The organism is Mesorhizobium sp. AD1-1, assembly GCF_020164655.1.
Classification (GTDB): domain Bacteria; phylum Pseudomonadota; class Alphaproteobacteria; order Rhizobiales; family Rhizobiaceae; genus Mesorhizobium; species Mesorhizobium ciceri.
In genome coordinates, this window is the sequence record NZ_JAIUGP010000012.1 from 111,328 (window position 1) to 164,217 (window position 52,890).

The window sequence follows — 52,890 nt, forward strand, 5'->3', positions numbered from 1 at the left end:
AGCTGGCCAGGAGTTCGCCCTTGCGAACCCGGCTGATGATGTCGGTCTCTTCATCCTTGAGATGATCGGGGATGAGCATGAGCACGGAGCGGCCGACGGCCTCTTCGGCGGTGTAGCCGAACATGCGTTGCGCCGCCGCGTTCCAACTGGTGATGATGCTGTTCAGGTCCTTGCTGACGATGGCGTCGAAGGACGAATCGACAATCGCCGCCAGCCGAGCGTGGGCAGTGATTTCGAGCAGGCTATCGACGCTTGCCAATTCTGTCATTGCCCCGTCGTGGCCCCACCTTGCCGCCTCCCGCCAGCGTCCGGGCATGCGTGAGGATTTCCCTCGTGCCAGAAATGCCTGACCGGGCATTTTGGTTGCAGTCGGTGCGCAACATTCCGCATTTGCGGTCGCGGACACGCATGTCACGATAATGCCCGGCCCTCCATCTCGGCAATGCCTCTGCGGCCGTAGATGCCGATCCAGTCGAGCTGCTGTAAGCTCGGTGACCGCTTCGCCCTGTCCGTCTTATCGGCCTGCTTTTTCGGAGCCAGCGTCGTTGGGCGGCGCAACGGGCACTGCATCGGCGTCGGGATTCCTTTGCGGACAGTCCTCGTAGCTGTGGTCGCGTCCGCCGCAGAAGGAACAGCACATGGCCTCGCGATCCCCGCTTCCGGGCCGCCATTGCGGAGTTTTGTAGGGCTTCCTGCCATCCATCCCCAGCAATGCACGACGGACCATTTGGTTGCGCTGCCACAGACGGCGAGCCGGCGGTTGCGGAACCACCCGGCGGGATGCGAGTTTCGGCCGATATGTCCATTCGAGGAACAGCCATGCCAATGCGCCGAATTGCCTTGACGGCAGCGATCCTGCTGGCCGCGACCGGCCTCGCCGAAGCCAGGCCCGACACCCGCACGATGAGTTGCGACCAGCTCCGGCAACTGCTCCAAAGCCGCCATGCCGTGGTGCTGACCACAGGCCCCAACACCTATGACCGCTATGTCAGGCAGTTCGGCAACGAATGCGACTGGCCGGAGGTGCCGATGTCGGCCTATGTCCCGACCCGTGACGGCAGCTGCCCGGTCTACCGCTGCGAGGAACCTGTCACCAACTTTCCGGACTGACACCGCGCTTCCAATCGGCTTTGCCGCCGCAGTGCGTTGATCCCGGCGCGCGAACCGGCTAGGGGTGGGGCGCAACGTGCATTTTCCCGCTTCGTCTAATGGTAGGACAGCGCCCTTTGAAGGCGTGAATCGAGGTTCGAGCCCTTGAGCGGGAACCAGCAACCAAGCGCTTGGCTGGTTCGAAGCCGCGCGCAGACTGGCCAGCCAGCTTCAGCACATTAGCGCGCGCTTGTATTTCACTCGAAGCAGGATCATCATCCAGGCCGTCAGTGGCTTGAAGGGGTACAGCGCATGGAACTGAGTTGCTTTGACGGGGGCGTCCTTGCGTCGACGATGTCCCTGAACGTCACGGCGGTTTTCATGATATTGGCCGCATTTGCCGCATTTCGGCTGCTTGCAATGTCAGGCGAAGGTTCTGTCGACCAACTCCAGACGGCGTAGCCGGCAGAGAACCTCCCGTGCAGGAGAACGGCATATGGCCGCGAGAAAGGTGATAGCCGTCAAGGACTGGTCTTGCGGCATGAGCGACGAGCTTGGCCGCGTCGTGCTGACCATCAACCCGACCGAGGGTGAGCCCATCCTGGTTTTGATGACAATTTTCCAGGCGGCAAGGATGGCCGGGGAATTGCGGGCGCCGAAACTCGTCTCCATACCCCGGTGATGCCACGCCCCTGGCAAGGCGGATCAAGCTCGCCGGGGCAGCCCCAACGCCCCCAGCGGGCCCTGTTGCTCCGTTACGATGAACAATGGAGCAATTAGTGTTTTACGGATCTGGGCGCCGTCAAGTTGCATCCGGCTCCTGAAACCATTTCGCGGACCCCGCGTTGACCACCGGGCCGACACAGGAGACATCTCATGACCGTCAACTGCCGCATATCGATCGACAACCGGCCGGAGGCCACGGACGCGGTTTTTCAGGCGGTTCCGCGGATCGGCGAAAGCGTTGCGCTGTCGATCGATGGAACCACGCAGGATCTGCGGGTATCGCGTGTCGTGCACGTCACCAATGGCAGCCTGGAAGGTGCCGCGATCGTCGTCGAAGTGACGACCAACATCCTCTGAATCGAGAGTTATGGTCCGCTGGGCCGGCCGGCACCGCGTTGCGGCGACCGGCAGCCTGAAAGGACTGGAGCGGCTCACGCGCGGTGACCCGCTACTCCTTGCCGCTTTCGGAAATGCCGTTGCCGCCGGCGGTTGGCAGGATGCCGAAGTCTTGCGACTTCGCCCCTTGCTCCGCCGTCAGGAAGCCGTCCGAGGCAAGCCCGCGCCGCAGCAATTCCCTGACCGCGGCCGAACGGCTCGGCATACGCTTGTCGAAGCGCCAGTTTTCCAGCGCAGCCAGCTCGTCTGACGTCAGCATGATCTGCAACCGTTCCGGGCGTTCCAGTTCAGTCATCGCGCTCCCTCGCTCAGGATCCCGATACCTCGAATGAGTATTCAACTCGCTTACCTAATAGTTAGGAAAGCGCTCCTAGCGCGTCAAGACCTCGCGATGAGTGAACTGCTTCTCATGCGCATGATGAGCCTGATGGTATTCGGCGTAAGGCGCATACTTGCATAACTATGCTAACTAGCTGATTTGTTTAGATATTATTTAATTCGTGACTTGCCAAGACGAAGCCTCTGCCGCATTGTGCAACCTGAACAGAAAACCGTTCCCTTTGGGAGGTTTCGATGCGGTATGATTACTCGGCGCGACTGCGCGATGACGTCCGTTCAGCGGTCCAGATCGCCTTCAGGAAGACCGGCATCGTCAGTATCACGGCGGTGGCGGAACATGTAAGGGTCAGGAACCTGGCCGAAAACATCGCCCTCGAGGACGTCGAATACCTTGTCTTCCAGGCAGCCCAGCTGATTGGCGCCGCAATTGAATTCGACGGGCTCACCAATTTCGACGGCGTGGCTGGCCTGTTCGTGGATGGTCTCGGTGGCGACGATGGCGGGCGGATGATCGCCCAACGCGACGGGCCTGGTCCGGCCACCCTGCAGTAAGACGGTACCGGCTGAACAGGGGGCCTTCTCAAAAGGCCGCCCTGCTGTTTCTGAACCGGGTGATGACCGGAGCCGTTCCGTCAGGCAGAGCCGGCGATTTGTGAGGCGAAGTCGCGATAGGGACGCGGAGGGCGGCCCAGAAGCGCGGTCAGGCGCTCGACGTCGCCGGCCTCGGGCAGCATGCCGTCGGTCAGGAACCGTTCGCCCATCAAGCGCATGTCGTAGGCCATCCAGGCAGGCAGGAACTGCTTGAGATTCTGCTCGAAACCTTCGGTGTTGTCGCCGCCGTAGCTGATCGGCCGGGCGAGCACGTCGGACCAGATGGCCGCGATATCCGTCCCGGTCAGTGTCTGCGGACCGACGAGGTTGATCCGCTCGAGCGCAAGCGGCTCCGCGGACCGTTCGCGGCGCAGCAGCTCGAGAGCGGCGATCTCGGCGATATCACGCACATCGACCATGGCGAGGCCTTTGGCGCCGATCGGCATTGTGTAGGTGCCGTAGCCGGTGATGACGTCTTCGATCATCAGGTCGTTCTGGATGAAATAGGCCGGGCGCAGGATCGTAGCCTGGAAGCCCATCTGCTCGATCATTCGCTCGACGCCGAACTTGCCGGCGAAATGCGGCACGTTCACATACACGTCGGCATGGATCACCGAGAGATAGACGATCCGCTCGATGCCCGCCGATCGGGCGACGTTCAGCGCGACCAAAGCCTGGGTGAATTCGTCCGGCACCACGGCGTTCAAGAGGAACAGGGTGGAAACGCCGGACATGGCCTTGCGCAGTGAATCGACATCGAGAAAGTCGCCTTGCGCGACCGATACGCCCGCCGGGAAGCTGGCTTTCGACGGATCGCGGACGAGAGCACGGACGTCGGCGCCGCGCTTGACGAGGTGCTCGACGACTTGGCGGCCAACATTGCCTGTGGCGCCGGTAACGAGGATGGTCATGGAATTTCTCCTGTTGGGTTGCTTGACAGGCCCAATATGTGTGGCTCACAAACACTCAAACAGACCGAAATTTTAGACGCACCGTCTCACTGGTGGAACACCTATGGATATTCTGGCCCTCACCGATTTCAACCTCGTTGCCCGCCATGGCGGTTTCGGCAAGGCGGCACGGGCCACCGGCCGGCCCAAGGCAACCCTGTCGCGGCGCGTTGGAGACTTGGAGAGCAGCCTTGACCTGCGCCTGTTTGAACGGGGTGCGCGTAATCTGAAGCTGACCGAGGAAGGACGGGCGCTTTTCGAGCGGACGGGGGCGTTGCTTGCCGAACTGGACGAGACGGCCGCGGCGATCGCCTCGGGCGGTCAAAGACCCAAGGGAAGACTGCGGATCAGCGCGCCCCTGCTTTTTTCTCAGACCGCGATGGGGAGGATCGCCGCGGGATTTGCCCTCAAATTTCCGGAGGTGAGGCTGGAGGTCACGACGGAGGACCGGGCTGTGGACATGATCGAGGAAGGCTACGACCTGGTAATCCGGGTCAACCCGGATCCCGACGAAAGCTTGGTCGGACGGGCGTTTCTCCGCGACCGGCTGGTCGTCGTGGCGAGCCCTCACCTTCCTCGCACCGGTGGACCGGCCCCTGCCGTTGCGCGCGGGAAAGGCGAACGGCAAACATGGCACGTGAAGACCGAGGGTGGCCGGTCGACGATCAAAATCGAGCCGGTCCTCGCTTTGGGAACGCTCATTATGGTGCGCGATGCGGTGCGGGCGGGGGTCGGTGCGGCACGTCTTCCCATTTCGTTGGTGGCCCACGATTTGGCTGACGGCACGTTGGTGAATTGGGGGGACATCGACGCCCCTGAGATCGCTCTTTGGACGCTCTACCCCTCCCGGCGGCTGCTCAGCCCGCGCGTGTCGGCGTTCCTGGATTTTCTGAAACAGGCCTTCCCGAACGGGACGCCGGACGAACTGGCCGCCTATATCGGCAGGTGATGCCCGGCTGCTTTCGCCGGCAAGAACTTTTATTTCTGGCGGAAGGAGTTTGCGGTGGAACAAGTTGGGGCGACGGCAATTACCTTGTCGCCCTACAAGAGGAGGACGTCGTGAAAGACTTGCGCAGTCTCCTTGCCGAACTGTCAGCCAACTGGCTCAAGCGCCGCAAGGCGCAGGCGCCCACGACCGTGAACACGGTCAAACCCCGCCCTGCCCACCAGGCGACGCGGCAACGCGCCGCCCACAAACCCAAAACTCCGCCCACCCGCGACGTCGCCTCGAACATGTGAGCCCCGCGGACAATGTGGGCCCCAATGCCGCTGGGGGTATCGGCAATCTATCACGCCAGATTGATTGGTAGCGACGAAACCTTGAGCGGACATAAGCGTTTATTGCTTCAGCCCAATTGAGGTGGTTCCAATGCAAACGGCATGGTTCTCCAAACCTGTGGCGGTTTCGGTCGGCGTCACCGGTTCCATCCATCATCTATCCAACACACAGCAGGCCATTGATTTGCTCACCACACATTGGCGTGACGCAGGCAGCCCGAAGCATCGGTCCGCACTGCGCGCCTGCCAGCGGGCGACGAGCGGCGATGTTGCCCCCGACGTCGCCAGGGCGGCGCTCGTCGAAGCAGCGCGCGAAGCCCACATCCTGATCGAATAGCCACATCCTTATCGAATAGCCACATCGTGATCGAATAGGCGTATCGATTGAACCTGCTGACGCTATAATCGCTGCGCCCCCTCCGGAGAACGCCTGCCATGACCCTGAAAACACGCAAGCTCGGCAGCCAGGGGCTGCAGGTCTCGGCCATCGGCCTCGGCTGCATGGGCATGAGCCAGTCCTATGGCCCGGCCGACGAGGCCGAATCCATCGCCACGCTGCACCGTGCCATCGACCTCGGCTGCACCTTCCTCGACACCGCCGAAGTCTATGGCCCTTACGACAACGAAGCCCTGCTCGGCCGGGCATTGAAGGGCAAGCGCGACCAGGTGACGATCGCCACGAAATTTGGCTTCCGCATCGAAAACGGCAAGCAGACCGGAACCGACAGCCGGCCCGAGCACATTCGAGAGGCGGTGGAAGCCTCGCTCGGCCGCCTCGGAACCGACCGTATCGACCTGCTCTACCAGCACCGCGTCGACCCGGCGGTGCCGATGGAGGATGTCGCGGGCGCCGTCGGCGAACTCGTCGCGCAAGGCAAGGTGCGCTTCTTCGGCCTGTCGGAAGCGGGTGCAGCCAACATCCGCCGGGCGCATGCCGTGCATCCGGTGTCGGCGTTGCAGAGTGAGTATTCGCTGTGGGAGCGCAATCTGGAGCCGGAGATCATCCCGCTGCTTGGCGAACTCGGCATCGGCCTGGTGCCGTTCTCGCCGCTCGGCCGAGGGTTTCTCACCGGCCAGGTCAAGCGTGCGGAAGACTATCCCGACGGCGATTATCGCCGCAACGACCCGCGCTACCAGGGCGAAAACTACGACGCCAATGTCGAGGCGGCCGCCAAGGTGAGCGACATCGCCGCTGCCCGCGGCGTCAAGCCCGGCCAGGTCGCGCTGGCCTGGCTGCTGGCGAAGGGCGACGGCTTTGGCATCGACATCGTGCCGATCCCCGGCACCAAGCGCAGAAAATACCTGGAAGAGAACGTCGCCGGCGCCGCTATCAAACTCGATGCCGCCGAGATGGCCGCGCTCAACGAAGCGCTCGCGCCGGGAAAAATCTCCGGCCCGCGCTATACCGAGCGGGGCATGGCGATGGTCGACCGGTAGGGGGCGCCTGCTCCAGCGTCCGCGACAATCTCGCCAAGCTCGTTCCGAATAGTGATGCTAACGAAAGCCCAGATGCTTCCGATAGCAGTGGGTTTCCACGGTGAACCTGCCGGCGACATCATCCGGCAGCCAAAGTGCGTCTTCGAAGCTGCGGTTCAAGCGCCATCCTTCGCGGGCATAAAATCTCTGCGCGCGGACATTTCCCGCCGTGCAGAAAAGCTCGGCCTCCGCCACGCCCTGTTCGCACAAGAGATGCTCGGCATAAGACAGCAGATCGCGGGCGGTTCCGCTTCCCCGTGCCTGCGGGCTTACATAGAGTTTGACCAGCTCCGCCCCGTTTATCGAGACGAAGCCAAGCAATCCATCGGCAGCCGCCACATGGAAGGCATCGGTGGATTGCTCCAGCCACAGCGCAAAATGCGCCGGCGTTCGGTACGCCAGGATTTCGGCTGGAACCAGATGCGCATGGGCATCATGCCAGCCCTGATGCCACAGTTGCACGATCGCCGACCGGTCGGCTTCCTGGGCTGGGCGAATTTCGAGCATTTCTCACCGCCGACGGGTAGCTAATCCGTAAGGCCGCGCGGAGGGCCGCCTGGTTCCATGGGCCTTCCGCCGATTTCGGTCAACCCGCCGCTGCCGCGGTAACCTTCTTGGACGCGGCCCGCTGTCGCCGCATGCGCCGTTTGGCGACAAGCTTGAGCGCGACCGGCGGCTCGTTTGACAGCGCGCCCAGCACGGCGTCGACCATGCCATGCGCCACGAAATCCGCGTTCATGTCACGCGCCAGTTTGCCCGCCGTCTCCTTGTCCTCGCTGTCGGCCTCCGACCAGAACACGATTCCCACCCGAAGTGCGGCCTTCGCACGCTTCAGCCGGCGGACCAGAAAGCGGGCGTGCTTGATGGAATCCCGGTTCAGGAATCCGACCACGACGGTGTCGACGGTTTCGAGCTCAAGGCGGCGAATGCCGGCGGGTTCCATATCGGCAAAGCTGGCTTTCGACACCGTCGCGCCCTGGACCTCCAGCACCTGCGCCAGCATCGCGGCAGCGGCGTCGTCGAGCTCGCCACGCCCCCCGGCGCAAAGCACGGACATATCCGTGCCATCGGGCAGTTCGGTCTCGTCCTCCCCGCCGGGATCGTCATCGTCGCTCGCCTCTGCGGCCACGGACGGCCCCTCCTCCTCGCCTGCCTCCTCCTGCGCGCTGTCGTCGAGATTGGCGACCAGCATCAGGGCACTGGCCGCCACCTGCCGCCTTTGCAAATCGCCCATGACGCCGCGCACACGGTCCTGTTCGCCCAGCAGAAGCGCCGGAATGGCAACCTTGTCATAGAATTCGACCAGATATTTCTCCTCCAGCATCTCCTCGGCATGATCGGTGGCTTCTTCCGGATCGCCGGCCAGCAGCCGCTGGTACAGGCGCGCATGGGGTTCGAGCACGGGCTCGTTGCCGAACAGCACGTCCAGGAATTCAAACTGCGGCACGTGCCTGCCCAGCACCACCAGGCAGACAGTGAGCGGCGTCGACAGGATCAGCCCGAGCGGCCCCCAGAGCCACGTCCAGAAAATCGCCGCGACAATGATCGCCAGCGGCGACAGTCCCGTCCGCGAACCGTAGAGCCAGGGTTCGATGACATTGCCGGTGATCAGTTCCATCACCACGAACAGGGCGGCTGTCCACAGCACGAGCGACCAGCCCGGTGCCACGGCCAGCGCCAGGAACAGCGGCAAAAGCATACCTATGATCGGGCCGATATAGGGAACGAAACGCAGCGCCAGTGCCAGCAGCCCCCACAGCAGCGCATTGGGAATACCGAGGGCCCAGAGCCCGATCGCGATCGGTATGGCGTAGACGATGTTGACGACCAATTGCATCAGGAGATAGCGGCCCACCCGTTTGGCGGCATCCTGAAGCGCCTCGGTGGTGCGGTGGAGGTCGCCGTAGCCGACAAGCCGGATGAAGCGGTCGCGCAGATCCTCCCGCTCGAGCAGCATGAAGATGACGACGACGATGATCAGCCCGGCCGACCCAAGCGGGCTGATCAGCGGCCCGACGACATTCTGCAGGACCTGAAGCGGCCTTTCGTGCGCGACGATCTCGACCGGCACCGGCTCGCGCGGCGGCTTTTCCGGGGCGGCGGCCGGCAGCGAGGGGTCTTGCCTGTCGATCTCCTGGCCGACCCGCTCGACCACCTTGCTCAGTCTGGCAAGGATCCCGCCCCCGGTCTCCTTGAGCGAGCGGATCTTGGTCAGGATGTTGGTCTGGTAGACCGGGATGTTCTGCGCCAGTTCGCTGACCTGCGTGGCGACGATGAAGGAGAACAGGCCAAGCGCCGCGAAGGCGCCGAGCACGCTGGCGATGACGGCGGCAATCCGGGGAATGCCGACCTTTTTTAGCGCTGCGACAAGCGGCGCCAGTGCGAAGGTCAGCAGCAGCGCGATGGCGATCGGCAGGAAAACCTCGCGCCCGAAATACAGTGCCGCCACTGTCGTGACGATGGCCGCCACATTGGGCAAAGAGGTTCGCGGATGGGGCGCGGCCGCTGAAAGGGCGTCCCCCAGCCCATCAGCCGGAGACGCCGTGCCGTTTCGACGATTGGCCACGTGATGCCTCCCTGCCAAATGCCATGATCGGGCATATAGAGCGGACGTGCAACTTTAGCCAACGATGAAATACGCCTCGCTCACAGGCAATGATCCGGCCCGCACCGGCCGCTCCCGAAGGGCTAAATGGAAGTCAGGCTCGCCCGATCGGATCAGCGCGCCGCATGCCTGGCCAGCGCGTGCTCGATCAGCACGTCGATGGTCTGGCTGTAGCCGATGCCTGAGGCGGCAAGCGCCTTGGCATACATCGAGATGTCGGTGAAGCCGGGAATGGTGTTGACCTCGTTGACAAGCAGGCTGCCGTCGGCGCGCAGGAAGAAATCGACGCGCGCCATGGCTTCGCAGCCAAGCGCCTGGAACGCCTGCCGCGCCATATCCCTGGCCTTTTCGGCCACATCGGCCGGGACATCGGCGGGCACCTTGACCAGCGCGCCGTCGGCATCGAGATATTTGGCCTCATAGGTGTAGAAGCCGTGCTTGCCGGCCGGAATGATCTCGCCGGGCAGCGACACCGTCAGCGACCCGTCGGCGCGCTCCAGCACCGAGAACTCGATCTCGCGGCCCTCGACGAATTCCTCGATCAACACTTTGCCGTCGTAGCGGAAAGCCGTGTCGATGGCCTGCTCGAAGCCGTCCCTGTCATTCACCTTGCTGACCCCGAAGGACGAGCCCTGGCGCGCCGGCTTGGCGAAGAAAGGCAGGCCGAGCGTCCCGGCAATCTCCTGGAAGGAATGCTTGCCGTTTCGATGCACGGTGACGGAGCGGGCAACCGCCAGTCCCGCCTCGCGCATCAGCCGCTTGGCGACGTCCTTGTCCATGGCGGCGGCCGAGGCGAGAATGCCGCAGCCGACATAGGCGACATCGGCGACCTCGGCATAGCCCTGCACCGAGCCGTCCTCGCCGAACGGCCCGTGCAGCACCGGGAACACGACGTCGATGGGGGGCAGCTCAGGCTGCGTACCATCCCGCGACACCGCAACCAGCCGGCCCTTGCCTCCGGGCAACAAAGCAACCTCCGGGCCGTCTTCGGAGGCCGGCGCCCCTGCCGCCTCATCGCCGATCGCCGCGGCGCGATCGAGTTGTTGCAGCAGCCACCTGCCGCCTCGCGAAATGGCGATCGGCACGATATCGTAGCGCGTGCGGTCGATCGCCTTCAGCACATTGGCGGCCGAAAGGCGCGACACGTCGTGCTCGGCCGAACGCCCGCCATAGAGGATGGCCACTCTTGTCTTGTCGGTCATCGAAATCCCTCGACTGTCAAAAAATCAAATGGCGACGGCAATGCCGCGATTGGCAAAGAAGCGGTCGAAATCGGCCGGTGACAACACTGCGTCTGCCTGTGTGGCGGGCTCATGGCCGGACGGGTTGTGAAAGCGGAAACCTTCGTCGGATGCCGCGGTGATCAGCACCAGATGGCCGCCCTTCGAGGGCGGCTCTCGCTCGGGCCAGCGGATCGAGCTGCTGACCGACGCGATGAAGAAGCGCGTCCGCTGCATGATCGCCGGAATGTCTGATGTGGCGACATTGGTCATCACCTCGGCGCGCAGGCCGAAGGCTTCCTTCACGAAGCTGACGAAGGGCGCGTAGATCAGCCCCTTGATCGATCCCTCATTGACGACATAGCCGCCATATAAGGTGCAGCGCCTGGCAAGTTCGATCGTCGGCACGATCTCGCCGCGGCTGGCCAGGATCATCTTGAGGCAGGCCATGCCGCAGATGTTGGCGGCCCAGATTGCGTATTCGTCGAGGGTCTCCGCCCCGGATCGCCTCCACAGCGGATCGCGCCTGAGCGCAACATCCGCGCCGTCGGCGAGCACGTCCAGCGTCATGTCAGGCGTTTCCCACTGGCTGAAAAACGGCACGGTTTCAGGCGGCGGGCTCATGCGGTCTCCTCGGTCGGCTGGTTCCATCTCGTATACGAGGATACGAGATGGATGAAAAGCCGTGACATTCAGTGGCGCGACCCAGAAGATGTCATCTTCCGTTTCGGTCAACCATCGCTGACTCCGGGGTTAGCGGAAGCCTCTCCCGCCTTCGTCATCCACAGGCGGAGCAGGAGCGAAGCTCCGTCGCGGAGACCCGAGGATGACGAACGTGGTGAATGCTGCGCGCCGCCTACTCGGCCTTCGCCCAGCCGAAAACCAGCCACGCATATTTCGATTTTTCGTAGGGTTCGACAGTGTAGGTCATCTGCATGTCGCCGTCCTTGGCGTAGATATCCAGCCGGGGCGCCGTATCCAGCTCGAGCCACGCCGAACTCTTGCTGAACGACCAGGTTCCGCACCAGACGCAAGGCCCCGACGTCGGATCCCCGGGCTGGTGAAAATTGTAGCGGCCGTCCGCCGTGATCTCCAGATAATCGAACGCCCCGTAAAACGCGGTCACCGTCTGCTGGAACTCACTGGCGGCCGCTTCCTGTTCCGGTGTCGGCGCATCCTTCATATCGCGCGGCGGCCGGATGGCTCCGCCGTTGAGTTTCCATTTGCCGACAAAATCCTTCTCGGTCGGAAGATATTCCTCCTGGGCCTGCGCCGATGAAATATAAGCAAAAGATGATATACTTGTGAGGCCAACGGCCCCGATTGCAAATAGAAGCGTGGCGGCACAGATCGCCCTTGCTGGGTTTTGCATAAAAAAAATATCTCCACGGGGGTAAGGGGAGTTTTATTGAAAATTTGTGGCGGACGTTGCTTCGGGACCGATTCCCGCCCGCCATTTGCACGGTTAGCATCGGGGCCACCGATCTGGCAACGCAAGGCAGCCTCTCTCCAGCATCGCCCATGCGTCCGCGATCCCGGCCGGCTGAATATCGGCAGCTTAGAAGGTGATCTTCACCGAAGCGGCGCTGCGACGATGCGGGCCGTGATGGACGGCCTCGATGTTGTTGCCGTCCGGATCGAGCAGGAAGGCGGCGTAATAGCCGGGGTGATAGGGCCGTTCGCCCGGCGCGCCATTGTCCGTGCCGCCGGCCGCCAGCCCGGCCTTGTAGAAGCCGTCGACCATGGCGTGGTCCCTTGCCTGGAAAGCCAGGTGATGGCGGCCGGTGAGTTTTCCCTGTGCGGCCCGGCTGTCGGCAGTGGAGACAAACAGCTCGTCGGCCCAGAAAAAGTCGGCGCCGCTACCGCCGATCGGGACATCGAGCGCCTGCAGGACCGCCTCGTAGAAACGCCGGCTGGCCGCGAGGTTTCTGACCACCAGTTGGATGTGGTCGATGAGCCGGCCGCGATGCAATTCCTGGGTTTCCATGAAAACGCCTCCTCGTGTGGGTTCGAATTTAGGTTGGGATAGGGCGTCGTCAATGCGGATACTTCCCAGCAGACAAAGGGCCCACCGGGAGGGGATCCGGCGGGCCTTTGGAAAGCATGTCTAGCCTTCAGGGGTCTGAGGGGGGATCAGACCTGGTAAGAACCTTTGTTGGCCGCGGAGGTTCCACCCGAACAAAAAAATTGCCGATGGCCCGTCCGCGGAATTCAAGCAGTGGAGGCGATTTCTTCGCGAGACCACTCACAGTTTGGAACCTTCCGCTCGCAACCGGGTTTGGTGGCGCGGTGGGAGGAATTGCGATTGGATTGTTTTCAGAGGCTCGAAGCGCTGGTCGACAGCGCCGGTGTCGACGATATCGAGGAAGCAACCGCTCTGCTGCGCCGGTTCAAGGGCAGGTCGCGCGAGGTCGCGGCAGCCATCGACGAATTCATGCTCGATTTCATGACCTTGGTCTTCGTCGTCGAAAACGGCGAAGAAGGTTTCGAAAGGCCGGTCCGCAAGCTCGCTCGCACCAGGCTTTCAAAGCTTGAGCGGCTGGTGACTGTAACGGCGGAGGAAAAGCCGGCTTCCAGCGCCGGCCTATCCCTTCAGGATGGCGGCTAGCCTTGGAATGCCTTCGCTCACCGCGCGCCGGTCGGCGAGCGTGAAGGACAGCCGCAGTGTGTTGCGCCCGGTGCCATCGGCATAAAAGGCGTTGCCCGGCACGAAGGCGACCCGCGCTTCCTTCACCGACCGAGCCAGAAGCTCGGTGGCGTCGGCCCCTTCCGGCAGTGTCACCCAGACGAACATGCCGCCTTCCGGGCGGCTCCAGGTCACGCCTTCGGGCATGTGGGCTTCCAGTGCCGAGAGCAGCCCGTCGCGGCGCTCGCGATAGGCGTCGATGAGTTTTTCCACCTGGCCTTCGAACACGGCTTCGGCGACGCGATGCATCACCACCTGGTTGATCGACGGGCTGTGCAGGTCCGAAGCCTGCTTCATCAGCACCAGCTTCTCGACAATGTGGCGCGGCGCGCACACCCAGCCGACCCGCATGCCCGGCGACAGGATCTTCGAGAACGAGCCGCAATAGAGCGTGCGCGCCTTGTCGATGCCGCCGGACCGGGCACAATCGAGCGCCAGGATCGGCGGCTCGCCCTCGCCGTCATAGCGCAGCGCGCGGTAAGCGGCATCCTCGATGACGGCGATGTCGAGTTCGCCGGCAAGGTCGAGCACCGCCTCGCGCTGCTCACGGTTCAGCGTGTTGCCGGTCGGGTTGGCGAAATCCGGCACCAGATAGGCGAATTTGGCCTTGCCGCCATTGGCGGCCGCCGCCGCGCGATAGGCATCGGGCGTCATGTTGCCGCCGGCCGGGGTCAGCCGGTCGTAGCGCGGCTCATAGGCGTTGAAAGCCTGCAGCGCGCCGAGATAGGTCGGCCACGTCACCAGCGCGGTGTCGCCCGGCGACAGGAACAGCTTGCCGAGATAATCCAGCGCCTGCTGCGAGCCGGAGGTGATGAAGATGTTGGCCTCGTCGCAGGCGACGCCGAGCTTGCCCATCTGCCCGGCGAGCCAGCGCCGCAAAGGCAGATAGCCTTCCGAGACCTGGTACTGCAGCGCCGCGCCCGCCTCGGCGCCACCCAGCACATCGGCATAGGCGTCGCGGATCGCCTCGGCCGGGAACAGCGCCGGATCGGGAATACCGCCGGCAAACGAGATGATGTCCGGCTGGTCGAGCAGCTTCAGCAGCTCGCGGATTTCGGACGCTTTCATGCGCGACGAGCGCGAAGCCAACAGGTTCATAAGGGTCACGGCACGCCTCCCCGACGCTGCAATATAGGTCAACTTGACTGACCTATATCCCCTCTTGGCCGCGAATTGAAGTGTGCCTGAACGGTTTCCCGAATGCGCCAGCACTGGCGCACTGCTCGAACGCCGCGAGCAGTTCCACAAAAGTGTTGCAGCGTTTTCCGACCGCCTAAAGGCTCTTCTTGTAGCCGAGATGGCTGCCGGTGAAGCCGAGGCTTTCGTAAAAACGATGCGCGTCCGCCCGCCCTTTGTCGGTGGTCAGTTGAACGAGGCCGCAGCCGCGCGCGCGGCACGCGTCGATCGCCCATTCGATCATCTGCCTGCCGATGCCGTCCGAGCGCCTGTGGCCGGCGACCCGAACCGCCTCGATCTGGCCGCGCCACGCGCCCTTGCGCGAGAGCCCGGCAAGGAAAGTTACCTGCAAGGTGCCGACCACCTCGCCGCCATCCACGGCCACCGCCAGCAGCTGATTGGGATCGGCGTCGATGGCGTTGAAAGCGTCGACATAACCTTGCGCCAGCGGCAAGGAAGCGTCCTCGCGGCCGGCGCCAAGCGGATCGTCGGCCAGCATGGCCACGATATCAGGCAGGTCGGAGGCCTGCGCACGGCGGAAGGTGATCATGGTGTCGAGATATCGCGAGGCGGCGGCAGCGGCAAGATTTGAATACGTTCCCACTAGGCGCGGGCTAAACTTCGCCCTCATAAACCCGCTGCGCCTGCGTCAGCGCCTCATCGAGCCGCGCGCCCTCGGCATATCCAGCCAGGTTCCGCGGCCGCTCCATGTCAGGCATCAGCCTCGGACACGGCTCGGCGGCGCCGACCACCATCCGCACCGGGATGACGCCGGCCCAAACCGGATGCCCGTAATCCTCCTCGTCGTCGCCGACGCCCTTGGCGCGTACCTTCGCCGATGCCTCTTCAATACGCATGCCGATCACCGTCGTCGCCTTGGCCTCCTGCGCCGAGATCGGCCTCAGGGTCTCGCTCCGGCCGGGATAGAAACGGTCGACGACGCCGGCCAGCGCCTTCAGTTTCTCCTGCGGCTCGTCGACGATTCGCGCCGTGCCGAAACACATCGCCGAGCGGTAGTTGGCCGAATGGTTGAAGCCCGAGCGCGCCAGCACCAGCCCGTCGAGATGCGACACCGTGAGACAGGCCGGCGTGCCGCCGCGCAGATTGCGCAGCATGCGGCTGGCCGACGAGCCGTGCCAGTACAGCATGTCGTCCTCGCGCCAGTGGATGGTCGGCGTGCAATAGGGCTGGCCATCGAACGTATAGGCGACATGGCACAGCAGCCCGGCATCCAGCACCGCGAAGACTGCCGCATGGTCGTAGCTGCCGCGCTCGTGCAGGCGCTTGACGCGGTTGCGGCTGGTGGTCGGAAAACTGGCTGGCGTGTCGTTCACGGCTTGCATCCTTGGTTGTCGTCTGCCAACCATGCGCCATGACATTGGTCGATAAAAGAACCAATCCCATGAAGAAAAACCGGACCAATTTTCCGGATTGGTCGGCGCTGATCCCGGTCCTGCCGGGCGACGGCCCGCGCAGCCGCGAGCTTTATGCGGCGCTCAGGCGGCTGATCGAGACCGGCGCGCTGGCCACCGGGGCGAAACTCCCGACCACCCGGGATCTCGCACAGCGCTTCGGCCTGTCGCGTTCGGCGGCGGTTGCCTGTTTCGAAATGCTGATCTCGGAGGGGTTTGCGGTCGCCAAGGTCGGCGCCGGCACCTTCGTCGCGCCTGATGTGCCGCATCTGCCGCTGACGCTGATCAAGCCGCGTCCAGCGGAGATCGACGTCGCGGCGTCGCTACCTTGCGGCCTTGGCGTTGCGGTCTCCGATCCGCGCACGCTTGATATGTTTCGCATCCTTCTGTCGCGCCACCTCACCCGCCCCGGACCGGAGCATTTCCGCTATGGCGACCCGCGCGGCGGCCTGCCGCTGCGCACGGCAATTGCCACCTATCTCAGGACCGCACGCGGCGTGCGCTGCGACGCCGGCCAGATCGTGCTGACGTCGGGCACGCAGCAGGGGCTCGATCTCCTGGTGCGTGCAGCACTTCGTCCCGGCGATGCCGTCTGGATCGAAAACCCCTGCTATCCCATGGCGCACGCCGTGCTGGCCGGCAGCGGGGCCACGGTTTTTGGCGTACCCGTCGACGCGGAAGGGCTCGATCCCGAGATCGGCGAAAGCCTGTGCTCCAAGGCGCGCGCGGCCTATGTCACGCCCTCGCATCAATATCCGCTCGGCGTGACGATGACGATGCGCCGCCGTCTCGCTTTGCTCGACTGGGCGCGGCGCAACGATGCCTGGATCATCGAGGACGATTACGACAGCGAGTTCCGCTATGCCGGCCCGCCGCTGACCTCGCTGCAGGGCATGGACGGCTCGGGCCGTGTCGCCTATCTCGGCACCTTCTCGAAAATCCTCTTCCCCGGCCTGCGCATCGGCTATGTCGTGGTGCCCGAAGCGCTGCTCGATGCCGTGATGGCGGTCAGGGCGCGCTCCGACCGCTTCCCCTCGACGCTGGCCGAAGGCGCGCTGACCGACCTGTTGAACGAGGGCCATTTCGCCGCGCATCTCAGGCGCGTGCGCCGCCGGGTGCAAGCCGCGCGCGACGTGCTGGTCGCCGGCCTCGAGACGCATTGCGGCGATGCCCTCGAGGTAACCGTGCCCGAACAGGGGCTGCACTTGATGGCGACGCTGAAGCACGCCGGGCCGGACACGGCGATCGTCGAGGCGGCGAAGGCGGCAGGTGTCGGCGCCAGGGCCTTGTCCTCGATGTTCATCGGCGGGGCGTCCCGGCAAGGCCTGGTGCTGGGTTTTTCCGGGTTTTCGGACGAGGAACTGATGGCCGCGACGGTACGACTGGGTGGGGTGATGGGCCGCAGTCCCGGCCGCCAAACTACCTGATCCTGCTCAAACAATCCTAGGGCGAAGCAGGAGCGCAGCTCCGTCTCGGAGGCCTTCGGATGACGAAGTCCTCAATCCCCATCGGCGGGCTGGGCCTTGCCGCACTGCGCCAGCACCTTGCCGATGGCCGCGCTTGAACCCTTCAGCGGAAAGCTGATCTCGCCATATTTGGCTGAACTGACCGACACATCGCCCTTGCCGCGCAACAGGTCGAGCAGCGGATCGGCTTTCGCCAGGTTGACCACGAAGTAGTTGTACATGGCCTCCAGCTGCAGCGCCTTAGTTACCGTCTTGCCGTCGGCCTTGAACGCGAACGAACCGCTGATGCCAGGCTCCAATTGCCGGCCGTTGGCGCCGAGATCGTAGCTCAGCACCGGCGTGTCGAAACAGGTCAGCATCAGATACGCATCGCCTTTCGGCCCGCCGCAGACCGAGGCCGTCAGCACGCTGCCGCCCTCGTCTTCCTCCATCCTGGCGCTCCAGCCGCCGCACGACGCGGCAAACGCCGGTTGCGCGGCCTGCAGGACCGCTACCGCACCGGCGACGACGAGATGTGCAACTCTCATGGCTCCCCCAACTGCCTTCAGGGCATTTGCAGCGCCCGTCGCAAGCATATAGGAAAAAGCGATCCGATGGCATTGCCCCTTGCGGCAGCCGGTCCTGTTTCGCGGAGAGTTGGATTGAGAGCCTGCATTCGCCTGTGTCTGTCCTTTGCCGCCCTGCTGGCCTTGCCGCTCACCGCTCATGCCGAGTGGAAGCCGGTCGAGAAGATCGAGCCCTACGCGATCTCGGGCCAGTCCGGCGCCGAACTCTACCGCTCGATCGGCGAGAAAGGGCCAAAGCTCGGCATTGCCCGCGCCATCGCCTACACCAATTTCAAACTGACCTGGGGGCTAAGGGATTACAAGCCCAGCGGCAAGGACTGCGTGCTGACGGCCGGGCGGCCGAAGCTGATCGTCACCTACACTTTGCCGAAACCCTCCCGCTCCCTCCCGCCCGCCGTCCAGAAGAACTGGGACACCTTCATCGCCGGCGTCGCCGCCCATGAGAAGGTGCATGGCGCCAGCATGGTCCAGATGGTCCACGACATCCAAGCCGCGACGGACGGCCTGACCGTCGCCGACGATCCCAAATGCAGCAAGACCAGGGCCGAGGTGGTCAAGCGGCTCGACGCGATCTCGAAGGCGCGGGTGCAGGCAAGCCGCGACTTCGACCGTATAGAATTCGGCAATGGCGGCAATTTGCAGAAACTGGTTTTTTCGCTCGTGACCGGCCCCTGAAGCCACCTGACACGGATCAGGAGGCGGGCACTGATGACTTACCAGGCGCAGCAATTGAAGCTGCCGATCTCCCCCCTTGCGAGGGAGATGGCCGGCAGGCCAGAGGGGAGTCTGACAGAACTCGGCCCCTTCCAGCTACTGCGGTATGGGCGCGAGGTGCGAGCCCTCACCGCGTTTCCGCGTTCGCTCTCAGCTCGGCCCGCTTCTCGTCCGACACCACGGCCAGATCCAGCACCTTCTGCAATTCGGCCGCATGGCGGAAGGACGGTTCGGCCTGCACGCCCGTGCGCACCGCGTCAGTGAAACGCTGGTAGTTGGTCTCCACCGTGCCGGGGTCGAGCTCTTCCCATATGGCGTTCTCGACATTCTCCCCCACGCATGCCTTGAGCGTCGAACCGTCGAGATTGTGCACCACTTCGATGCCGCCCTTCTCGCCATAGATGCGCAGACGCAGTTCGTTGAGATGGCCTGTTGCCCAGCGGCTGGCATGCACCACGCCGAAGGCGCCGTTGGAAAAATCCAGCGTCATGGCGAAGCTGTCATTGGCGTCGAGTCCGTAGTCGCCGATGCGGTTGCCGGGCGCCTTGTCGAAGGCGCGCAGCCGGCAGAAGACATGGTCGATGTCGACGGCTGCGCCATAGCTGGCGAAATCGAGGATGTGGATGCCGACATCGCCGAGCACGCCATTGGAACCGTGGCCGCGCGACAGCCGCCACAGCCATTTCGGATCGGTGCGCCAGTCGCCCCAGAATTTCGACACCAGCCAGCTTTGCAGGTAGGACGCCTCGACATGCCTGACCGTGCCGATCTCGCCCGCTTGCACCATCTGGCGCGCTTTCTGCAGCGCGGCCACATTGCGATAGGTGAGGTTCACCATGTTGACGATGCCGGCGGCCTCGGCGGCATCGGCCATCTCGGTCGCCTTGCCGAAGTTTTCGGCCAGCGGCTTTTCGCACAGCACCGGCTTGCCGGCGGCGATCAGCGCCATGGTGGTCGGGTGGTGGATGCGGTCGGGCGTGACATTGGCCACCGCGTCGAACTCGCCCCATGCCAGCGCCTCCTCCAGCCCGGTAAAGCGGTTGGGAATGTCAAAGCTGTCGGCGAACTCGCCAACCCGCGCCGGATCGACATCGACTGCGCCGACAATGTCGACGCCCTCGATGGCGCTGAAGCGCCGGGCATGTTCCTGCGCCATCCAGCCGGTGCCGAGTATCAAAAGCCGCATTATTTGCTCCTTGGGGTGAGATGCCGGAATCCCCTCCCGGCCGACGCCCTCAAATAGCGCGTATAATGCCGCCGTCGACCCGGATGTTCTGGCCGGTGATGTAGCCGGCGCCCTCCGACGCCAGGAAGGCGATGGTCGCGGCGACCTCTTCCGAAGTGCCGTAGCGCTGCATCGGCACGCTGTCGCGGCGTTCTTCGGTGGCCGGCAGGCTGTCGATCCAGCCGGGCAGCACATTGTTCATGCGCACATTGTCGGCGGCATAGGTGTTGGCGAAGATCTTGGTGTAGGCGGCAACGCCGGCGCGGAACACGGCGGACGTCGGGAACATCGGGCTCGGCTCGACCACCCAGGCCGTCGAGATGTTGATGATGGCCCCACCCTTCTGCTTGACCATCTGCGGCGCCACGATGCGCACCGGCCGGATGACGTTGAGGAGGTAGACGTCCATGCCGGTGTGCCATTGCTCGTCGGTGATCTCGAGGATCGGCGCACGCGGCCCGTGGCCGCCGCTGTTGACCAGCACGTCGATGCGGCCATAGCGCTCCAGCGTCAGGTCGACGAGGCGCTGCAGATCGTCGTTCGACTGGTTGGAGCCGGTGACGCCGAGCCCGCCAAGCTCCTTGGCCAGCGCCTCGCCCTTGCCCGAAGAGGAAAGAATGGCAATCTTGAAGCCGTCCGCCGCCAGCCGCTTGGCCGCCGCCGCCCCCATGCCGCTGCCGCCGGCCACCACCACAGCTACTTTTTCTACACTCATCGGATTTTCCTCTCAGGGTTTGCGGGCACCGCAAGCGGTGTTTTCGGGAGTTGAGCGTCGATATAGCTGGTTTTCCCCGTCGGTTCGAACCAGAATGCCTGAAATCAACCTGTAGAAAAACTACTGCATGCCCGAAACCTTCCTCAGCTTGCCGCCGTTGAATGCGCTGCGCGCCTTCGAAGCCTCGGCGCGTCATCTCAACTTCCGCATCGCGGCCGAAGAGCTCAACGTCACGCAAGGGGCGGTCGCCCAGCACATTCGCGGGCTGGAGGCCGATCTCGGCACGAAGCTGTTCGAGCGGCTGCCGCGCGGCCTGGCGCTGACCGATGAGGGCCGCGCCTATGTCCCCAACATCCGCCGCGCCTTCGACCTGATCTCGGAGGCGACGCTGCTGCTTCGTCCCGAGCCGGCGCGGCTGACGATCAGCGTGACGCCGAGCTTCGCCACCAAATGGCTTATCCCGAGACTGCACGACTTCGTCGCGCACCACCCGCTGGTCGACCTGCGCGTACTGGCCAGCGAAAGCCTGTCGAGCTTCCAGGCCGATGGCGTCGACATCGCGGTCAGGCAGGGCCGCCCACCCTTCGGCGCCGGGCTGGTCGTCGACCTGCTGTTTCCCCAGCAGATCGTCGCCGTGTGCAGCCCGGCCCTGCTGCCGGCCGGCGCGATCGAGATCGCGGCCTCCGAAATCCAGCACCACGTACTGCTGCACGATGCCCACAATCTGTGGCCGGAATTCATGGAAAAGGCCGTCGGCCTGAAGATGACGACCGAACTCAAACGCATGCGCTTCAACCAGACCGGCCTCGCCATCGACGCGGCGGTGGCCGGCCAGGGCATTGCGCTGGCCAGCCGCTTTCTCGTCGCCGCCGACCTCGCCGCCGGCCGTCTGGTTCAGCCCGTCAGCGGCGAAATGCGCGGCACGCAGGATTTTTATGTCGTGATGCCGAGAAAACAGCGCCACCCCGAGCCGACGCAAGCCGTGCGGCAATGGTTGCTGGATGCCGGAGAGCGACGACCTTTGTCGTGAGACCTTCGCACGCACGGAGACGTCAAGCCGCTTGCCTATGAGGCAACGACGGGCGCACCGCGAAAGATCGCCACGGCGGCAGCGACGATTTCCGCATTGTCCTTGGCTGTCTTGCCATCGGCGAGCGTCTTGCCGTCTTCCAGACCGACCCGTGTCGACCAGCGCTGGCGATGCGCAAGCTCGACGAGGGGCCAGACAGTCGTGTCGACGCCATGCAGCAGGATCGGCTGCCGTACCCCGGCGCGCTCGAGTACGGCGGCGATGCCATGCGCTTCATCGAGTGCAGCGGACAGATCGGGGATGTCGATCTCGATCAGATTGCGCAGCACCTGGTTGTGGCCGGGAAGCGCTACGAAGCGCTCGGCATCGGCGACGACGGCAAGCCCCGTCTCGATGCCTACACCACGCTGGCGCAGCAACTCCATCACGGCGGGCGCTTCCGGTTCGGACAGGTTGACCGAAGCATAGTCAGGCAGGTCTCGCCAGCCGGCGATCGCCGCGCGGGTCCGCTCGACGTCGTTCTCGATCCAGGCGCCGGTCGACACGCCAACCAGTGTTCCCGGGCAGGTCCGGCGCACCGCCAGCACCGTGACGTCGACGGCTGCCAGGCTTTCGCGTCCGTCGGTGCCGCGCGGATGGATATGCAGTTCGGCCGCTCCAGCGGCGACGCAGGCTGCCGCATCGCTGGCCATTGCCTCGGCAGTCAGCGGCAGCTTCGGGTGGAAATCGCGCGGACGCGCGCCGTTGATGCAGGCCTGGACGATCATCGATGTCACCTTGCGCAAGGGGCCGCAGTGTAGCTGTGCGGCGTTGAAACTGCCAATCTCCCCCCTCGTAGGGGAGATCGGCAGCTTCAACGCCGCGCGCCTGCTCACAACATTCGGCGGCATTTGAATAAAAGCCGCTTGTGGATATTTACCCGGCGTTCCCTCGTCTCCGGCAAGCTCTTTTCAGGGCGGGATCATGGAGGGACCATTGACCAGCGATTTTTCAGCCGCCCGCATCCACCTCGAACGCGCCTATCATTATCTGCAGGGCAATGACGAGACGAGCCGTGCCGCCTGTGACGCGCTCGATCTGTTGATCGAAGCGGTGACGGAGGCGCAGCACAGGCGACCCGAGGCTGGAGTGCTGGAGTTTCCGCAATCGACGGCGCGGCGAACCGGATAGAAAGTGTCGAGTTTCAGGCCAGTCCGGTCTGGCCTGAAACTCGCCGCACCCGGATCACGATGCCTTGCGGGCCGTCGCTCCCTTGGTTGCGCGCGCGACAATTCGCTCGAGTGGCTCCGGCCGGTGCAGCAAAAATCCCTGGCCGAAGGCGACCCCCATGTCGCTCAACATGGCCAGCGTGTCCTGCCGTTCGATCTTCTCACCGACCACGTCGCAGCCGAGGCTACGGGCAATGCTGGTGATGGCCAGCACGATCTCGCGGTCGAAGCGGCTTTGCGTGATGTGCTCGATGAAGGAACCGTCGATCTTGATCGTATCGACGGGGAACCGCCGGAGATATTCGAACGAGCTCATGCCGGCTCCGAAATCATCGAGGCCGACCCGGCAACGCCGCTCGCGCGCCTTGCGCACGAACTGTTCGGCGGCATCGAAATTGGTGACGGCGGCGGTTTCGGTGATCTCGAAGCCGATGCCCGAATGCGGCGCCCCGGTTTCTTCTATGACGCTGTCGACGAAGTCCCAAAGCTGCGGATCGCTCAGCGTCTGCGCCGACAGATTGAAGCCAAGCGTCAGCGCCCCCGAACGCAAGGCGGCACCATGCCGCGACAGCGCGGTGCGGATGATCCAGCGATCGAGCCGCGACGCGATGCCGAACCGCTCGGCCACCGGAATGAACTCCCCGGGTGGCACCAGCCGGCCGTTGCGTGCGGCGAGCCTGGCCAAGACTTCGACATGGCGGCTTTCCTGCCAGGGGCGGCCCAGAAGATGGATTTCCTGGCCAAACAGCTTCAGCCTGCCGTCTTCCATGGCATCGACCGTATCGGCGACGATGCGCGCCGCGTTGAGGCCACCCGAACCCGATGCCGTATCGGTGGAGAAGACGGCAAATCGGTTTCGCCCGGCGGCCTTGGCCGCGTAGCAGGCGTCGTCGGCACAGGCCAGCGCGTCGGCCACCGTCGTGTCGGCGTCATCGACGAAAGCGATACCGATCGAGGCCGCCAGCTTGCGCGACGTGGCCGTCGATCCAAGTTCGGCATCGCGAACCGCGGCAAGTACCGCGTCGGCCAGCCGCCCGGCCTGCGCCGCATCGCAATTGGGCATCAGCAGCGCGAACTCGTCACCGCCCAGGCGCGCGGCATGCGCCGTCGCGGGAAGGCAGCCCAGAATGCCTTGCGCAACGCTTTTCAGTGCCAGGTCGCCGGCCGCGTGGCCGGCAAAATCGTTGAGCGCCTTGAAGTAGTCGAGATCGACATAGAACACGGAAAGCGGCAGCAACCGCGCGGCCGCGATATGATCGGCCAGCAGCCGGTCGAACGCGGCGCGGTTCAAGAGACCGGTGAGCGCGTCATGGCGGGCCGCATAGGCAAGCTCCTGCTCGCGCTGCTTGTCTTCGGTGATATCGCGCACCGTGCCCAGGATCTGCCCCGCCAGCCGGCGGTCCCGGATTTGCGGGTCGGCGATGAAACGCAGCAGGGATTCTATGTGCCGGACCTCTCCGTCGCGCCGCACGATGCGGTATTGCACGGCGGTGACCTTGTCCGTTTCGAGCGGCACCAGATGCGCGCGCGACGCGGCCTCCTTGTCGTCCGGATGCAGATAGCCGAACCAGTGGTCGCGCTCGACTTCGGCGGTGTCGGAGACGAGCCCGAAAATCTCCCTGGTGCGTTCGTCCCAATAACTTTTGCCGCCCGCGAGGTCGTGGTGCCAGATGCCGGTGCCGCTGGCGGCGAGCGCCAGGCGGAAGCGCACATTGACCTGCTCGAGTTCGGCCTCGGCGGCCTTCTGCTTGGAGATGTCGGTCTGCACACCCATCAGCCTGAGCGGCTTTCCCATCGCGTCGCGCTCGACGACGCCGCCGCGATCGAGCACCCACACCCAATGTCCCTGCTTGTGCTTCAGCCGCAATTCGGTCTCGATGGCGTCGGTCAGGCCGGCAATGTGGCGGTCGCCGCTGGCCAGCGCCCGCTCGCGGTCGTCGGGATGGGTCAGTTGCAGCCAAAGGTCGCTGGTGTTGGCCAGTTCGCTCTCATCGTAGCCTAGCATCCGCGCCCAGGTCGCGGAATAAAAGCAGTCGCCGGTCACAAGATCCCAGTCCCAGACGCCAAGATGCGCGCGCTCCAGGGCTTTTGCCCAGAACGTTCCATTGCGACTTTTCTTATCCTGACGCGCCATCGTCTGCTTCGCCTGCTCCACCGCGGCGCAATCTGCGGCAAAACCAGAGAAGAAACAGTTACCGCGCGGGCGGAGTTTCGACGTCTGATTGGGAGCCCCTGTTCATCAAGGCCGTACCGAACTACTCCAGGCAGCCGTCAATTTCCCCAGGTCGACGACACGACATTGCCCGCCGTCACGCCGGACAGTCTTTCGCGCTTCTCGAGCCTCGGCTTTTCATAGGTCTTCTTCATTGCCATCGCCTTCTCCCGTGGCCATCCGATTTCCAGGGTCTAGCTGAGGCGGGGCAGCCATGCTTGGGCTCAGCGGAACGGGTTCCGGCCCAGGCGGCCCTGCCCGGCGCCGGACCCGCCTTTTCGATTGGCCGGCAGGAACCGGAGTTTTGTGTCTGGCGGATCGTCCTACTGCTGCCCAGGTCAGCGGCGCAAGCCGGTGACCCCTGGATCATCGGCGGCGCCGATGATCCCATGCACGACAACAACAAGGACCTTCCAATGACCAAGCAAGAAGACAACAAGGCCGTCGTCGTCAGATGGTTCACCCACTTCTGGGGTGAACGTTGCGATCTGTCGGTCGTCGACGAGATCGCGGCACCCGACATGCTGCTGAAATATTCGCTGCACGAGCCGCGCCGCGGCCGCGACGACATCAAGGCCTTCATGACCGACTTCCGCGCCGCCTTCCCGGACCTCAACTTCTGGGCCACCGCCGACCTGATTGCCGAGGGCGACTATGTCGTCGGCCAGTGGGAGGGCGGCGGCACGCATACCGGCCCAGCCTTCGGCGACTTCCTCGTCGGTTCGCTGCCGGCCGCCACCGGCCGCACCATGCGCTTCACCGGCACCACGGTGCTGAAGGTGGTTGACGGCAGGATCGTCGAGGAAATCGGCCTCGATGACGGCGTCGCCGCCCTCACCCAGCTCGGTCTGATCAAGACCGCCTGAGGCGATCAGGCAAAACGATCGTTCGGGCCAGGCGGCGTCAATGCCGCCTGGCCTCATTGCTTATTGGCTCGGCGCCATTGCGTGCTCGCATGACACTTTCGGATTCATGTCGGCGAACGTGCCTGTCGGGTTCCCTTTCCAGGCCCAGACATGCAGCTCGTAGAATTCACCCAGGCCATAGCGGTTGGGGGCGCTGTTGAAGTTGAACAGCTGGCCGTCCAACGATGCCGGTCCTTTCGAAGTGATGTACTCGACCGCCACCAGCTTCAGCGTGCCATCGGCCATCGGCTCGTACATCACAGCTTCGGGACGGGCGATGTCGATCTTGTCGTCCTTCAGATACTGGCCGTTGACATAGTGGATGCCCATGGCGCCGCCGGTGATGCCGCTGGCACAAGGAATAGGCGCATAGCCCTCTGATACCGCTGCCTTGACGTCGACAAACCGGCTGTTGACAGCCCGCACCTTGTCGGCCAGCGGGTTGGGGCCGGAGGCAGCTTCAGCCGGCTCCTGATGCGCCTGCGCGAGGGTGGTGCAGATTGCCAGCATGGTCCCCGCCATAAGAAGTCCGCTGCGAAAGTTTGATATCATCTTCATTCCATTCTTCTTGAAAAAGCACAGCTGGCCGGCCGCCGAAAATACGGAGGCCCGGCAGGCAAGCGCTGTGGCTGTTGTTGCTTGGAGATCCCGAAATTGATGTAACGGCTACCGAAAAGGATCATCCCTTCGGCAGATACGGGATCGTTCCGGCCAGATCGGTGTTGTCGATCATCTGGAAACGGCTGTCGCTGCCGTCCTGACGGGCCGAGACGAAGGGCGCGTAGGCAGGATCGGTGGTGAAGGCGCGCGCCGCCGCTTCCGACGGGAACGCCATCAGCGCGATCAGCGTGGTATCGAGCGGCTTGCCTTCAAGCGTTTTCACATTGCCGCTGCGCGACAGATATCTGCCGCCATGCTTGTGGACGAGATCGTGCACCGAGGCGGCGTAAGCCGGCACCCACTGCGGGTCGTTTATCTTGATGTCTGCGATAACGTAGGCGGTCATGGTGGTCTCCTGGTTGCGGTGCACAGGCGTATCCCGTGCAACCGGCCAAAAGGCTCGCATGGCAGGACCCTCGCCAACCAGTCCGCGATCTGTACCGGGGCAGTACAGTTTCCGTACTGGCCGCTTCATTCATGAAGGCCTAATATTCGGTCAGGTTTGAGGGAGAGGCACCAATCATGAGCCAGCACGGATACAAACAATTCTGCCCGCTATCGATGGCCGCTGAGGTGCTGTGCACCCGCTGGACCATGGTGCTGATGCGTGAACTGGTGGCCGGCTCGACCCGCTTCAACGATCTTCGCCGCGGCGTCCCCAAAATGTCGCCGACCCTTCTGTCGCAACGGCTGAAGGAACTTGAGATCGCCGGGATCGTCGAGCGCAAGGAAGTGCCGGGCGAAAAAGGCATCTTCGAATATCGGCTGACGGAAGCCGGCCGGGATTTGCGTCCTGTCGTCGAGGCAATGGGCTTCTGGGGGCAGAAATGGGTCGAGTCCCGGCTGTCGCTGAAGAACCTCGATCCGTCGTTGCTGATGTGGGACATGCGGCGCAATCTAAACCCCTCGCCGCTGCCTGAAGGGCGCACGGTGATACAATTCCTGTATCAGGATCTCCCGGCGTCCAAACGGTCCTGGTGGCTGATCGTCGAGAAGCACGGCGAGGTCGATCTGTGCTGGTACGATCCGGGCTTCGATGTCGATCTCTACGTCTCGACCGACCTGCACACGATGACGGCGATCTGGATGGGAGTGCTGACCGTCGAGAAGGCCGGCGCCAGGGTTGCCCTGACCGGCGACCAGGCCATCGGCAGGAAGATGCAGACCTGGCTCGGCCTCAGCCCGTTCGCGGTGGAACCCAAACGCGCGGCTTAGGAGAATCGGTGCATGTTAGGCGCGCCTGCGGCCCCTGTCATTTGCAAGGTGATAGGGTTGCACGAGGACTTCGGCGGGAATTTTCCATTCCTTGTTCAGTTTGAAGACCATATCCAGGGTGAGTGCGCGCTTTTTGTTCAACACCTCGGTCGCCCGGGGTGATGATCCGATCACCTCGGCCAGCGCCTTCCGCGACAGGTTGAACAGTTCCATGTGCGAATGAATGGCTTCAACGGGATCCGGTGCTTCAATCGGGTAGTGCTTATCCTCATAAGCCTCGATCAGGGTTGCGAGAACGTCGAACCGGTCACCATCGAGAGAGCCGACCTCCGGCTCATTTTCGAAATATTTAGTGATTTCGGCGATCGCCCAATCGTAATCGGCTTCGGTCTTAATGGGTCGAATGTTTTCCATCACACCTTCTCCGGATCAATCTTGTCATACTCTTTGTGCGTGCCGACGAATTTGATCAGAACGCGGTGAAACTTGTAGGCGACGTGGACAATCAAACGATACTTGTTGCCGCTAATGTCGAAAATGATGCGATTGTCACCGACGAAATCAACTGTCGCTCCAAACGCATCCTTGACGTCAGCCGGGGTCTTCCAATCAGCATTCCCGACAGCCACATACCAAGCCGTCAAAGGAGCTTCGGCCTGATTGTGTTTTGCCCAAAAATCCTTCAGCGCCTTCTTGGCAATTATCTGCATGACCTGATATAGCAAATTCCCAAATTGGGAACAAGAGGATTTTCCCAAATTGGGAAAGGCAAGTGAGGTTCTCCAGGCACTTGTCAGGAAACGGGTGGCGGGGCCGGCTTGTGGTGGCTTCAATGCGGTCATGTTCATCACCCTGGCCAAGAATCTGAAATCCGCGCCGCTGCAAATCACCGACGATCCGCGCTGGGCGCGCATCGTCGCGCGCGACAAATCGGCCGACGGCGAGTTCTGGTATTCGGTGGCGACGACGGGCGTCTATTGCCGGCCTTCCTGTCCGTCTCGGCGCGCCAATCCGAAAAATGTGCAGTTGCACGACACGCTGGACCAGGCCAGGGCGACCGGTTTTCGCCCGTGCCGGCGCTGCGATCCACATGGCCCGTCGCTCGAGGCCGGCAACGCGGCGATGGTCGCCGCTGCCTGCCGCAGGATCGAGCAGAGCGAGGAAGAACCCTCGCTCGCTGAATTGGCTGATGCCGCCGGCCGCAGCGCCGGTTATTTCCACCGCATCTTCAAGGCGGTCACCGGATTGACGCCGAAGGACTATGCCGCCGCGCACCGCGCCGCCAGGGTCCGCCAGGGCCTGGAAGACGGCGCCAGCGTGACGACGGCGATTTACGATGCCGGTTTCAACTCAAGCGGACGTTTTTACGAGAAATCCACTGGCATGCTCGGCATGACGCCGACGCGCTATCGCGCCGGTGGCTCCCATGAAGAGATCCGCTTCGCCGTTGGCGAGACCTCGCTCGGCACCATCCTGGTCGCGTCCAGCCAGAAGGGCGTCGCCTCGATCCTGCTCGGAGACGATCCCGACGCGCTGGTGCGCGACCTGCAGGACCGTTTCCCCAGGGCACGGCTGATCGGTGGCGACCGCGGCTACGAGGCGCTGGTCGCCCGCGTCGTCGGTTTCGTCGAGGCTCCGGCGCTCGGCCTCGACCTGCCGCTCGACGTCCGCGGCACGGCGTTCCAGCAGCGCGTCTGGCAGGCCTTGCGCGCCATCCCCGCCGGCCAAACGGTTTCCTATGCCGAGATCGCGCATCGCATAGGCGCACCTAAGGCGACCCGCGCCATCGCCGCCGCCTGCGCCGCCAACAATCTTGCCGTCGCCATTCCCTGCCACCGCGTCATCCGCAAGGACGGCGCACTTTCCGGCTACGCCTGGGGCGCGGAGCGCAAGCGCGCGCTGCTCGACCGCGAGGCAGCGTCCGACAACGCCAACCGGTCGGTGCGGGCCTGACGAGGACCGGCAATGCGCGCGATGGCAAGGTCTCCCACCACCGATGCGAACATCCAGACCCAAGCTGCCGGCAGCCGCCGCGCCCCTGACGCGAAATCACGGGTGATGACCGCCATCGGCCAGATGGTCGATGATGGCAAAGCCGAATGGAGCCGCACCGCAACCGGCGAGGTTGAGTTGCGTCTGTCATCAGGCGAAGTGTTCATGCTGGGCGAAATTTCCGTCACCCGTGTCGCATGACATCCTCAGGCGAAGTGCCAATGATCAAAATCGGCGCTCTACGGCGCCGTAGAGCACCTGCCTTGGGGATTCGAATTTGAAAGCAAGCACCGGAGTGAGACACGGCTGGTAGGTGGCTAGGGTTCAGGCACAGACAAAAGGAGTGAAGGCAATGAACCTCGTACAAACCAATATTCCGGCGACAGTCACCAGGCTCGCCGCCCTCGATATCATAACCTACGCCATCGGCGAATCCCCGATCGGTAAAATCCTGGCGGCACGCAGCGCTATCGGCGTCTGCGCCATCCTGATCGGCTCGGACGCCGACACACTGGAGCAGGATCTTGGCCATCGCTTCCCGGGCAAGCTACTGGTCGAAGACGGGGCCACCTTGCGCGACGATCTCGCGGCAATCGCGCGCTTCATCGAAACGCCTGGCGCCGGCCTCGACCTGCCGCTCGACCTGCGCCGCGGCACGCCATTCCAGCAGCGCGTGTGGGAGGCGCTCCGAGGCATCCCGTGCGGCGCCACCATCACCTACGCCGCGCTGGCCCAGCGCCTCGGCCAGCCGGACGGCGCCCGTGCCGTGGCGACGGCCTGTGCGGCCAACGCGATTGCGCTGGGCATTCCCTGCCACCGTGTTGTCCGCGCCGACGACACGCTGTCGGGCTACCGCTGGGGCGTCGAGCGCAAGCGCGCTCTGATCGACAAGGAGGCTACGATATGAATGCCCATGCCAGGGTTGCCGCATCGGCGGTTGAAGCTGCTCAGACGCGTGTCGCGGGTTACGACTGGCCCGCCCTTGCAGCCGAACTCGACGGTTTCGGCTGCGCGGTGATTGAAAAGCTGCTGTCGCCCGAAGAGTGCCGGCAGATCGCGGGCCTCTATCCCAAAGAAGAGCATTTCCGCAGCCACATCCATATGGCCAGGCATGGCTTCGGCAAGGGCGAGTACCGCTACTTCCGCTATCCCTTGCCCGACCTGCTGGGTGGCCTGCGCAGCGCGCTCTATCCCAGGCTGGCCAAGGTCGCCAACCGGTGGAGCGAGCGGATGGGGCAGGCCATGCGTTATCCCGCGACGCATGCCGCGTTTCTCGATCAGTGTCATGCCGCCGGCCAGACGCGGCCGACGCCGCTGCTGCTGCAATATGTGCCTGGCGACTTCAACTGCCTGCATCAGGATCTCTATGGCGACCTCGCCTTTCCGCTGCAGGTGGCGATCCTGCTCTCCGAGCCGGGCCAGGATTTCACCGGCGGTGAGTTCGCGCTGACCGAGCAGCGGCCGCGCATGCAGAGCCGGGTCGAGGTGGTGCCGCTGCGCCAGGGCGACGCCGTTGTCTTTGCCGTCCACAACCGGCCGGTGCAGGGCACCAAAGGCAATTACCGCGTCAACCTGCGTCATGGCGTCAGCCGGCTGCGCTCAGGCATGCGCCACACGGTCGGGATTATTTTTCACGATGCGAAGTGAGCAGGGAGAAGATGGAGGTCCCCCTCACCCCGCCGGTGCATAGCGACTGACCACCATGCCACAGTCATAGGTCTTCGAGCCGAGCAGCCGCAGGTTTCTAAAACCGCCCTGATCAAAAATCCGGCGGCCCGCACCCAGCACCGCCGGGTTGATGAAAAGCTGAAACTCGTCGACCAGCCCGGCCGCAATCAGCGCCGACGCGAAACCGGCGCCGCCGAACACGGCCATGTCGCCGCCCTCGCCCGCTTTCAGCGCATTGACTTCGCGCGGCAGGTCGCCGCTGGCCACGCTCGTGCGCTCCCAGACCGGCTCCCCGGCCGATTGCTTGAACTTATCACTGAGCACCACCTTGCGGGCGTCGACGATGCGTTGCGCAAAGGCGTAGAACGGATCGTGCGGAAACTTCTTGGCGGCATTGCCCCAATGGGTGAGATAGCCCTCCTGTGCCATCTTGCGGCTGAGCAGGATGGTATCGACGCCTGTGAAGACAGAGTTGAAGTCCTGCTTCAGCTCATCGTCCCAGGCGCTCTCGTCACCCCACTCCCAGAGCTGCCAGGAATGATCCTCGGTGGCGCCGACAAAGCCGTCGACCGACATCTGCATCTGCAGGACCAGCTTTTTCACCATCATTCTCCTCACGGCTATCGCAAAACAGTTTACATTTGGAACTGTTGACGCAAGGCCAAAACGATGTCAATAGTAAAGTGATTTATAAATGGAACCATAGATGGCGACGCGCGAAAAATCCGACTGCCCGATCAACCTGTCGCTCGAACTCATCGGCGACCGCTGGACGCTGCTCATCATCCGCGACATGGTCTTCGCCGGGAAAAAGCACTTTCGCGAATTCCTGCAATCCGACGAAGGCATCTCCTCGCGCACGCTGGCCGAGCGACTGCAAACGCTTCAGGACGAAGGCATCCTCACCAGAAGCGACGACCCGACGCATGGCTTGAGAACGGTCTACCGGCTGACCGAAGCAGGCATCGACCTATTGCCGGTGCTGGCGACGCTCGGCGCCTGGGGCAGCAGGCACCGCAAGGCCGACGAGAGATTGGCCAGGATTGCCAACCAGTTGGCGGCAGGCGGCGAAGCAGCGCTGGAAAAGATGAAAGCGGCGCTGCGAACGGAGCATAGTGTCTAGGCGGTTGCGTTCAAGCCGAACCGGCATGGCTGTTGCCGCACCCAATCGCTCTTCGCTTGACAACCATCCATCTTTGTTCTTTATTTGTTCTATTCTATCAGCAACTGCGGATGTGCGGTCGATGGAAACGACAGCCACCATCCTGCATGCCGATCTCGACGCTTTCTACGCCTCTGTCGAGCAGTTGCTCGATCCGTCGCTGCGCGGCAAGCCGATCGCGGTGGGCGGCGGCGTCGTGCTCGCCGCTTCCTATGAGGCGCGCGCCTTCGGCGTGCGTGGCGGCATGCCGGGGCGCAAGGCGCGCGAACTCTGCCCGCATTTGATCTTCGTCGGCGGCAATTTCAGCCATTACCAGCGGCTGGGCGATGCGGCGATCAAGGTGCTCGACGATTTTACGCCTGTAGTCGAGCGCATTTCCATCGACGAGGCGTTTGCCGACGTCGCCGGCTGCACGCATCTGTTCGGCTCGCCGCAGGAGATCGCGACAACCATCCGCCGCCGCGTGCGGGCCGAACTCGGCCTGCCGATCTCGATCGGCGTGGCGCGCACCAAGCATCTGGCCAAGATCGCCTCGCAGGTCGCCAAACCCGACGGGCTGGTGGTCGTCGAACCCGGCACCGAACTCGCCTTCCTGCATGATCTGCCGGTCGGACTGATGTGGGGCGTCGGCCCGGCGACCAGGGCGCGGCTGGCCGAGATCGGCGTCGAGACCATCGGTCAACTGGCCAGGACGCATCGCGGCGCGCTGACGCGCCTGCTCGGTCCCGCCGCCGGCGAAAAGCTCGCCGCCCTGTCCTGGAACCGCGACCCGCGAAAGCTGGAGACGAAGCGCCGCGCGCATTCGGCCGGCGCCCAATCGGCGCTTGGCCAGAAGCCGGCTGTGGCACGGGTCATCGTGCCGACACTGCTGCATCTGGCCGACCGCGTCGCCAGCCGGCTGCGCGCCAAGGCAAGGCCCGGCCGCACGGTGACGGTACGCGTGCGCTTTGCCGATCTCAGAGCCGTCACCCGCTCGATCACGCTTGACCAGCCGATCTCGGCAACCGCGATGCTGGCCGAGATCGCCGGCGATCTGGTGCGCGGCGTGCTTGCCGACAATCCACAGGAGAAAACGATCTCGCTGCTGGCGATCTCGGTCTCGCATCTTGAGGAAAGCTTCGAGTTGCAGCTCCACCTGCCGCTTGGCCTCGCCGACGAGAGGCGCCGGCCCGGCACGAAGAAGGGCCTAGCACGCTTCGACGCCGACCGCGCCATCGACAAGATCCGCGAGCGCTTCGGCAAACAGGCGGTCGGCTACGGCACCGTGGCACTGGAGGCGGCGCGCTCGGTTCCCGACGAATTCAGGGAGTTGGCGGAGAAGGAGCTGTGAAGCCGGGGGCTACTCCATCTCTTCGCCGTCCCAGTACCGCCTCACCGCTCCCATGTCGAAAATGCCGTCGCGCCGGCGCAAGGCGTCGACCGCCATCTTGTTGGAATCTGGATAGACGCAGACCTCGTTGGGATTTTTCTCGCCGATCATCAGGTAGCGGCACGGCCCCGTGCCGCTGTTGAGGAAGGAATGCCCGACCGCCAGGCCGGCTGGAAAGCAGACATAATCGCCGGTTTTCATTTCGTGGCGCTCCTCGCCAAGCAGCAGCGTCACCTCCCCTTCCAGGATCAGCGCATGCTCCTCTTCGAGCATGTGATAGTGCCGGGGCGCCAAGCGCATGCCGGGCGCCGGCGCTTCGATCAGCATGCCGACATGATAGTCGGAGCGTCCCAGCGCGGCATAAGTCAGGTGCCTGGACCGGCCGCCGAACCGCGGACCTTCGCCCTCGACCTTCCATTCGACAGCATCGCTGGCGATCGGCGGGATCGGCGCGGCTGGGGGTTTGGTGACACCGGCCGTCACATCCGACGGCAGCGGATCGCCGGCGGCAAGGCCGGTGTTCTCGCCGTCCCAGTAGCTTCGGTTTGCAGCGAGATCGAAGATCGCGCGGCGGCCCAGGGCGCGTACCAGCACCTTGTTGGAGGCGGTGTAGACGACCACTTCATTCGGGTTGCGCTCGCCGACGATGACATAGCGGCACAGTGCGTCGCTGGTATTGATCAGGCAATGCCCCGCCGCGGCACCGGCGGGAAAGCAGATGTAGTCGCCGGCCTTCATTGCATAGGCCGCGTCGCCGACATACGCGGTAAGCGCCCCTTCGAGGATGAAGACATGCTCTTCCTCGAAAATATGGTAATGCGCCGGCGAGGACTGCTTGCCAGCCGGAAGCTCCTCGATTGCCACGCCGACACGGTGTTTTTCGCCAAGGGCGGCCAGCGACAAATGCCGGTAGCGCAGGCCGAAGCGTGGCACGTCGGACCATTCCGTCCACGGCACCTCATCCGATGCGAATGGTAGCGGCGGTTTAGCTTCGTCCACCATTAGGGCCTCCTGGTCCTGTCGCCCTGCCCTCGTCGCGTGCTGCTAGAGGGTCCACGACAGAACAAAGCTGCCAGCTTCCAGCTAAACCGCCAAGCGGTGTTCGCTACGCTCCTGACAAAGCCGGACAGAAGCCGCGCGCTTCAGCCTCGGATGGCCTTGCCCGCCTGCTGCAGCAATTCGAACGCCGCGAAGCGTTTGGCATGCCAGCCGGCCAGCGTAGCGTCGGGATGATAGACCTCGCCGAGTTCCGACATGCCGGCCATCGCCGCCGCCACATCCTTGTAGGCACCGGCGGCGACCGCGCCCAGCATCGCCGAGCCGAGCAGCACCGGTTCCGGCGAGGTCGAGGCCACCACCACCATGCCTGTGGTGTCCGCCAGCAGTTGGCGCACCAGCGGGCTTTGGCCGGCGCCGCCACTGACCACGATGGTGTCGACGGGAATGCCCTTGTCATGCTCGGCCCGCACGATCTGGCGCGCGCCGTAGCCCAGCCCGCAGACCCCGGCGACATAGAGCCCGACCAGGCTGTCGAGGCTGGTGTCGAGATCGAGCCCGGCAATCAGCGCGCGCGCGTCCGGGTCGGCGAAAGGCGCGCGGTTGCCGAGGAACTCCGGCACGACATGGATGCCGCCGACCAGGGCCGGCGTTGCTGCGGCTCCATTGCGGCTTTGCGCCTGCAGCGACAGCCAGGCGCTGAGGCTGAGCCCCTCGGCTTGCGCTTTGGCGGTCGCTTCGCCGGCTGCAGGGTGCATGCGCACCAGATGATCAATCGCAGCACCAGCTGCCGACTGGCCGCCCTCGTTCAGCCACAGGCCCGGCACCATGGCCGAGAAATACGGACCCCAGACACCGTCGACGAAGGCCGGCTCGGCGGTCGACGACATTGTGCAGGCCGAGGTGCCGAAGACATAGGCCATGCGCGACAGCACGCTGCCGAAATCGCCGCGCGCGCCGACCGTGCCGACGCCCCCGGCATGCGCGTCGATCAGCCCAGCCGCCACCGCGGTGCCGGGGTTGAGACCAAGGTCTGCTGCTGCCTGCGCGGTCAATCCGCCGCCGAGTGCGGCACCGGCCGGCACGATCTCGGTGCCGATGCGCGCGAATGCCTCGTCGGCCAGCGCGCCGAGGCCGATCTTGCGGAAATACGTCTCGTCCCAGCGGCTCTCATGCGCCAGATAGGTCCATTTGCAGGTCACCGTGCAGACCGAACGGGCAAGGCTGCCGGTCGCCCGCCAGGTGAGGAAATCGGCGAGGTCCATGAACTGCCAGGCGGCGTCGAAAGTGGCGGGCAGGTTTTCGGCCAGCCACAAGAGTTTCGGCGTTTCCATCTCCGGCGAGATGACGCCGCCGACGTAGTTCAGCACCGCCTCGCCACTGCGATTGATGCGGCGCGTCTGCTCGACCGCGCGATGATCCATCCAGACGATGATGTTGCGTTCGGGATTTCTCGACGGGCCAACAGCCAACGGTACGCCGCCCTCGCCCAGCACCACCAGCGAACAGGTGGCGTCGAAGCCGATGCCGGCGATCGCCTCGGGCGCCACGCCCGATTGCGCGACCGCTTCACGCGTGGCCGCGCAAACCGCCCGCCAGATGTCGTTGCTCGACTGCTCGACAATGTCGCCGGCCTCGCGCCAGACCTCGATGTCCCGTTTGGCCAAGGCAAGCAGGTTTCCCATGTGGTCGAACACCCCGGCCCGCGCGCTGCCGGTGCCGACGTCGATGCCGAGGAAGTGGGACATTGGGGGAAACCTTCGGTTTAAGGCAGTAGGGGAGTAGGGCAGTAAGGCAGTACGGGAATAGGAGATGGTGGCTTGGCTCGGGCCCGGGCATTGAACGGCAGAGCAATCATAATGCCCTACTGCCCTACTGCCCTACTCCCCCTAGAGATCATTGCTCTGCGGCAAAATCACCAGATCGCGGATCGTGACGTTGCGCGGCCGGGTCAGCATGAACATCACGGCTTCGGCCACCTCGCGTGGCTGCATCAGGCCGCCGGCGGCGAGTTCCTCTTCGAGCTTAGCCTTTGGCCAGTCGTCGACCAGTGCCGTCACCACCGGGCCGGGCGCCACGGCGCCGACGCGCAGGCCGTGCTTGGCGACCTGCCGGCGCACCGTGTGGACGAAGGCCTGCACGGCGTGCTTGGAGGCCGTGTAGATCGGTTCCCAGACCACCGGGACCAGACCGGCGATCGAACTGGTGACGATGATGTCGCCGGTCTTGCGTTCGATCATGTGCGGCAGCACCGCCTGGATCGAACGGAAGCAGGCATTGATGTTGAGGTTGAGCATGCGATCCCAGACGTCGGGATCGCCGGTCGCCACCTCGCCGCCGACATAGGCGCCGGCATTGGCATGGAAGATGTCGAGCTGGCCGGCCTTCTCCAGGATTTGCGGCATCATGGTGGCGACGCTTGCCGGCTGCATCAGGTCGATCACCAGCGGGATCGCTTTGGGGCCGAGTTCGGCGCACAGTTTGTTCAGCGTCGCCTCGGCGCGGTCGACCAGCACCACGGTGGCGCCGGCCGCCAGCATATGCCTGGCGCATTCGAGGCCGATGCCTGACGCGGCACCGGTGACGGCGGCAACTTTTCCGGACAGTTCTTGGCTCATGTCTTGCTTCCTGTTGATGGGTTCAGGCCCGGCCATGCGAGACACGCGAGCGGCGTGCCAGCGAGTCGACGATGACCGCGATGGCAAGCACGGCGCCGGTGATCATGTACCGAAGCGACGAGGACAGATCGAGCAGCGTGAGGCCGCTGGCGATCGACTGGATGACGATGATGCCGAGCAGTGCCGAATAGGCGCTGCCGCGGCCGCCGAACAGGCTGGTGCCGCCTATGACGGCCGCTGCGATGGCGTTGAGGTTGACGTCGCCCGTGCCGGCCTGCTGGCTGGCCGAGGCAAGGCGGGCCGCCGACAGCACGCCGCCGAAAGCCGCCAGCATCGAGCACAGCACGAAGGCGCTGGAATAGATCAGCCGCACATTGATGCCGGCGCGCCGCGCCGCCTCGCGGTTGCCGCCGACCGCCGACATAGAGCGGCCCCATTTGGTCCGCGTCAGCGCGTAGTGCATCGATATGACCAGGCCGACGAACAGGCCGAACATCCACGGAATGCCGCGCGCCTGATTGAGATAGAAGACGATGAGCTCGAGAATGACCGTAATCACCACCGCGCGCGTGACGAGCCCGCCGGTCGACGGCGCCGACAGGTTCGCTGCGCGGCGGCGCGCGACGGTGCGCAGGCCGGTGATCAGCATGACGATGCCCGGCACGGCCGCCAGAGCGAACGAGACGAGTTTGGGCATCATCAGCAACTGGCCGAAATTCACCAGGTTCGAGCCGTAGGGCAGGTTGATCGAGCCGGTCGAGCCGAGGATGTAGAGCTGCAGGCCAAGCACCGCCAGCAAGCCGGCCAGCGTCGAGACGAAGCTCGGCATGCCGAGCCGGTTGAACAGCAGCGCATAGAGGGCGCCGATGAAGCCGCCGACGGCAACAGCGGCCAGAATCGCGAGCGCCACCGGCCAGCCCTGGTTGACCCACAGCGTGCCGACCATGGCCGAGGCAAAGCCGCTGATCGAACCGACCGACAGGTCGATCTCGCCGACCATCAAAACGCAGACGATGCCGAGCGCGATGACGCCGACGGTGGAGCAATCGAACAGCAGATTGACCAGATTGCTGCTCGACAGGAAGATCGGGTTGATGCTGGCGAACACCGTCCAGATGATGACCAGCCCGACAATCACTGGCAGCGAGCCGAGATCGCCCGAGCGGACCCGGTCGAAGAACCGGCGGATGGCGCCGCCAATCCCCGCCTCGTGCTTGACGCGCACATCGGCGCGGTCGAGCTGCGGCGGCACGGGGGCGGCTTCGGCTTCGCGGCTCATGGGCGTGGCTCCTGGGTCTGGTCTTGCCTGGCCTGCCTGCGCTCGGCGCGCCGCGACACCGAATTGTTCGAGGCGCCGGTGATGGCGCTGACCAGTTCCTGGTTCGAGGCATCGGGCGAGAAGATGCCGTTGTTGCGGCCAAGCCGCAGCACGACGATGCGGTCGGCGACGGCGCGCACGTCTTCCATGTTGTGGCTGATGATGACGACGCCGAGGCCGCGATCGCGCACCCGCTCGATCAAATTGAGCACTTCCGCCGTCTGCGCCACGCCAAGCGCTGCCGTCGGCTCGTCGAGCAGGATGAGCTTGGGTTCGAGCAGCAGCGAGCGCGCGATCGCCACCGTCTGGCGCTGGCCGCCCGACAGTGAAGCGACCACTTCGCGGACACTCGGGATGCGCGCCGAAAGCTCGTTGAGCAGCGTCCAGGCGCGCACTTCCATCGCCACCTCGTCCAGCCGCAGCGGGCTGAGTTCGCGGCCAAGGAAGATGTTGGCGACGATGTCGAGGTTCTCGCACAGCGCCAGGTCCTGGAACACGGTGGCGATGCCGAGCGTCAGCGCGGCACTCGGATCGGCAAGCGTCACCGGCTTGCCGCGAAAGCTGATGGTTCCCGAGCTCGGCTGATGCACGCCGGCCAGGATCTTGACCAGGGTCGACTTGCCGGCGCCATTGTCGCCGACTAGCGCCACCACTTCGCCTGCATGGACATCGAGATCGATGTCGGTGAGCGCCGAAACGGCGCCGAAATTCTTCGAAACGCCGCGCAGGCTGAGCACCAGCTCGCCTGCCGGAACCGGTTCGTCCGAGGTATCGGTCATGCCAGGAAGCCTTTCAAAACCGGTTCAAAAATTTCGCATGAGCGCTGCCTGGCCACCGCGCGGGTGGCCAGGCAGCGGAGCGGGCAAGGGTCGCGGTCAGTTCCCGATGCCCAGCTTCTTGCAGCCTTCCGCGTAACGATCGACGCAGAGCTCGGCCGCGGTGTTGATCTTCTTGTCGATGATCTCGGCCTTCAGGTTTTCCTGCGTCACAACAGCCGGCGTGAACAGCTGCGAGGGCGTATCGTACAGCGTCATCTCGGCCTTAGGCGTCTCGCCAGAAAGTAGCTTGATGGCGATGTTGGCGGCGGCCGCCGCCACGATCTCGCTCGGCTTGGAGATGGTGTTGTACTGGTCGCCGGCGATGATCAGCTGCAGTGCCGCGATCGTCGCGTCATTGCCGGTCACCGGCGGCACCGGATCGACGCCGGCCGCCTTGAAGGCCGCGATGGCGCCGCCACCGGTGCCGTCATTGGCGGCAACCACGCCGAGGATTTTCGGGCCGAAGCGGGTGATCTGGCCGCCGGCCCATTGCTGCGCCTTCGGCGGCGCCCATTCCGGCGTGTCGTATTCGGCCAGGATCTTGTAGCCGCTGTTGTCGAGGCCGGCATGGATGCCCTTCTTGATCAGGCCGGCCGCCGCGTCGGTCGGCGAACCGTTGATCTGTAAAACGCCGCCGGTGGCCGGATCGACCTTCAGCGCCTTCAGGTGCTCGACCAGCGAATCGGCGATGGCCTTGCCGATGCCTTCATTGTTGAACGAGACATAGAAGTCAGCCGGCGCTGTCGGGATTGGCCGGTCATAGGCTATGACCTTGATGCCCTGGCTCTGCGCCAGCTTGACCAGCGAGGCGGCGGCGGTCGAGTCGACGGGGTCGAGCACGATCGCCTTGGCGCCCTGCGAGATCACCGAGTTGAACTGCTGCTGCTGGCGCGAGGCGTCGGCATCGGCGTTCTGGTAGAGCACCTTGCAGCCCGGGCACAGCTTCTTCATCTCGGCGGCGAAGCCGGGATAATCATGCTGTTCGTAACGGGTCGAGGCCTGGTCAGGCATCAGGAAGGCCACGGTGGCGTCGGTGACTTCGGCTGCCTTGGCGATAGCGGCGGTGCCTGCCAGCAGCGACAGCGCAAGCGCTGCCATGCCGGCGGACTTGCCAGTGGACTTCAATGAAATTGAAAGTTTGGTCATTCGGTCTTCTCCGTTTCTGGATATGTTGTAAGAAGGTCGTTGACTGCTTTGGTGGTCTGAAGACACCCATCCACCCTCGCCCCAACTGCAGGGGAACCAGGGTCCGGCGCTGGACTTTCGAGCTGCGCCTACATCCTCCGCCGACGAAGGAATTCGAGACAAGCGTTCTCCATCGCGAACCGCTCAACGCGGCTCACGTCCGTCATGCAAAAGAAAAATCCTCCCTTGGTTCCTCCCTGGCTCCTCCGTTAAGCGGCTTTTCCCGCGTTGATGTTGTCGGCCAGCAGGCGCCTGAAGCGCGAGGGCGGCATGCCCTTCTCCGCCAGGAACTGCCGGTTGAAATTGGACAGGTTGTTGAAGCCGACCTCGTAGCAGATGTCGGTAATCGACGCCTGCTCATCGCTCATCAGGATCTGGCAGGCGAGATTGATGCGCAGCCGCTTGACATACTGCACCAGCGACATGCCGGTGTGGCGGCGAAACGAGCGCGAGAAGGCCCCGGTCGACTGGCCGGCGATGGCGGCGAGATCCGCCTCGTCGAACAGCTGCGTCAGGTTCTCCCTGATATAGGCAAGCGCCTTGTTCATGCCGGCGGTCATGTAGCCCGACGGATCGGGCCGATAGCTGGCGCTGGCCAGCAGCTGGAATTCCTGGGCGCGGCTGAGCAGGCCGGCGATCATCATGAACAGCTCGATGCGGCGCACGCCCTGCGCCTGCATCATCTCTTCCATCAATGGCGCCAGCGCCTTGCTGGTGCGGTTGGAAAACAGCACGCCGCGCCGCGACGCCTCGAGCAGAGCCGCAAGCCCCGCCAGCTCCGGCAGCACATGCATGGCATCGCCGATGAAACTTTCGGAAAACTGAATGATGCGGCCGCGCAGCGGGATCGAGCTGTCCTTGGGGATGTCGCTGACCCAATTGTGGGGCAGGTTCGGCCCCGTCAGCACCAGATTGCCCGGCTCGAACTCGCCGATGAAGTCGCCGACGAAATAGCGGCCGTTGGTGAAGATTACCTGATGCAGTTCATATTCTGGATGGAAGTGCCAGCGCACCGTGTGGAAGGGGTAGCCGTGCGACCACGCCTTGAAGGACTCACCGCGTCGTATCTGGACAACTTCCAGGTCCGGTTCCATGTCCGTTTCCTCCCGGGCCGGCACGGATATTTGCCGCGTTCGGCCCAATTCCCTAAACCGGCCGAATTGGTTTCGGCTCTGCATTTCAAGAGCCACGGTACCGGCTCATGACAACAGGCGCCACCACGATTCAAGACAATGGATGATACTTTTTTAACCGGAAGGGCGCGCTCAGAGGCGCTATTCGGGCAGAACAGGTCAGTCTTGCTGACGCGTTCGCTCGACTGACCAACGAGAACACTACCGCCCGAAACGGAATTCCAACGTGTCCGGTGGGCGCCTGGCCTATCGCAAGAACAGCGTGTTCAGGCGCTGTTGCAGCGCCGTCATCGTAGTTCAGCTGGTGCGCAGCGCACCACCCGCCGCCGTCGCGAGCGGCGTAACCATGTCAGGCACCAGTATGTCGTGGCGGCGCGCGAAGCTGACCAGCGTGGCCCGCACCGTCTCCGGATCGATTTCGCCGACGATGCCCGCCTTGCAAGCGTTGAGTGCGACGGCATGGGCGCCGTTGCGGCCGGCGCTCGGCCAATCCTGCAGCAGTGCATAGGCTTCCATCACGCTGTCGATCTTCCTCGGAAAGCCCATTCCGACCAGAAGTGTGACCGGTTCCTCGAATTGCCCGCGATTCATGGCTTGTGCCTCCTCTCGATTGTTCAGGGCCTGCAGCGGGCCGAACACCGGGAAGCACGGCCCGCCGCGGATAGGTGAAGGGACTGGCCGATTTCCGTTCAGCCGCTGCCGGCGGATACCTCGGATGTTGCCGACACTTGCTGCGCTGCGAGGAACATCAGTGCCGACGCCGCGGTTCGCCGGTTCCAGCCGGCGGCTTCAGCCATGTCGAGCAGCCCTGCCAGCAGCGGCTTCAGCACGTTCCTGCATTCTGTTTCATAGGCCAGGAATTCCTTCGCTTGATGCGTAGGAGCCGGTACGGATCCGAGGCCAGCCATTGCATCCATCTTTACCTCCACTCTCTCTTCGACTGACGCCCGCTCCCCGCCAGGGGAGCGGGCGGATTGGGCCGCGACTTCAGAAGTCCATGCCGGCGCCGGCGGGCATTGCCGGGGCGGCGGCTTCCTTCTTCGGCTTCTCGGCCACCATGGCCTCCGTGGTCACCAGCAGGCCGGCGACCGATGCCGCGTCCTGGAGGGCGGTGCGCACCACCTTGGCCGGGTCGATAACGCCCTGGCCGAAGAGATCGCCGAATTCATTGGTCTGGGCGTTCCAGCCCCAACCGAATTCGCTTTTCTCGCGCAGCTTGCCGACAATGATCGAGCCTTCGGCGCCGGCATTCTCGGCGATCTGCCGGACCGGCGTTTCGATGGCACGGCGCACGATGTCGACACCTGTCCTCTGGTCCGCATTGTCGGTCTGCACGGTATCGAGCGCCTTGGCCGCCCGCAGCAAGGCGACGCCGCCGCCGGGCAGCACGCCCTCCTCGACGGCCGCGCGGGTTGCATGCAGTGCGTCGTCGACACGGTCCTTGCGCTCCTTGACCTCGACCTCGGTCGAGCCGCCGACCCGGATCACCGCAACGCCGCCTGCGAGCTTGGCCAGCCGCTCCTGCAGCTTTTCGCGGTCATAGTCGGAGGTGGTCTCCTCGATCTGCGCCTTGATCTGTGCGACACGGCCCTGGATCTCTTCCTTGCGGCCGACACCATCGACGATGGTGGTGTTTTCCTTCTCGATCACCACCTTCTTGGCGCGGCCCAGCATCTGCAGCGTTACGTTTTCCAGTTTGATGCCGAGATCTTCCGAGATCGCGGTGCCGCCGGTGAGAATGGCGATGTCCTCCAGCATGGCCTTGCGGCGGTCGCCGAAGCCCGGCGCCTTGACGGCCGCGACCTTGAGGCCGCCGCGCAGCTTGTTGACGACCAGCGTGGCAAGCGCCTCACCCTCCACATCCTCGGCGATGATCAAGAGCGGCTTGCCAGACTGCACCACGGCTTCGAGCACGGGCAGCATCGCTTGCAGATTGGAGAGCTTCTTCTCGTGGATCAGCACATAGGGCTCGTCGAGTTCGACGCGCATCTTGTCCTGGTTGGTGATGAAATAGGGCGAGAGGTAGCCGCGATCGAACTGCATGCCTTCCACGACTTCGAGTTCGGTCTCGGCGGTCTTGGCCTCCTCCACCGTGATGACGCCTTCATTGCCGACCTTCTCCATCGCCTCAGCGAGGAAGCGGCCGATTTCGGCATCGCCATTGGCGGAGATGGTCCCGACCTGCGCGATCTCGTCGTTTCGGGTGACCTTGCGGGCATTGGTCTTCAGTTCGGCGACCACCGCATCGACCGCCTTGTCGATGCCGCGCTTCAGATCCATCGGGTTCATACCCGAGGCAACCGCCTTGGCCCCTTCCCTGACGATCGCCTGTGCAAGCACCGTTGCGGTCGTCGTGCCGTCGCCGGCAAGGTCGTTGGTCTTGGAGGCCACCTCACGCACCATCTGGGCGCCCATGTTCTCGAACTTGTCCTCCAGTTCGATCTCCTTGGCGACGGTGACGCCGTCCTTGGTGATGCGCGGCGCGCCGAACGACTTGTCGATGACCACATTGCGCCCCTTGGGACCGAGCGTCACCTTCACCGCATTGGCAAGGATGTCGACGCCGCGCAGCATCTTCTCGCGCGCTTCGGTATGGAATTTCACTTCTTTGGCAGCCATTGGATCACTCCTTTATCTAGGCAGCATTCGTTGACTGGTTGGATACGAAAGAAGCCGTCAGGCGGCCTTCTTCACTTCGGCGATCTCATCGATGATCCCCATCACGTCGCTCTCCTTCATGATGAGCAGGTCCTCGCCGTCGAGTTTGATCTCGGTGCCGGACCATTTGCCGAACAGGATGCGGTCGCCGACCTTGACACCGAGTTCGACAAGCTTGCCGCTGTCGTCGCGCGCGCCGGGACCGACGGCGAGCACTTCGCCTTCCTGCGGTTTTTCCTTTGCGGTATCGGGGATGATGATGCCGCCGGAGGTCTTCTCCTCGGCTTCAAGGCGGCGGACCAGAATACGGTCATGCAATGGACGGAACGCCATGTCGTTCTCCTCGTGGACAAACAGGTTTTGAGGTTCCTCCGCACCGAACCGGCAATATCGGACCGGTGCGGAACGCCGCGACCCTTCGTCAGGCATCGCGGCGCATATCGAGCTAGTTTTGCCCTTTTTCGGTTTCAAGAGACCAGCGCAAAAATTTTTATATTCGACAAGAAAGAGCGCCAAGACACTGTTATGGCGTGGCTATTTTCGGAACCCGCGAGCTTCTCGCGGCGTTGTTTGAAGAGGGACAGAACCAATCGCCCCGGCCCGGCATTGGGCGGGTTCGACACAAATGCCGCCGGCTCGATGCCTCAGCGGAGAAGGAGAAAGACATGGCCGATACGGTCAGCAACGAATTCCGCCTGCAAATGGAAGGTTATGGCCTGACGACGGCCGAAATCCACTATTACCTGCCCGATCATCCAAGCCTGCTTCAGCTCTATGTCTGGCAGGACTATGATCTCGCTCCAGCCTTTCCCGAACTCAAGGGTTTTCTCCAATATTGGGAGCGCGAACTCGATGGTCCGCTCCACTCGGTTCGCGTTGCTCATCACCGGCTCATCCAGCCTTCGGAATGGCGGGCCGTCGAGGGCATCATCACGGTCCACTAGCGTCTTTGCGACGGCCTCCGCTACGTAGGGGTCACGACATTGGGGCAGGCTCCCGCCGGCCCCACGCAGCGCGATAGCCAACAACCTCCACTCCAAGATTTCCAATTTCCGTATTGTAAAACGATCGCGCCGCGCTAGCCTGAAATCAGATGCGAGGCGGGGAAGAGGAATGGAGCTCCAACTCAACGGCAAGGTGGCGCTGGTCACCGGCTCGACGCAAGGCATTGGCCGCGCCATCGCCGAGACGCTGGCGCGCTGCGGCGCCGGCGGCCTGCTCGTCACCGGGCGCGAGAAGACGCGCGGCGATGCCGTTGCGGAAGAGCTTTCGCTGCTCGGCACGCCGACGGTTTTCGTCGCCGCCGACCTCGCCGACCCGGCAGCCCCTGCCCTTTTGGCGCAAGCCTGCATCGAGCGCTTCGGCCGCATCGATGCGCTGGTCAACGCCGCAGGACTGACCGACCGGGCCTCGTTCCTCGATGCCGATCTCGACGGCTGGGCCTCGCTGTTCGCGGTCAACGCGCGGGCGCCGTTCTTCCTCATGCAGGCGGCCATCGCCGACATGAAGAAGCGCGGAGAGCGCGGCGCCATCGTCAACATCCTGTCGATCAACGCCCATTGCGGCTCGCCGGAGCTCGCCGTCTATTCCGCAAGCAAGGGCGCGCTGGCCACGCTGACCAAAAACGCCGCCAACGCCCATCGCTTCGATCGCATCCGCGTCAACGGCATCAATGTCGGCTGGACCGACACGCCGGCCGAACGCGTTATGCAAGCCGACACGCTGGGCAACGGGCCGGGCTGGCTCGATGCCGCCAACGCCTCGCAACCCTTCGGCCGCCTGTTCTCGACCAGCGATATCGCCAACCTCGCCGTCTTCCTGCTTTCGGATGCTGCCGGGCCGATGACCGGCACGCTCGTCGATCAGGAACAGTGGGTGATTGGGGCGAACCGGTGAGCGCCATCGAAACGCAAGCGCCTGCATGACGCATCTCGCCGTCGGCGATTTCACGGTTGCCATCAGAAATTTGTCGCGATGACGGTGACTGAAAAAGCCTATCGCATCATTCGCTCAAAGCACCCGCGCCGCCTCACAGCGCCAGGCTTCCCTGCTCCACCTCCTCGGCATTCGGATCTCCCGGTGCGGTGGCCCAGGCCAATTCGACCAGTGTCACGGTGCGCCGGCCTGTCCCGTCGAGTTGGCAGACGATGAGGCCCTGCTCCTCGATATAGGTCAAGAGGCGCCGGGCGCGGCGCAGCGAGTGCGAGCCGTAGGCGCGGGCGATCGCGGCGTCGCTCGGGCAAGGCCAGCCCTCCTTCGCCGCGCGGGCAATCATCATGAACACGCCCTGCATGTCGTCGGGCAGCAGCGACGCGCGGACGGAAACGTCCCGCCATGCGTCGTCCTGCGTCGTCTCTGACCCAAGGCCGGCCCGGGCGCGCGTCAGCATGCGGCGGAACTCCGGCAGGTCGGGCACGACCGAGGCCAGGCCTTCGATGCGGCAGCGGACCACGAACTCCTGATAGAGCACGCCGATCACGCGAAAACCGGCGTCGGGCTGCGCCAGGATGGCGCGCAGCACACGGTCCACGCGCTCGCGGCGCTCGGCCAGATCCTCGGCGCTGACTTGCGGCTCCGCCGGTTCGGGGCGGATTTCCAAGGCCGCCGACTTCGCCGCCATCAACTGGTCGAGCAGGTCCGGCGACGCCGGGCGGCGCGGCGTGCGCACCGTTTCGGGCGGCGGCGCCGCCAGGATGATCGCGCGTGCATCCTCGAGTGCTGCTTCCGGCATCGCCATCAGCCGCGGCGTTCCGTTGCGCGGGCTCGTATCCGTCGGGCCGATGCGCAGGCCCAGCGGACGGCGCGACAGCGCCGGGCCGAGCGCCATGAACTGCCCGCGTTCCAGATCGCGAAACGCCTCCGCCTGGCGCCGCTCCATGCCCAGAAGGTCGGCGGCACGCGCCATGTCGATATCGAGGAAGGTGCGGCCCATGAGGAAGTTGGACGCCTCGGCGGCGACGTTCTTGGCGAGCTTTGCCAGCCGCTGGGTGGCGATGATGCCGGCCAGCCCGCGCTTTCGGCCACGGCACATCAAATTGGTCATCGCGCCGAGCGAGAGCTTTCGCGCCTCGTCGGAAACCTCGCCGGCCACCGCCGGCGCGAACAGCTGCGCCTCGTCCACCACCACCAGCATCGGGTACCAGTGGTCACGGGCGACCTCGAACAGCCCGCCGAGGAAGGCGGCGGCACGCCGCATCTGGTTCTCGGCGTCGAGCCCTTCGAGATTGAGCACGGTGGAGACGCGATGCATGCGCGCCCGCTCGCCTGCCGCCTGCAGGCCGCGCTCGGTATGCTGCTCGGCATCGATCACCAGATGGCCGTAACGGTCGCCCAGCGAAACGAAGTCGCCCTCGGGATCGATGATGGTCTGCTGCACCCAGGGCGCGCTCTGCTCCAGCAGGCGCCGCAGCAGATGCGACTTGCCGGAGCCCGAATTGCCCTGCACCAAAAGGCGCGTCGCGAGCAGTTCCTCGAGATCCAGCTTCGCCGGGGCGCCTGCGGTCGTCTGTCCCATCTCGATCGCAACGGTCATCTCGACTCAGGCGCTCCTTTCGCAGACGGGCTTATCAACTGGGTCACGGCCCGTCGAGCGTGCATGACCGCCCGCGGCGTGTTGCGCACAACTGTGCAGGCACCGTCTGGAGGGGTCATCAGCCGATGCCTGGCGCAAACTTTGGGTTGACCCCTTCGGACCACGAGGCGACACTCCTCCCAACGCTACGAGTGCGAGGAGGAATGCGATGGACGAGCCCGAACGGTGGCGCCACATGTCGACGGCGCCGAAGGACGGCAGCCGCATCCTGGTCACTGTGCGTCCGTCCGAGCAGGGACCGGCGGAAGTCGACCTTGCCTATTGGTCGCGTGCCGACCAGTTCGCCTCGGAAGGCTGGCGCGCGTCGGACTCTTCGCCCGGGCGCGTCATCGAATACGCCGACCCGGAACTGAAATGCTGGATGCCGCTGCCCACCGCCAACCTTAGCCGCGCGTCGATGCCGGCGCCCTGGGAAGGCGAAGACGCCCAGCAGTTGGATGGGTCCGGGATTTGAGGGGCGCAAGAAATTGGCGAAAGCCGCAAAGCTGCCAATCCCCCCCTCGTGGGGGAGATTAGCAGTTTCGTTGCCAGCTCGTTAAAACTTGCCCCTCAGAACAGGAACGCGGCTGTGGCGGGGTTGGGTCCGTTGCGGCCCTCGGGCGAATCCATGCCGCGGATCGTCTGCAGGTCCTGCGCATCCAGTTCGAAATCGAAGACATCGAAATTGGCGGCGATGCGATCCCTGCGGATCGACTTTGGAATGACGATCAGCCCCTCCTGGAGATGCCAGCGGATGATCGCCTGGGCGACGGACTTGCCATGTTTTTTGGCGATGCCTGCAATGGTCGGATCGCCGAGCAGCCGGCCGCTGCCCAGAGGGCTCCAGCTTTCGATACGGATGTCGTGCTTGGCATGAAAGTCCCTGACACCGCGCTGCTGGAACTGGGGATGCAGCTCGATCTGGTTGACGACGGGCGTCACGCCGGTTTCCGCGATGATCCGCTCCAGATGGTCCTGATTGAAGTTCGAAACGCCGATCGACTTGATGCGGCCGGCCTGCCGGAGTTCGACCAGCGTCTTCCAGGCCTCGACATATTTGTCCTGGCTGGGCACAGGCCAGTGGATCAGGAACAGGTCGATCTGTTCGACGCCGAGCTTCTCCATCGTCTCGTCGAAGGCGCGCAAGGCCGCATCGCGCTGGTGCGCGCCGTTGCGCAGTTTCGAGGTGATGAACAGCTCAGCCCGCGGCACGCCGGCACTGCGGATCGCCTCTCCGACCCCTTCCTCGTTCTGATAGCCTTCGGCGGTGTCGATCAGGCGATAGCCGGCCTCGATGCCCCAACCCACCACGTCGGCGGTGATGTCCTGGTCGACCTGCCACACACCGAGGCCGAGTTGGGGAATGGCGGAGCCGTCGTTCAATGCAATCTGTTCGGGCATGGTGGGCTGTTCAGGCATGAGGGATCCTTTGCAAAGCTGGGCCGGGCGTCCGCCCGGCGCACAGCCTATCTAGGTCCGACAAGGGGCAACGGCCAGCCGACAGCGGACAAATTGCCATGTGAAGTGCGCCTGCAAGTGTGACTTCGGCGTCGGCCGCATCCTCACCGCGGCCGGCGCACCGCCCGCACCACCCCGGCGGATGTGCTGCCGCAATAAAGGCGGTCGCCGCCATCGGATTCCAGCCCCGACACACCCATCCCGGCCGGCATGTCGAGCTTCTCCAGAACCTTGCCTGATTTCGGGTCGACGCGGCGCAGGTCGCTCTGGTCGCCTTCCCAGGTGGCGTGCCACAGCTCGCCCTCGACCCATGTCACCCCGGTGACGAAGCGGTTGGATTCGATGGTGCGCAGGATCGCACCGGTTTCCGGGTCGACCTGGTGGATCTTGCGTTCGCGGTATTGTCCCACCCAGAGCGTTCCTTCGGCCCAGGTCAGCCCGGAATCGCCGCCACCACCGGGCGCCGGAATGGTCGCCAGCACCTGGCCGGTATCAGGGTCGATCTTCTGTATCAGGTCGTTGGCAAGCTGGAAGAAATGCTGGCCGTCCCAGGCGGTGCCGGCATGCGCCGCGACATCGATCGAGCGCAGGTTCTGCCCACTCTCCGGATCGAAGGCGTTCAGCTTCTCGCCCGAGGCAAACCAGACATTGTTGCCGTCAAAGCTCACCCCATGCACCCTCTCCACATCGGCAAAGGGCCCGTATTCGCGCAGGATTTCGGCCGTTGACTGTTTCATGTCCTTGTCCTCACTGAGATCCGATGTCACTTCCTAACCGTTCGGCAGCGGGGCAGGGAGTAACAAGGTGGTCGTGAATCCCACCAGTGGAGGCGTCATCCAGCGGCGCGCCCGGCCGTGACCGAAAAACTGCACCTTGCCGGCCTCGCCAAGCTGCTCCAACGCCCGCTGCACGCTGCGCTGCCCGGTGCCAAGCGCCAGCGCCAACGCCGAACTCGCCCAGGATTCACCGTCGGCAAGAAAAGCCAGCACCGCCGCGTGCCGCTCCTCGATCGGCCGCGCCAGCACCAGCACCTCGCGTGCCTGGCGCGGCGCCAGCGCGAAGCCCTGGCTGGTGGCGCCGATGTCGGCCAGGCTCCGCAATTCGGTGCGCAGCCGGCCGATCTCGACCCGCAGCCGCGCCCGATGCGATTCATCGGCGTGCCTGCCGCCGAAGGCTTGCGCGATCAGCGTCGCCCTGGACACATCGCCTGGCCACGCTTCGGCGAGCGTACGGGCCAGCGCGAACAGAACCGGGCGCGTGGCCAGCGAGACCGTTTTCTCCTGTTGGCGCACGACATATCGGAAATTATCGACCAGCAGCGCCGGCGACGCCTGCAACGCCTCGACGTCCTCAAGCAGCAACGGGCGCTGCTCGCCAGCCGCGATCAGCCGCGCCGCCGGCGTGTCCAGCGCCAGGAATGCGCGGTCGACTTCAGCGATGAGCCCCGCAATGCCGGCCTGGCGGGCGGCGTGGCGTGCCCACTCCAACGCCCTGCGCGCCGGCTTCGTCTTGAGGCGCCGCATCGCGATGCCGGCGACGGCCAGTTCGTGGGCGGCGCGCGAGGCCGGCGGAAGCGGTGCCGGGTCGAGCCCCGCCAGCACGTCTTCGGCCTCGTCGAGACGGCCGATCAATAGCAGGCGCCGCACCTTGAGGTGGCCGGCATGCGCTGCGTTCAGCCGGTCGCCGTGCTTTTCCAGCGTCGCCCGCGCCGCATCCAAAGCCTTGGCCGGCCAGCCGAGATCCCGCGAGACCAGCGCGATCTCGGCCTCGGCAACGACGCATCTGGCACGCGCTACCGCCTCTTTCGGGCCGAAGCCGCGCGCAGCACGCCGCAGCAGCGCCTTGGCGCGATCGAGATCACCGAGCTGCGCCATGGCAATGCCGCGCAGCGCCAGCGCCGGCGGGTCTTCGCGCAAGGCGACGCGATCCAGCGCGCCGAGCGGGTCGCCTCCGGCCAGTGCCAGCGCAGCCGCGGTGATCAGCGAATCCATTCAAATCCCGTCACACTTGTAACTCCCACCCTTGTGCGTCGCCGCCCTAACTTAAATCCGTACCGTCAACCGGCAAGCCGCATCGGCAACTATCGGCAACGCACGGCACGCCAAGGGAGAACCGACAATGCCAACCGACACTCCTCTCCACCCGGCCGAAGGCACCGTGAGGATGCGCCACCCCTGCTGCGACGGGCCGGCTCCTGCAAATCCCGTCACACTTGTAACTCCCACCCTCCCGCTTCACCGCCCTATTCTGGCTGACAGCAAGCGACAACAGACTGGCAAAGGAGACGACCAATGACCAAGCACATCGCAATGAAGACCCCGCCCATCGTTTCGAGGCAGGACTGGGAAGCCGCCCGCGAACAGATGCTGGTGAAGGAAAAGGCAACACTGCGCGCCAGGGACGCATTGGCCGCCGAGCGCCGGCGCATGCCGTGGATGGAAGTCGACAAGGCCTATGTGTTCGAGGGACCGAACGGCAGAGCGAGCCTGCTCGATCTGTTCGAAGGCCGCCGCCAGCTGATCGTCTATCGCGCCTTCTTCGAGCCCGGCGTGCATGGCTGGCCCGATCACGCCTGCCGCGGCTGTTCGCTGGGCGCCGACCAGGTCGGCCACCTCGCCCATCTCAACGCCCGCAACACCACGCTTGCCTACGCTTCGCGTGCCCCGCAGGCCGACATTGCGCGGCTGAAGCAGCGGATGGGCTGGCAGATGCCCTGGTACACAATCACTGACAGTTTCGACAAGGACTTCGGTGTCGACGAATGGCACGGCCACAACGTCTTCATCCGTGACGGCGATCGCATCTTCCGCACCTACTTGATTAACAGCCGCGGCGACGAAGCGATGGGCACCGTCTGGAGCTATCTCGACGCGACGCCGCTCGGCCGCCAGGAAATCTGGGAGGATTCGCCCGAAGGCTATCCGCAGACTCCACTCTACTCCTGGTGGAACTGGCACGACAATTACGACGCCGGGGCCGACAAGAAATGGGAAGAAGTGTCTGCTGCCGGCGAGGCCGCGTTCAGGGACAAGGGCGAGCAGTAACGGTTGTCCAGTCTGGGTTCCTCTCCCCACTCCCTGGAGA

The 52,890-nt window shown here is 64.3% G+C and carries 63 protein-coding genes and 1 tRNA gene (1 of these 64 only partly in view); 26 read left to right on the forward strand and 38 right to left on the reverse strand.

Annotated features, from left to right (window positions below):
* Positions 1-268: the start of a sensor histidine kinase gene (locus LB519_RS21855; protein WP_013530772.1), read on the reverse strand. 800 nt of this gene lie to the left of the window's left edge; the window shows 268 of its 1,068 coding nt (coding positions 1-268); its start codon is at positions 266-268; its stop codon lies off the left edge, out of view.
* A 551-nt stretch (positions 269-819) separates the two neighbouring features.
* Between LB519_RS21855 and LB519_RS21860 the strand changes: the two genes are divergently transcribed.
* The 4 genes from LB519_RS21860 to LB519_RS21875 all read left to right on the forward strand — a co-directional run bounded on the left by LB519_RS21860 (position 820) and on the right by LB519_RS21875 (position 2,172).
* Positions 820-1,110 carry a hypothetical protein gene (locus tag LB519_RS21860; RefSeq protein WP_013530770.1) on the forward strand — a complete coding sequence of 97 codons (291 nt, stop codon included), beginning with the start codon at positions 820-822 and terminating at the stop codon, positions 1,108-1,110.
* 84 nt (positions 1,111-1,194) lie between these two features.
* Positions 1,195-1,268 (forward strand) — tRNA-Gln (locus LB519_RS21865).
* A 317-nt stretch (positions 1,269-1,585) separates the two neighbouring features.
* Entirely contained in the window at positions 1,586-1,771 is a 186-nt protein-coding gene (locus LB519_RS21870) for a hypothetical protein (protein ID WP_013530769.1), read from the forward strand.
* Positions 1,772-1,965: 194 nt separating this feature from the next.
* Positions 1,966-2,172, forward strand: a complete 207-nt coding sequence (locus LB519_RS21875; RefSeq protein WP_013530768.1) for a hypothetical protein — start codon at positions 1,966-1,968, stop codon at positions 2,170-2,172.
* A 91-nt stretch (positions 2,173-2,263) separates the two neighbouring features.
* Here the strand turns inward: LB519_RS21875 and LB519_RS21880 are convergent, their stop codons facing one another.
* A complete protein-coding gene (locus LB519_RS21880) occupies positions 2,264-2,506 on the reverse strand; it encodes a hypothetical protein (RefSeq protein ID WP_013530767.1) in 243 nt (80 codons plus the stop codon).
* A gap of 278 nt (positions 2,507-2,784) precedes the next feature.
* On the opposite strand from LB519_RS21880, the gene LB519_RS21885 reads away from it, so the two are divergent.
* Entirely contained in the window at positions 2,785-3,102 is a 318-nt protein-coding gene (locus LB519_RS21885) for a hypothetical protein (RefSeq protein ID WP_013530766.1), read from the forward strand.
* Between the two features lie 80 nt (positions 3,103-3,182).
* On the opposite strand, the gene LB519_RS21890 is transcribed toward LB519_RS21885, so the two are convergent.
* Positions 3,183-4,052 carry an SDR family oxidoreductase gene (locus LB519_RS21890; protein ID WP_127369700.1) on the reverse strand — a complete coding sequence of 290 codons (870 nt, stop codon included), beginning with the start codon at positions 4,050-4,052 and terminating at the stop codon, positions 3,183-3,185.
* Between the two features lie 103 nt (positions 4,053-4,155).
* Here LB519_RS21890 and LB519_RS21895 point away from each other — a divergent pair, with 103 nt between their 5' ends.
* The 4 genes from LB519_RS21895 to LB519_RS21910 all read left to right on the forward strand — a co-directional run bounded on the left by LB519_RS21895 (position 4,156) and on the right by LB519_RS21910 (position 6,806).
* Positions 4,156-5,040 carry a LysR family transcriptional regulator gene (locus LB519_RS21895; protein WP_013530764.1) on the forward strand — a complete coding sequence of 295 codons (885 nt, stop codon included), beginning with the start codon at positions 4,156-4,158 and terminating at the stop codon, positions 5,038-5,040.
* 110 nt (positions 5,041-5,150) lie between these two features.
* Positions 5,151-5,330, forward strand: a complete 180-nt coding sequence (locus LB519_RS21900) for a hypothetical protein (protein WP_024501614.1) — start codon at positions 5,151-5,153, stop codon at positions 5,328-5,330.
* Positions 5,331-5,460: 130 nt separating this feature from the next.
* Positions 5,461-5,706 carry a DUF982 domain-containing protein gene (locus tag LB519_RS21905; RefSeq protein ID WP_013530762.1) on the forward strand — a complete coding sequence of 82 codons (246 nt, stop codon included), beginning with the start codon at positions 5,461-5,463 and terminating at the stop codon, positions 5,704-5,706.
* Between the two features lie 98 nt (positions 5,707-5,804).
* Positions 5,805-6,806, forward strand: a complete 1,002-nt coding sequence (locus LB519_RS21910; protein WP_127388351.1) for an aldo/keto reductase — start codon at positions 5,805-5,807, stop codon at positions 6,804-6,806.
* Between the two features lie 57 nt (positions 6,807-6,863).
* Here LB519_RS21910 and LB519_RS21915 read toward each other — a convergent pair whose 3' ends face one another.
* From LB519_RS21915 to LB519_RS21940, 6 genes are all read right to left on the reverse strand, one after another.
* A complete protein-coding gene (locus LB519_RS21915) occupies positions 6,864-7,352 on the reverse strand; it encodes a GNAT family N-acetyltransferase (protein WP_027160744.1) in 489 nt (162 codons plus the stop codon).
* 79 nt (positions 7,353-7,431) lie between these two features.
* Positions 7,432-9,411 (reverse strand): AI-2E family transporter, encoded by a 1,980-nt coding sequence (locus LB519_RS21920; RefSeq protein WP_063168568.1) that lies wholly within the window; start codon positions 9,409-9,411, stop codon positions 7,432-7,434.
* Between the two features lie 152 nt (positions 9,412-9,563).
* Complete coding sequence (locus tag LB519_RS21925) at positions 9,564-10,652, reverse strand: D-alanine--D-alanine ligase family protein (RefSeq protein WP_063168569.1); 1,089 nt, start codon at positions 10,650-10,652, stop codon at positions 9,564-9,566.
* Between the two features lie 24 nt (positions 10,653-10,676).
* A complete protein-coding gene (locus LB519_RS21930) occupies positions 10,677-11,294 on the reverse strand; it encodes a C39 family peptidase (protein ID WP_024501618.1) in 618 nt (205 codons plus the stop codon).
* Between the two features lie 232 nt (positions 11,295-11,526).
* Positions 11,527-12,042: a hypothetical protein gene (locus tag LB519_RS21935; protein WP_013530757.1), complete on the reverse strand. Its 516-nt coding sequence runs from the start codon at positions 12,040-12,042 to the stop codon at positions 11,527-11,529.
* 186 nt (positions 12,043-12,228) lie between these two features.
* Positions 12,229-12,657 carry a VOC family protein gene (locus LB519_RS21940; RefSeq protein WP_013530756.1) on the reverse strand — a complete coding sequence of 143 codons (429 nt, stop codon included), beginning with the start codon at positions 12,655-12,657 and terminating at the stop codon, positions 12,229-12,231.
* 318 nt (positions 12,658-12,975) lie between these two features.
* Here LB519_RS21940 and LB519_RS21945 point away from each other — a divergent pair, with 318 nt between their 5' ends.
* Positions 12,976-13,278 carry a hypothetical protein gene (locus LB519_RS21945; protein ID WP_224621166.1) on the forward strand — a complete coding sequence of 101 codons (303 nt, stop codon included), beginning with the start codon at positions 12,976-12,978 and terminating at the stop codon, positions 13,276-13,278.
* Here LB519_RS21945 and LB519_RS21950 read toward each other — a convergent pair.
* From LB519_RS21950 to LB519_RS21960, 3 genes are all read right to left on the reverse strand, one after another.
* On the reverse strand, positions 13,255-14,454 hold the full coding sequence (locus tag LB519_RS21950; RefSeq protein WP_032807972.1) for a PLP-dependent aminotransferase family protein: 1,200 nt from the start codon (positions 14,452-14,454) through the stop codon (positions 13,255-13,257). The two genes, LB519_RS21945 and LB519_RS21950, sit on opposite strands and share 24 nt — an antisense overlap.
* Before the next feature lie 175 nt (positions 14,455-14,629).
* Complete coding sequence (locus LB519_RS21955; protein WP_063170279.1) at positions 14,630-15,082, reverse strand: GNAT family N-acetyltransferase; 453 nt, start codon at positions 15,080-15,082, stop codon at positions 14,630-14,632.
* Between the two features lie 64 nt (positions 15,083-15,146).
* Positions 15,147-15,899, reverse strand: a complete 753-nt coding sequence (locus LB519_RS21960; RefSeq protein WP_063168570.1) for a pyridoxamine 5'-phosphate oxidase family protein — start codon at positions 15,897-15,899, stop codon at positions 15,147-15,149.
* A gap of 35 nt (positions 15,900-15,934) precedes the next feature.
* Between LB519_RS21960 and LB519_RS21965 the strand changes: the two genes are divergently transcribed.
* Complete coding sequence (locus LB519_RS21965) at positions 15,935-17,371, forward strand: PLP-dependent aminotransferase family protein (protein ID WP_082826687.1); 1,437 nt, start codon at positions 15,935-15,937, stop codon at positions 17,369-17,371.
* 71 nt (positions 17,372-17,442) lie between these two features.
* Here LB519_RS21965 and LB519_RS21970 read toward each other — a convergent pair whose 3' ends face one another.
* A complete protein-coding gene (locus tag LB519_RS21970; RefSeq protein ID WP_224621167.1) occupies positions 17,443-17,937 on the reverse strand; it encodes a hypothetical protein in 495 nt (164 codons plus the stop codon).
* A 114-nt stretch (positions 17,938-18,051) separates the two neighbouring features.
* On the opposite strand from LB519_RS21970, the gene LB519_RS21975 reads away from it, so the two are divergent.
* The gene (locus LB519_RS21975; RefSeq protein WP_063168572.1) at positions 18,052-18,651 is read left to right on the forward strand and encodes a DUF922 domain-containing Zn-dependent protease; all 600 of its coding nucleotides are present in this window, start codon (positions 18,052-18,054) and stop codon (positions 18,649-18,651) included.
* A gap of 166 nt (positions 18,652-18,817) precedes the next feature.
* On the opposite strand, the gene LB519_RS21980 is transcribed toward LB519_RS21975, so the two are convergent.
* Both LB519_RS21980 and LB519_RS21985 read right to left on the reverse strand, forming a co-directional pair.
* Positions 18,818-19,876 (reverse strand): Gfo/Idh/MocA family protein, encoded by a 1,059-nt coding sequence (locus LB519_RS21980; RefSeq protein ID WP_063168573.1) that lies wholly within the window; start codon positions 19,874-19,876, stop codon positions 18,818-18,820.
* Between the two features lie 49 nt (positions 19,877-19,925).
* Positions 19,926-20,630, reverse strand: a complete 705-nt coding sequence (locus tag LB519_RS21985; RefSeq protein WP_024501629.1) for an SDR family oxidoreductase — start codon at positions 20,628-20,630, stop codon at positions 19,926-19,928.
* 127 nt (positions 20,631-20,757) lie between these two features.
* Between LB519_RS21985 and gcvA the strand changes: the two genes are divergently transcribed.
* On the forward strand, positions 20,758-21,660 hold the full coding sequence (gene gcvA, locus LB519_RS21990; RefSeq protein WP_063168574.1) for a transcriptional regulator GcvA: 903 nt from the start codon (positions 20,758-20,760) through the stop codon (positions 21,658-21,660).
* Between the two features lie 35 nt (positions 21,661-21,695).
* Here the strand turns inward: gcvA and LB519_RS21995 are convergent, their stop codons facing one another.
* Positions 21,696-22,427, reverse strand: coding sequence for a 3-keto-5-aminohexanoate cleavage protein (locus LB519_RS21995; protein WP_224621168.1), 732 nt, complete (start codon positions 22,425-22,427; stop codon positions 21,696-21,698).
* A 208-nt stretch (positions 22,428-22,635) separates the two neighbouring features.
* Between LB519_RS21995 and LB519_RS22000 the strand changes: the two genes are divergently transcribed.
* Positions 22,636-22,830, forward strand: coding sequence for a hypothetical protein (locus tag LB519_RS22000; RefSeq protein ID WP_024501638.1), 195 nt, complete (start codon positions 22,636-22,638; stop codon positions 22,828-22,830).
* A gap of 54 nt (positions 22,831-22,884) precedes the next feature.
* Here the strand turns inward: LB519_RS22000 and LB519_RS22005 are convergent, their stop codons facing one another.
* On the reverse strand, positions 22,885-25,002 hold the full coding sequence (locus LB519_RS22005; protein WP_224621169.1) for an EAL domain-containing protein: 2,118 nt from the start codon (positions 25,000-25,002) through the stop codon (positions 22,885-22,887).
* Positions 25,003-25,139: 137 nt separating this feature from the next.
* Positions 25,140-25,241 carry a hypothetical protein gene (locus tag LB519_RS22010; protein ID WP_013530742.1) on the reverse strand — a complete coding sequence of 34 codons (102 nt, stop codon included), beginning with the start codon at positions 25,239-25,241 and terminating at the stop codon, positions 25,140-25,142.
* A gap of 255 nt (positions 25,242-25,496) precedes the next feature.
* Between LB519_RS22010 and LB519_RS22015 the strand changes: the two genes are divergently transcribed.
* Positions 25,497-25,946 (forward strand): ester cyclase, encoded by a 450-nt coding sequence (locus LB519_RS22015; RefSeq protein WP_024501639.1) that lies wholly within the window; start codon positions 25,497-25,499, stop codon positions 25,944-25,946.
* 60 nt (positions 25,947-26,006) lie between these two features.
* Here the strand turns inward: LB519_RS22015 and LB519_RS22020 are convergent, their stop codons facing one another.
* Together LB519_RS22020 and LB519_RS22025 are read right to left on the reverse strand one after the other, a co-directional pair.
* Positions 26,007-26,543, reverse strand: a complete 537-nt coding sequence (locus tag LB519_RS22020; protein WP_174564969.1) for a hypothetical protein — start codon at positions 26,541-26,543, stop codon at positions 26,007-26,009.
* A gap of 121 nt (positions 26,544-26,664) precedes the next feature.
* Positions 26,665-26,991: a DUF1330 domain-containing protein gene (locus LB519_RS22025; RefSeq protein ID WP_013530739.1), complete on the reverse strand. Its 327-nt coding sequence runs from the start codon at positions 26,989-26,991 to the stop codon at positions 26,665-26,667.
* A gap of 176 nt (positions 26,992-27,167) precedes the next feature.
* Between LB519_RS22025 and LB519_RS22030 the strand changes: the two genes are divergently transcribed.
* Positions 27,168-27,860, forward strand: a complete 693-nt coding sequence (locus tag LB519_RS22030; RefSeq protein WP_024501641.1) for a winged helix-turn-helix transcriptional regulator — start codon at positions 27,168-27,170, stop codon at positions 27,858-27,860.
* A 15-nt stretch (positions 27,861-27,875) separates the two neighbouring features.
* Here LB519_RS22030 and LB519_RS22035 read toward each other — a convergent pair whose 3' ends face one another.
* Both LB519_RS22035 and LB519_RS22040 read right to left on the reverse strand, forming a co-directional pair.
* Entirely contained in the window at positions 27,876-28,274 is a 399-nt protein-coding gene (locus LB519_RS22035) for a type II toxin-antitoxin system HigA family antitoxin (protein ID WP_024501642.1), read from the reverse strand.
* Positions 28,274-28,570, reverse strand: a complete 297-nt coding sequence (locus LB519_RS22040) for a type II toxin-antitoxin system HigB family toxin (RefSeq protein ID WP_013530736.1) — start codon at positions 28,568-28,570, stop codon at positions 28,274-28,276. Before LB519_RS22040 ends, LB519_RS22035 begins: the two co-directional genes overlap by 1 nt.
* A gap of 130 nt (positions 28,571-28,700) precedes the next feature.
* Between LB519_RS22040 and ada the strand changes: the two genes are divergently transcribed.
* The 4 genes from ada to LB519_RS22060 all read left to right on the forward strand — a co-directional run bounded on the left by ada (position 28,701) and on the right by LB519_RS22060 (position 31,499).
* On the forward strand, positions 28,701-29,813 hold the full coding sequence (gene ada, locus LB519_RS22045) for a bifunctional DNA-binding transcriptional regulator/O6-methylguanine-DNA methyltransferase Ada (RefSeq protein WP_224621170.1): 1,113 nt from the start codon (positions 28,701-28,703) through the stop codon (positions 29,811-29,813).
* Between the two features lie 12 nt (positions 29,814-29,825).
* Positions 29,826-30,053 (forward strand): hypothetical protein, encoded by a 228-nt coding sequence (locus tag LB519_RS22050; RefSeq protein ID WP_024501644.1) that lies wholly within the window; start codon positions 29,826-29,828, stop codon positions 30,051-30,053.
* 151 nt (positions 30,054-30,204) lie between these two features.
* Entirely contained in the window at positions 30,205-30,759 is a 555-nt protein-coding gene (locus tag LB519_RS22055; protein ID WP_224621171.1) for a methylated-DNA--[protein]-cysteine S-methyltransferase, read from the forward strand.
* Positions 30,756-31,499 (forward strand): 2OG-Fe(II) oxygenase, encoded by a 744-nt coding sequence (locus LB519_RS22060; RefSeq protein WP_224621172.1) that lies wholly within the window; start codon positions 30,756-30,758, stop codon positions 31,497-31,499. The genes LB519_RS22055 and LB519_RS22060 overlap by 4 nt, the downstream gene beginning before the upstream one ends.
* A gap of 24 nt (positions 31,500-31,523) precedes the next feature.
* Here the strand turns inward: LB519_RS22060 and LB519_RS22065 are convergent, their stop codons facing one another.
* Positions 31,524-32,123 carry a dihydrofolate reductase family protein gene (locus LB519_RS22065; RefSeq protein ID WP_224621173.1) on the reverse strand — a complete coding sequence of 200 codons (600 nt, stop codon included), beginning with the start codon at positions 32,121-32,123 and terminating at the stop codon, positions 31,524-31,526.
* 103 nt (positions 32,124-32,226) lie between these two features.
* Here LB519_RS22065 and LB519_RS22070 point away from each other — a divergent pair, with 103 nt between their 5' ends.
* Together LB519_RS22070 and dinB are read left to right on the forward strand one after the other, a co-directional pair.
* Positions 32,227-32,643 carry a winged helix-turn-helix transcriptional regulator gene (locus tag LB519_RS22070; protein WP_024501648.1) on the forward strand — a complete coding sequence of 139 codons (417 nt, stop codon included), beginning with the start codon at positions 32,227-32,229 and terminating at the stop codon, positions 32,641-32,643.
* A gap of 121 nt (positions 32,644-32,764) precedes the next feature.
* Positions 32,765-34,012, forward strand: coding sequence for a DNA polymerase IV (gene dinB, locus LB519_RS22075; protein WP_224621174.1), 1,248 nt, complete (start codon positions 32,765-32,767; stop codon positions 34,010-34,012).
* A 9-nt stretch (positions 34,013-34,021) separates the two neighbouring features.
* Here the strand turns inward: dinB and LB519_RS22080 are convergent, their stop codons facing one another.
* From LB519_RS22080 to LB519_RS22130, 11 genes are all read right to left on the reverse strand, one after another.
* A complete protein-coding gene (locus LB519_RS22080; protein ID WP_224621177.1) occupies positions 34,022-35,053 on the reverse strand; it encodes a cupin domain-containing protein in 1,032 nt (343 codons plus the stop codon).
* A 140-nt stretch (positions 35,054-35,193) separates the two neighbouring features.
* Positions 35,194-36,795: an FGGY-family carbohydrate kinase gene (locus tag LB519_RS22085; protein ID WP_224621179.1), complete on the reverse strand. Its 1,602-nt coding sequence runs from the start codon at positions 36,793-36,795 to the stop codon at positions 35,194-35,196.
* 141 nt (positions 36,796-36,936) lie between these two features.
* A complete protein-coding gene (locus LB519_RS22090; protein WP_024501651.1) occupies positions 36,937-37,665 on the reverse strand; it encodes an SDR family oxidoreductase in 729 nt (242 codons plus the stop codon).
* A 22-nt stretch (positions 37,666-37,687) separates the two neighbouring features.
* On the reverse strand, positions 37,688-38,944 hold the full coding sequence (locus LB519_RS22095; RefSeq protein WP_013530725.1) for a sugar ABC transporter permease: 1,257 nt from the start codon (positions 38,942-38,944) through the stop codon (positions 37,688-37,690).
* Positions 38,941-39,762 (reverse strand): ATP-binding cassette domain-containing protein, encoded by an 822-nt coding sequence (locus tag LB519_RS22100; protein WP_013530724.1) that lies wholly within the window; start codon positions 39,760-39,762, stop codon positions 38,941-38,943. Before LB519_RS22100 ends, LB519_RS22095 begins: the two co-directional genes overlap by 4 nt.
* A 96-nt stretch (positions 39,763-39,858) precedes the next feature.
* Positions 39,859-40,947 (reverse strand): sugar ABC transporter substrate-binding protein, encoded by a 1,089-nt coding sequence (locus LB519_RS22105; RefSeq protein WP_013530723.1) that lies wholly within the window; start codon positions 40,945-40,947, stop codon positions 39,859-39,861.
* A 248-nt stretch (positions 40,948-41,195) separates the two neighbouring features.
* Positions 41,196-42,080, reverse strand: coding sequence for an AraC family transcriptional regulator (locus LB519_RS22110; RefSeq protein WP_013530722.1), 885 nt, complete (start codon positions 42,078-42,080; stop codon positions 41,196-41,198).
* A 336-nt stretch (positions 42,081-42,416) separates the two neighbouring features.
* On the reverse strand, positions 42,417-42,710 hold the full coding sequence (locus tag LB519_RS22115; RefSeq protein ID WP_224621181.1) for a DUF982 domain-containing protein: 294 nt from the start codon (positions 42,708-42,710) through the stop codon (positions 42,417-42,419).
* 98 nt (positions 42,711-42,808) lie between these two features.
* A complete protein-coding gene (locus LB519_RS22120; RefSeq protein WP_013530720.1) occupies positions 42,809-43,036 on the reverse strand; it encodes a hypothetical protein in 228 nt (75 codons plus the stop codon).
* Between the two features lie 70 nt (positions 43,037-43,106).
* Positions 43,107-44,738 (reverse strand): chaperonin GroEL, encoded by a 1,632-nt coding sequence (gene groL / locus LB519_RS22125; RefSeq protein WP_024501656.1) that lies wholly within the window; start codon positions 44,736-44,738, stop codon positions 43,107-43,109.
* A 57-nt stretch (positions 44,739-44,795) separates the two neighbouring features.
* On the reverse strand, positions 44,796-45,110 hold the full coding sequence (locus LB519_RS22130; protein WP_224621183.1) for a co-chaperone GroES: 315 nt from the start codon (positions 45,108-45,110) through the stop codon (positions 44,796-44,798).
* A gap of 332 nt (positions 45,111-45,442) precedes the next feature.
* On the opposite strand from LB519_RS22130, the gene LB519_RS22135 reads away from it, so the two are divergent.
* Positions 45,443-45,721 (forward strand): usg protein, encoded by a 279-nt coding sequence (locus LB519_RS22135; protein WP_084015824.1) that lies wholly within the window; start codon positions 45,443-45,445, stop codon positions 45,719-45,721.
* Positions 45,722-45,890: 169 nt separating this feature from the next.
* Positions 45,891-46,673: an SDR family oxidoreductase gene (locus LB519_RS22140; RefSeq protein WP_224621184.1), complete on the forward strand. Its 783-nt coding sequence runs from the start codon at positions 45,891-45,893 to the stop codon at positions 46,671-46,673.
* 133 nt (positions 46,674-46,806) lie between these two features.
* On the opposite strand, the gene LB519_RS22145 is transcribed toward LB519_RS22140, so the two are convergent.
* Complete coding sequence (locus LB519_RS22145; protein WP_013530715.1) at positions 46,807-48,309, reverse strand: ATP-binding protein; 1,503 nt, start codon at positions 48,307-48,309, stop codon at positions 46,807-46,809.
* A gap of 208 nt (positions 48,310-48,517) precedes the next feature.
* Here LB519_RS22145 and LB519_RS22150 point away from each other — a divergent pair, with 208 nt between their 5' ends.
* A complete protein-coding gene (locus LB519_RS22150) occupies positions 48,518-48,823 on the forward strand; it encodes a hypothetical protein (protein ID WP_013530714.1) in 306 nt (101 codons plus the stop codon).
* A gap of 95 nt (positions 48,824-48,918) precedes the next feature.
* On the opposite strand, the gene LB519_RS22155 is transcribed toward LB519_RS22150, so the two are convergent.
* The 3 genes from LB519_RS22155 to LB519_RS22165 all read right to left on the reverse strand — a co-directional run bounded on the left by LB519_RS22155 (position 48,919) and on the right by LB519_RS22165 (position 51,797).
* The gene (locus tag LB519_RS22155; protein WP_224621186.1) at positions 48,919-49,767 is read right to left on the reverse strand and encodes an aldo/keto reductase; all 849 of its coding nucleotides are present in this window, start codon (positions 49,765-49,767) and stop codon (positions 48,919-48,921) included.
* A gap of 143 nt (positions 49,768-49,910) precedes the next feature.
* Complete coding sequence (locus LB519_RS22160) at positions 49,911-50,543, reverse strand: PQQ-binding-like beta-propeller repeat protein (RefSeq protein WP_024501659.1); 633 nt, start codon at positions 50,541-50,543, stop codon at positions 49,911-49,913.
* Positions 50,544-50,576: 33 nt separating this feature from the next.
* On the reverse strand, positions 50,577-51,797 hold the full coding sequence (locus LB519_RS22165) for a helix-turn-helix domain-containing protein (protein WP_224621188.1): 1,221 nt from the start codon (positions 51,795-51,797) through the stop codon (positions 50,577-50,579).
* A gap of 300 nt (positions 51,798-52,097) precedes the next feature.
* Between LB519_RS22165 and LB519_RS22170 the strand changes: the two genes are divergently transcribed.
* Positions 52,098-52,850, forward strand: coding sequence for a DUF899 domain-containing protein (locus tag LB519_RS22170; protein ID WP_224621190.1), 753 nt, complete (start codon positions 52,098-52,100; stop codon positions 52,848-52,850).
* Positions 52,851-52,890: the final 40 nt, after the last annotated feature.

What these genes read in the sequence shown, in the direction of transcription:
- LB519_RS21860 (WP_013530770.1), top strand. Translation starts at nt 820, where the DNA reads ATGCCAATGCGCCGAATTGCCTTGACGGCAGCGATCCTGCTGGCCGCG.
- LB519_RS21870 (WP_013530769.1), top strand. Translation starts at nt 1,586, where the DNA reads ATGGCCGCGAGAAAGGTGATAGCCGTCAAGGACTGGTCTTGCGGCATG.
- LB519_RS21875 (WP_013530768.1), top strand. Translation starts at nt 1,966, where the DNA reads ATGACCGTCAACTGCCGCATATCGATCGACAACCGGCCGGAGGCCACG.
- LB519_RS21880 (WP_013530767.1), bottom strand. Translation starts at nt 2,506, where the DNA reads ATGACTGAACTGGAACGCCCGGAACGGTTGCAGATCATGCTGACGTCA.
- LB519_RS21885 (WP_013530766.1), top strand. Translation starts at nt 2,785, where the DNA reads ATGCGGTATGATTACTCGGCGCGACTGCGCGATGACGTCCGTTCAGCG.
- LB519_RS21890 (WP_127369700.1), bottom strand. Translation starts at nt 4,052, where the DNA reads ATGACCATCCTCGTTACCGGCGCCACAGGCAATGTTGGCCGCCAAGTC.
- LB519_RS21895 (WP_013530764.1), top strand. Translation starts at nt 4,156, where the DNA reads ATGGATATTCTGGCCCTCACCGATTTCAACCTCGTTGCCCGCCATGGC.
- LB519_RS21905 (WP_013530762.1), top strand. Translation starts at nt 5,461, where the DNA reads ATGCAAACGGCATGGTTCTCCAAACCTGTGGCGGTTTCGGTCGGCGTC.
- LB519_RS21910 (WP_127388351.1), top strand. Translation starts at nt 5,805, where the DNA reads ATGACCCTGAAAACACGCAAGCTCGGCAGCCAGGGGCTGCAGGTCTCG.
- LB519_RS21915 (WP_027160744.1), bottom strand. Translation starts at nt 7,352, where the DNA reads ATGCTCGAAATTCGCCCAGCCCAGGAAGCCGACCGGTCGGCGATCGTG.
- LB519_RS21925 (WP_063168569.1), bottom strand. Translation starts at nt 10,652, where the DNA reads ATGACCGACAAGACAAGAGTGGCCATCCTCTATGGCGGGCGTTCGGCC.
- LB519_RS21930 (WP_024501618.1), bottom strand. Translation starts at nt 11,294, where the DNA reads ATGAGCCCGCCGCCTGAAACCGTGCCGTTTTTCAGCCAGTGGGAAACG.
- LB519_RS21935 (WP_013530757.1), bottom strand. Translation starts at nt 12,042, where the DNA reads ATGCAAAACCCAGCAAGGGCGATCTGTGCCGCCACGCTTCTATTTGCA.
- LB519_RS21940 (WP_013530756.1), bottom strand. Translation starts at nt 12,657, where the DNA reads ATGGAAACCCAGGAATTGCATCGCGGCCGGCTCATCGACCACATCCAA.
- LB519_RS21950 (WP_032807972.1), bottom strand. Translation starts at nt 14,454, where the DNA reads ATGAACCTGTTGGCTTCGCGCTCGTCGCGCATGAAAGCGTCCGAAATC.
- LB519_RS21955 (WP_063170279.1), bottom strand. Translation starts at nt 15,082, where the DNA reads ATGATCACCTTCCGCCGTGCGCAGGCCTCCGACCTGCCTGATATCGTG.
- LB519_RS21960 (WP_063168570.1), bottom strand. Translation starts at nt 15,899, where the DNA reads ATGGTTGGCAGACGACAACCAAGGATGCAAGCCGTGAACGACACGCCA.
- LB519_RS21965 (WP_082826687.1), top strand. Translation starts at nt 15,935, where the DNA reads ATGAAGAAAAACCGGACCAATTTTCCGGATTGGTCGGCGCTGATCCCG.
- LB519_RS21970 (WP_224621167.1), bottom strand. Translation starts at nt 17,937, where the DNA reads ATGAGAGTTGCACATCTCGTCGTCGCCGGTGCGGTAGCGGTCCTGCAG.
- LB519_RS21980 (WP_063168573.1), bottom strand. Translation starts at nt 19,876, where the DNA reads ATGCGGCTTTTGATACTCGGCACCGGCTGGATGGCGCAGGAACATGCC.
- LB519_RS21985 (WP_024501629.1), bottom strand. Translation starts at nt 20,630, where the DNA reads ATGAGTGTAGAAAAAGTAGCTGTGGTGGTGGCCGGCGGCAGCGGCATG.
- gcvA (WP_063168574.1), top strand. Translation starts at nt 20,758, where the DNA reads ATGCCCGAAACCTTCCTCAGCTTGCCGCCGTTGAATGCGCTGCGCGCC.
- LB519_RS21995 (WP_224621168.1), bottom strand. Translation starts at nt 22,427, where the DNA reads ATGATCGTCCAGGCCTGCATCAACGGCGCGCGTCCGCGCGATTTCCAC.
- LB519_RS22005 (WP_224621169.1), bottom strand. Translation starts at nt 25,002, where the DNA reads ATGGCGCGTCAGGATAAGAAAAGTCGCAATGGAACGTTCTGGGCAAAA.
- LB519_RS22010 (WP_013530742.1), bottom strand. Translation starts at nt 25,241, where the DNA reads ATGGCAATGAAGAAGACCTATGAAAAGCCGAGGCTCGAGAAGCGCGAA.
- LB519_RS22015 (WP_024501639.1), top strand. Translation starts at nt 25,497, where the DNA reads ATGACCAAGCAAGAAGACAACAAGGCCGTCGTCGTCAGATGGTTCACC.
- LB519_RS22020 (WP_174564969.1), bottom strand. Translation starts at nt 26,543, where the DNA reads ATGAAGATGATATCAAACTTTCGCAGCGGACTTCTTATGGCGGGGACC.
- LB519_RS22025 (WP_013530739.1), bottom strand. Translation starts at nt 26,991, where the DNA reads ATGACCGCCTACGTTATCGCAGACATCAAGATAAACGACCCGCAGTGG.
- LB519_RS22030 (WP_024501641.1), top strand. Translation starts at nt 27,168, where the DNA reads ATGAGCCAGCACGGATACAAACAATTCTGCCCGCTATCGATGGCCGCT.
- LB519_RS22035 (WP_024501642.1), bottom strand. Translation starts at nt 28,274, where the DNA reads ATGGAAAACATTCGACCCATTAAGACCGAAGCCGATTACGATTGGGCG.
- LB519_RS22040 (WP_013530736.1), bottom strand. Translation starts at nt 28,570, where the DNA reads ATGCAGATAATTGCCAAGAAGGCGCTGAAGGATTTTTGGGCAAAACAC.
- ada (WP_224621170.1), top strand. Translation starts at nt 28,701, where the DNA reads ATGTTCATCACCCTGGCCAAGAATCTGAAATCCGCGCCGCTGCAAATC.
- LB519_RS22050 (WP_024501644.1), top strand. Translation starts at nt 29,826, where the DNA reads ATGCGCGCGATGGCAAGGTCTCCCACCACCGATGCGAACATCCAGACC.
- LB519_RS22055 (WP_224621171.1), top strand. Translation starts at nt 30,205, where the DNA reads ATGAACCTCGTACAAACCAATATTCCGGCGACAGTCACCAGGCTCGCC.
- LB519_RS22060 (WP_224621172.1), top strand. Translation starts at nt 30,756, where the DNA reads ATGAATGCCCATGCCAGGGTTGCCGCATCGGCGGTTGAAGCTGCTCAG.
- LB519_RS22070 (WP_024501648.1), top strand. Translation starts at nt 32,227, where the DNA reads ATGGCGACGCGCGAAAAATCCGACTGCCCGATCAACCTGTCGCTCGAA.
- dinB (WP_224621174.1), top strand. Translation starts at nt 32,765, where the DNA reads ATGGAAACGACAGCCACCATCCTGCATGCCGATCTCGACGCTTTCTAC.
- LB519_RS22080 (WP_224621177.1), bottom strand. Translation starts at nt 35,053, where the DNA reads ATGGTGGACGAAGCTAAACCGCCGCTACCATTCGCATCGGATGAGGTG.
- LB519_RS22085 (WP_224621179.1), bottom strand. Translation starts at nt 36,795, where the DNA reads ATGTCCCACTTCCTCGGCATCGACGTCGGCACCGGCAGCGCGCGGGCC.
- LB519_RS22090 (WP_024501651.1), bottom strand. Translation starts at nt 37,665, where the DNA reads ATGAGCCAAGAACTGTCCGGAAAAGTTGCCGCCGTCACCGGTGCCGCG.
- LB519_RS22095 (WP_013530725.1), bottom strand. Translation starts at nt 38,944, where the DNA reads ATGAGCCGCGAAGCCGAAGCCGCCCCCGTGCCGCCGCAGCTCGACCGC.
- LB519_RS22100 (WP_013530724.1), bottom strand. Translation starts at nt 39,762, where the DNA reads ATGACCGATACCTCGGACGAACCGGTTCCGGCAGGCGAGCTGGTGCTC.
- LB519_RS22105 (WP_013530723.1), bottom strand. Translation starts at nt 40,947, where the DNA reads ATGACCAAACTTTCAATTTCATTGAAGTCCACTGGCAAGTCCGCCGGC.
- LB519_RS22110 (WP_013530722.1), bottom strand. Translation starts at nt 42,080, where the DNA reads ATGGAACCGGACCTGGAAGTTGTCCAGATACGACGCGGTGAGTCCTTC.
- LB519_RS22115 (WP_224621181.1), bottom strand. Translation starts at nt 42,710, where the DNA reads ATGAATCGCGGGCAATTCGAGGAACCGGTCACACTTCTGGTCGGAATG.
- LB519_RS22120 (WP_013530720.1), bottom strand. Translation starts at nt 43,036, where the DNA reads ATGGATGCAATGGCTGGCCTCGGATCCGTACCGGCTCCTACGCATCAA.
- groL (WP_024501656.1), bottom strand. Translation starts at nt 44,738, where the DNA reads ATGGCTGCCAAAGAAGTGAAATTCCATACCGAAGCGCGCGAGAAGATG.
- LB519_RS22130 (WP_224621183.1), bottom strand. Translation starts at nt 45,110, where the DNA reads ATGGCGTTCCGTCCATTGCATGACCGTATTCTGGTCCGCCGCCTTGAA.
- LB519_RS22135 (WP_084015824.1), top strand. Translation starts at nt 45,443, where the DNA reads ATGGCCGATACGGTCAGCAACGAATTCCGCCTGCAAATGGAAGGTTAT.
- LB519_RS22140 (WP_224621184.1), top strand. Translation starts at nt 45,891, where the DNA reads ATGGAGCTCCAACTCAACGGCAAGGTGGCGCTGGTCACCGGCTCGACG.
- LB519_RS22145 (WP_013530715.1), bottom strand. Translation starts at nt 48,309, where the DNA reads ATGACCGTTGCGATCGAGATGGGACAGACGACCGCAGGCGCCCCGGCG.
- LB519_RS22150 (WP_013530714.1), top strand. Translation starts at nt 48,518, where the DNA reads ATGGACGAGCCCGAACGGTGGCGCCACATGTCGACGGCGCCGAAGGAC.
- LB519_RS22155 (WP_224621186.1), bottom strand. Translation starts at nt 49,767, where the DNA reads ATGCCTGAACAGCCCACCATGCCCGAACAGATTGCATTGAACGACGGC.
- LB519_RS22160 (WP_024501659.1), bottom strand. Translation starts at nt 50,543, where the DNA reads ATGAAACAGTCAACGGCCGAAATCCTGCGCGAATACGGGCCCTTTGCC.
- LB519_RS22165 (WP_224621188.1), bottom strand. Translation starts at nt 51,797, where the DNA reads ATGGATTCGCTGATCACCGCGGCTGCGCTGGCACTGGCCGGAGGCGAC.
- LB519_RS22170 (WP_224621190.1), top strand. Translation starts at nt 52,098, where the DNA reads ATGACCAAGCACATCGCAATGAAGACCCCGCCCATCGTTTCGAGGCAG.